At 64.1% G+C, this 56,774-nt stretch carries 54 protein-coding genes (2 of these 54 running past the window's edge); 31 read left to right on the top strand and 23 right to left on the bottom strand.

Translation table 11 applies throughout. The features are described 5' to 3' along the window. The 6 genes from HDG32_RS07905 to HDG32_RS07880 all read right to left on the bottom strand — a co-directional run. Positions 1–297 carry the start of a Gfo/Idh/MocA family protein gene (locus HDG32_RS07905; protein WP_184065255.1) on the bottom strand. 855 nt of this gene lie to the left of the window's left edge, so the window shows 297 of its 1,152 coding nt (coding positions 1–297); the start codon lies at positions 295–297; its stop codon lies beyond the left edge, outside the window. 44 nt (positions 298–341) lie between these two features. Further along, complete coding sequence (locus tag HDG32_RS07900; protein WP_184065252.1) at positions 342–1,391, bottom strand: sugar phosphate isomerase/epimerase; 1,050 nt, start codon at positions 1,389–1,391, stop codon at positions 342–344. Positions 1,392–1,458: 67 nt separating this feature from the next. After that, a complete protein-coding gene (locus tag HDG32_RS07895; RefSeq protein WP_184065249.1) occupies positions 1,459–2,421 on the bottom strand; it encodes a substrate-binding domain-containing protein in 963 nt (320 codons plus the stop codon). 148 nt (positions 2,422–2,569) lie between these two features. Further along, positions 2,570–3,583, bottom strand: coding sequence for an ABC transporter permease (locus HDG32_RS07890; RefSeq protein WP_184045512.1), 1,014 nt, complete (start codon positions 3,581–3,583; stop codon positions 2,570–2,572). Next, positions 3,564–5,051, bottom strand: coding sequence for a sugar ABC transporter ATP-binding protein (locus tag HDG32_RS07885; RefSeq protein WP_184065246.1), 1,488 nt, complete (start codon positions 5,049–5,051; stop codon positions 3,564–3,566). The genes HDG32_RS07890 and HDG32_RS07885 overlap by 20 nt, the downstream gene beginning before the upstream one ends. Positions 5,052–5,054: 3 nt before the next feature. After that, positions 5,055–6,143, bottom strand: a complete 1,089-nt coding sequence (locus HDG32_RS07880) for a LacI family DNA-binding transcriptional regulator (RefSeq protein ID WP_184065243.1) — start codon at positions 6,141–6,143, stop codon at positions 5,055–5,057. A 289-nt stretch (positions 6,144–6,432) separates the two neighbouring features. Here HDG32_RS07880 and HDG32_RS07875 point away from each other — a divergent pair, with 289 nt between their 5' ends. The 19 genes from HDG32_RS07875 (at position 6,433) to ureG (ending at position 23,018) form a co-directional block, all read left to right on the top strand. Next, positions 6,433–7,086: a protein-L-isoaspartate O-methyltransferase gene (locus HDG32_RS07875; protein WP_184065240.1), complete on the top strand. Its 654-nt coding sequence runs from the start codon at positions 6,433–6,435 to the stop codon at positions 7,084–7,086. An 89-nt stretch (positions 7,087–7,175) separates the two neighbouring features. Then, complete coding sequence (locus HDG32_RS07870; protein ID WP_018419659.1) at positions 7,176–7,499, top strand: rhodanese-like domain-containing protein; 324 nt, start codon at positions 7,176–7,178, stop codon at positions 7,497–7,499. 334 nt (positions 7,500–7,833) lie between these two features. Beyond that, positions 7,834–8,715, top strand: coding sequence for a hypothetical protein (locus HDG32_RS07865; protein ID WP_184065237.1), 882 nt, complete (start codon positions 7,834–7,836; stop codon positions 8,713–8,715). A gap of 10 nt (positions 8,716–8,725) precedes the next feature. Further along, positions 8,726–8,953, top strand: a complete 228-nt coding sequence (locus HDG32_RS07860; protein WP_184020941.1) for a hypothetical protein — start codon at positions 8,726–8,728, stop codon at positions 8,951–8,953. A gap of 483 nt (positions 8,954–9,436) precedes the next feature. Further along, positions 9,437–10,735, top strand: coding sequence for an urea ABC transporter substrate-binding protein (gene urtA, locus HDG32_RS07855; protein WP_184065234.1), 1,299 nt, complete (start codon positions 9,437–9,439; stop codon positions 10,733–10,735). Between the two features lie 291 nt (positions 10,736–11,026). Beyond that, positions 11,027–12,661 carry an urea ABC transporter permease subunit UrtB gene (urtB, locus tag HDG32_RS07850; protein WP_184065231.1) on the top strand — a complete coding sequence of 545 codons (1,635 nt, stop codon included), beginning with the start codon at positions 11,027–11,029 and terminating at the stop codon, positions 12,659–12,661. A gap of 1 nt (position 12,662) precedes the next feature. Beyond that, positions 12,663–13,862 carry an urea ABC transporter permease subunit UrtC gene (urtC, locus tag HDG32_RS07845; RefSeq protein WP_184065228.1) on the top strand — a complete coding sequence of 400 codons (1,200 nt, stop codon included), beginning with the start codon at positions 12,663–12,665 and terminating at the stop codon, positions 13,860–13,862. Continuing rightward, on the top strand, positions 13,862–14,725 hold the full coding sequence (gene urtD, locus HDG32_RS07840) for an urea ABC transporter ATP-binding protein UrtD (RefSeq protein ID WP_184065225.1): 864 nt from the start codon (positions 13,862–13,864) through the stop codon (positions 14,723–14,725). Before urtC ends, urtD begins: the two co-directional genes overlap by 1 nt. A 50-nt stretch (positions 14,726–14,775) precedes the next feature. Beyond that, the gene (gene urtE, locus HDG32_RS07835) at positions 14,776–15,468 is read left to right on the top strand and encodes an urea ABC transporter ATP-binding subunit UrtE (RefSeq protein ID WP_184065223.1); all 693 of its coding nucleotides are present in this window, start codon (positions 14,776–14,778) and stop codon (positions 15,466–15,468) included. Positions 15,469–15,855: 387 nt separating this feature from the next. After that, positions 15,856–16,215: a hypothetical protein gene (locus tag HDG32_RS07830; protein ID WP_260336301.1), complete on the top strand. Its 360-nt coding sequence runs from the start codon at positions 15,856–15,858 to the stop codon at positions 16,213–16,215. A 58-nt stretch (positions 16,216–16,273) separates the two neighbouring features. Beyond that, positions 16,274–16,471, top strand: a complete 198-nt coding sequence (locus HDG32_RS07825; protein ID WP_184059700.1) for a hypothetical protein — start codon at positions 16,274–16,276, stop codon at positions 16,469–16,471. Between the two features lie 71 nt (positions 16,472–16,542). Next, a complete protein-coding gene (locus tag HDG32_RS07820) occupies positions 16,543–17,412 on the top strand; it encodes an urease accessory protein UreD (RefSeq protein ID WP_184065221.1) in 870 nt (289 codons plus the stop codon). Positions 17,413–17,627: 215 nt separating this feature from the next. Next, positions 17,628–18,440 (top strand): transporter substrate-binding domain-containing protein, encoded by an 813-nt coding sequence (locus HDG32_RS07815; RefSeq protein ID WP_090803364.1) that lies wholly within the window; start codon positions 17,628–17,630, stop codon positions 18,438–18,440. A gap of 161 nt (positions 18,441–18,601) precedes the next feature. Next, a complete protein-coding gene (gene ureA, locus HDG32_RS07810; RefSeq protein WP_008923043.1) occupies positions 18,602–18,904 on the top strand; it encodes an urease subunit gamma in 303 nt (100 codons plus the stop codon). A gap of 26 nt (positions 18,905–18,930) precedes the next feature. Further along, the gene (locus HDG32_RS07805; RefSeq protein ID WP_018419648.1) at positions 18,931–19,236 is read left to right on the top strand and encodes an urease subunit beta; all 306 of its coding nucleotides are present in this window, start codon (positions 18,931–18,933) and stop codon (positions 19,234–19,236) included. A gap of 87 nt (positions 19,237–19,323) precedes the next feature. Next, entirely contained in the window at positions 19,324–21,030 is a 1,707-nt protein-coding gene (gene ureC / locus HDG32_RS07800; protein WP_184065219.1) for an urease subunit alpha, read from the top strand. 2 nt (positions 21,031–21,032) lie between these two features. After that, positions 21,033–21,668, top strand: a complete 636-nt coding sequence (gene ureE / locus HDG32_RS07795; RefSeq protein WP_184065217.1) for an urease accessory protein UreE — start codon at positions 21,033–21,035, stop codon at positions 21,666–21,668. After that, a complete protein-coding gene (locus HDG32_RS07790) occupies positions 21,655–22,335 on the top strand; it encodes an urease accessory protein UreF (protein ID WP_184065728.1) in 681 nt (226 codons plus the stop codon). The genes ureE and HDG32_RS07790 overlap by 14 nt, the downstream gene beginning before the upstream one ends. Before the next feature lie 20 nt (positions 22,336–22,355). Next, positions 22,356–23,018 (top strand): urease accessory protein UreG, encoded by a 663-nt coding sequence (gene ureG, locus HDG32_RS07785; RefSeq protein WP_184020910.1) that lies wholly within the window; start codon positions 22,356–22,358, stop codon positions 23,016–23,018. A 12-nt stretch (positions 23,019–23,030) separates the two neighbouring features. On the opposite strand, the gene HDG32_RS36285 is transcribed toward ureG, so the two are convergent. Continuing rightward, positions 23,031–23,231 (bottom strand): hypothetical protein, encoded by a 201-nt coding sequence (locus tag HDG32_RS36285; protein WP_260336299.1) that lies wholly within the window; start codon positions 23,229–23,231, stop codon positions 23,031–23,033. Between the two features lie 460 nt (positions 23,232–23,691). Here HDG32_RS36285 and HDG32_RS07775 point away from each other — a divergent pair, with 460 nt between their 5' ends. Both HDG32_RS07775 and HDG32_RS07770 read left to right on the top strand, forming a co-directional pair. After that, positions 23,692–24,180, top strand: a complete 489-nt coding sequence (locus HDG32_RS07775) for a hypothetical protein (RefSeq protein WP_184065215.1) — start codon at positions 23,692–23,694, stop codon at positions 24,178–24,180. After that, entirely contained in the window at positions 24,170–24,748 is a 579-nt protein-coding gene (locus HDG32_RS07770; RefSeq protein ID WP_184065214.1) for a hypothetical protein, read from the top strand. The genes HDG32_RS07775 and HDG32_RS07770 overlap by 11 nt, the downstream gene beginning before the upstream one ends. Positions 24,749–25,030: 282 nt before the next feature. Here HDG32_RS07770 and waaA read toward each other — a convergent pair whose 3' ends face one another. From waaA to HDG32_RS07750, 4 genes are all read right to left on the bottom strand, one after another. Continuing rightward, entirely contained in the window at positions 25,031–26,344 is a 1,314-nt protein-coding gene (gene waaA / locus HDG32_RS07765) for a lipid IV(A) 3-deoxy-D-manno-octulosonic acid transferase (protein WP_184065212.1), read from the bottom strand. An 88-nt stretch (positions 26,345–26,432) separates the two neighbouring features. After that, entirely contained in the window at positions 26,433–27,317 is an 885-nt protein-coding gene (locus tag HDG32_RS07760; protein ID WP_184020906.1) for a Kdo hydroxylase family protein, read from the bottom strand. An 80-nt stretch (positions 27,318–27,397) separates the two neighbouring features. Beyond that, positions 27,398–28,399, bottom strand: coding sequence for a lipopolysaccharide heptosyltransferase I (gene waaC / locus HDG32_RS07755; protein WP_184059725.1), 1,002 nt, complete (start codon positions 28,397–28,399; stop codon positions 27,398–27,400). Between the two features lie 175 nt (positions 28,400–28,574). After that, complete coding sequence (locus HDG32_RS07750) at positions 28,575–29,969, bottom strand: phosphomannomutase/phosphoglucomutase (RefSeq protein WP_184065210.1); 1,395 nt, start codon at positions 29,967–29,969, stop codon at positions 28,575–28,577. Positions 29,970–30,311: 342 nt separating this feature from the next. On the opposite strand from HDG32_RS07750, the gene HDG32_RS07745 reads away from it, so the two are divergent. The 4 genes from HDG32_RS07745 (at position 30,312) to galE (ending at position 34,765) form a co-directional block, all read left to right on the top strand. Continuing rightward, positions 30,312–31,574, top strand: a complete 1,263-nt coding sequence (locus HDG32_RS07745; protein ID WP_184065207.1) for an oligosaccharide flippase family protein — start codon at positions 30,312–30,314, stop codon at positions 31,572–31,574. After that, positions 31,571–32,401 carry a glycosyltransferase gene (locus HDG32_RS07740; RefSeq protein ID WP_184065205.1) on the top strand — a complete coding sequence of 277 codons (831 nt, stop codon included), beginning with the start codon at positions 31,571–31,573 and terminating at the stop codon, positions 32,399–32,401. Before HDG32_RS07745 ends, HDG32_RS07740 begins: the two co-directional genes overlap by 4 nt. A 179-nt stretch (positions 32,402–32,580) precedes the next feature. Continuing rightward, positions 32,581–33,729 carry a glycosyltransferase family 4 protein gene (locus HDG32_RS07735; RefSeq protein ID WP_184065203.1) on the top strand — a complete coding sequence of 383 codons (1,149 nt, stop codon included), beginning with the start codon at positions 32,581–32,583 and terminating at the stop codon, positions 33,727–33,729. 13 nt (positions 33,730–33,742) lie between these two features. Then, positions 33,743–34,765: a UDP-glucose 4-epimerase GalE gene (gene galE, locus HDG32_RS07730; RefSeq protein ID WP_184065201.1), complete on the top strand. Its 1,023-nt coding sequence runs from the start codon at positions 33,743–33,745 to the stop codon at positions 34,763–34,765. 125 nt (positions 34,766–34,890) lie between these two features. On the opposite strand, the gene HDG32_RS07725 is transcribed toward galE, so the two are convergent. Continuing rightward, positions 34,891–36,450 carry a methyl-accepting chemotaxis protein gene (locus tag HDG32_RS07725; RefSeq protein WP_184065199.1) on the bottom strand — a complete coding sequence of 520 codons (1,560 nt, stop codon included), beginning with the start codon at positions 36,448–36,450 and terminating at the stop codon, positions 34,891–34,893. A gap of 249 nt (positions 36,451–36,699) precedes the next feature. Here HDG32_RS07725 and HDG32_RS07720 point away from each other — a divergent pair, with 249 nt between their 5' ends. Continuing rightward, on the top strand, positions 36,700–37,800 hold the full coding sequence (locus tag HDG32_RS07720) for a glycosyltransferase (RefSeq protein ID WP_090803345.1): 1,101 nt from the start codon (positions 36,700–36,702) through the stop codon (positions 37,798–37,800). Positions 37,801–37,929: 129 nt separating this feature from the next. Here HDG32_RS07720 and HDG32_RS07715 read toward each other — a convergent pair whose 3' ends face one another. The 7 genes from HDG32_RS07715 to HDG32_RS07685 form a co-directional block, all read right to left on the bottom strand. Continuing rightward, positions 37,930–38,187 carry a hypothetical protein gene (locus HDG32_RS07715; protein WP_090803343.1) on the bottom strand — a complete coding sequence of 86 codons (258 nt, stop codon included), beginning with the start codon at positions 38,185–38,187 and terminating at the stop codon, positions 37,930–37,932. Continuing rightward, entirely contained in the window at positions 38,168–38,686 is a 519-nt protein-coding gene (locus HDG32_RS07710; RefSeq protein WP_184065197.1) for a DUF2778 domain-containing protein, read from the bottom strand. The genes HDG32_RS07715 and HDG32_RS07710 overlap by 20 nt, the downstream gene beginning before the upstream one ends. 361 nt (positions 38,687–39,047) lie before the next feature. Further along, complete coding sequence (locus HDG32_RS36990) at positions 39,048–39,197, bottom strand: hypothetical protein (RefSeq protein WP_311539619.1); 150 nt, start codon at positions 39,195–39,197, stop codon at positions 39,048–39,050. A 79-nt stretch (positions 39,198–39,276) separates the two neighbouring features. After that, positions 39,277–39,804, bottom strand: a complete 528-nt coding sequence (locus tag HDG32_RS07700) for a DUF2778 domain-containing protein (protein ID WP_184065193.1) — start codon at positions 39,802–39,804, stop codon at positions 39,277–39,279. A 469-nt stretch (positions 39,805–40,273) separates the two neighbouring features. Next, positions 40,274–42,154, bottom strand: coding sequence for a nucleoside-diphosphate sugar epimerase/dehydratase (locus HDG32_RS07695; RefSeq protein ID WP_184065191.1), 1,881 nt, complete (start codon positions 42,152–42,154; stop codon positions 40,274–40,276). 11 nt (positions 42,155–42,165) lie between these two features. Beyond that, positions 42,166–43,188, bottom strand: a complete 1,023-nt coding sequence (locus tag HDG32_RS07690) for a glycosyltransferase family 4 protein (RefSeq protein ID WP_184065189.1) — start codon at positions 43,186–43,188, stop codon at positions 42,166–42,168. A 49-nt stretch (positions 43,189–43,237) separates the two neighbouring features. Further along, positions 43,238–44,197: an NAD-dependent epimerase/dehydratase family protein gene (locus HDG32_RS07685; protein WP_184065185.1), complete on the bottom strand. Its 960-nt coding sequence runs from the start codon at positions 44,195–44,197 to the stop codon at positions 43,238–43,240. Positions 44,198–44,717: 520 nt separating this feature from the next. Between HDG32_RS07685 and HDG32_RS07680 the strand changes: the two genes are divergently transcribed. From HDG32_RS07680 to HDG32_RS07665, 4 genes are read left to right on the top strand one after another with little or no spacing between them, the layout of a single operon-like run. Then, positions 44,718–45,689, top strand: a complete 972-nt coding sequence (locus HDG32_RS07680; protein ID WP_184065182.1) for a glycosyltransferase — start codon at positions 44,718–44,720, stop codon at positions 45,687–45,689. Next, positions 45,686–47,881, top strand: a complete 2,196-nt coding sequence (locus tag HDG32_RS07675) for a glycosyltransferase (RefSeq protein ID WP_184065179.1) — start codon at positions 45,686–45,688, stop codon at positions 47,879–47,881. The genes HDG32_RS07680 and HDG32_RS07675 overlap by 4 nt, the downstream gene beginning before the upstream one ends. Next, positions 47,874–51,110 carry a glycosyltransferase family 4 protein gene (locus HDG32_RS07670; RefSeq protein WP_184065176.1) on the top strand — a complete coding sequence of 1,079 codons (3,237 nt, stop codon included), beginning with the start codon at positions 47,874–47,876 and terminating at the stop codon, positions 51,108–51,110. Before HDG32_RS07675 ends, HDG32_RS07670 begins: the two co-directional genes overlap by 8 nt. Then, positions 51,107–52,225: a glycosyltransferase gene (locus HDG32_RS07665; protein ID WP_184065173.1), complete on the top strand. Its 1,119-nt coding sequence runs from the start codon at positions 51,107–51,109 to the stop codon at positions 52,223–52,225. Before HDG32_RS07670 ends, HDG32_RS07665 begins: the two co-directional genes overlap by 4 nt. A gap of 65 nt (positions 52,226–52,290) precedes the next feature. Here the strand turns inward: HDG32_RS07665 and HDG32_RS07660 are convergent, their stop codons facing one another. From HDG32_RS07660 to HDG32_RS07645, 4 genes are read right to left on the bottom strand one after another with little or no spacing between them, the layout of a single operon-like run. Further along, positions 52,291–53,196, bottom strand: a complete 906-nt coding sequence (locus HDG32_RS07660) for a hypothetical protein (protein ID WP_184065170.1) — start codon at positions 53,194–53,196, stop codon at positions 52,291–52,293. Next, entirely contained in the window at positions 53,193–53,783 is a 591-nt protein-coding gene (locus tag HDG32_RS07655; RefSeq protein ID WP_184065167.1) for a histidine phosphatase family protein, read from the bottom strand. The genes HDG32_RS07660 and HDG32_RS07655 overlap by 4 nt, the downstream gene beginning before the upstream one ends. Positions 53,784–53,797: 14 nt before the next feature. Further along, positions 53,798–54,799 (bottom strand): glycosyltransferase, encoded by a 1,002-nt coding sequence (locus HDG32_RS07650; RefSeq protein ID WP_260336292.1) that lies wholly within the window; start codon positions 54,797–54,799, stop codon positions 53,798–53,800. A gap of 49 nt (positions 54,800–54,848) precedes the next feature. After that, the gene (locus HDG32_RS07645; RefSeq protein ID WP_409340010.1) at positions 54,849–55,910 is read right to left on the bottom strand and encodes a glycosyl transferase family 1; all 1,062 of its coding nucleotides are present in this window, start codon (positions 55,908–55,910) and stop codon (positions 54,849–54,851) included. Positions 55,911–56,352: 442 nt separating this feature from the next. On the opposite strand from HDG32_RS07645, the gene HDG32_RS07640 reads away from it, so the two are divergent. Further along, positions 56,353–56,774, top strand: partial view of a class I SAM-dependent methyltransferase gene (locus HDG32_RS07640; protein ID WP_184065161.1) — the 5' portion only. The gene runs 535 nt beyond the window's last position; the window shows 422 of its 957 coding nt (coding positions 1–422); its start codon is at positions 56,353–56,355; its stop codon lies off the right edge, out of view.

Genomic DNA, 56,774 nt, shown 5'->3' with positions numbered 1-56,774 from the left:
GGCTTCGAGAAACGCCGTCGCGACCGGCGCGTGCAGATGATTCGGCGTGACGATCGCGACCGCGTCGATACCGTCCTCGCGCGCGGCCTCGGCGCGCGCCATCTCGCGCCAATCCGCGTAGCTGCGCGCGATGCCCGCTTCGACGGCGCTCGCCCGCGCGCGCTCGGAATCGGACGACAACGCGCCCGCCACCAGTTCGAAACGATCGTCGAGCCGCGCGGCGATCCGATGCACGGCGCCGATGAACGCGCCCTGCCCGCCGCCGACCATCCCCAGCCTGAACCTTCTTCGCTGCATTGTTTGCGCTCCCATGTGTTGCGTCGGCTGTCACCGCCCGGCCGTCAGATGCCGAGCACGCTTTTTAACTGTGCGGTATCGACACCGCTTCCCGCGAAGTCATCGAACGCACGCTCGGCCACGCGGATGATGTGCCGGCGAATGAACTCCGCGCCTTCGCGCGCCCCGTCGTGCGGATGCTTCAATGCGCATTCCCATTCGAGCACGGCCCAGCCCGGAAAATCGAACTGCGCCATCTTCGAGAAAATCGCGCCGAAGTCGATCTGCCCATCGCCGAGCGAGCGAAACCGCCCCGCGCGTTCGACCCAGCCGCTGTAGCCGCCGTACACGCCCTGCTTGCCGGTCGGACGAAACTCCGCGTCCTTCACATGAAACGCCTTGATGCGCTCGTGGTAGATATCGATGAACGCGAGATAGTCGAGCTGTTGCAGCACGAAGTGGCTCGGGTCGTACAGGATGTTCGCGCGCGGATGCTGATCGACCGCCGCGAGAAAGCGCTCGAACGTCACGCCGTCGTGCAGGTCTTCGCCCGGATGCAGTTCGTAGCAGACATCGACGCCGGCCGCGTCGAACGCATCGAGAATCGGCGTCCAGCGGCGCGCGAGCTCTTCGAACGCGGCTTCGACGAGACCGGCCGGCCGCTGCGGCCACGGGTACAGATACGGCCACGCGAGCGCGCCCGAAAACGACACGTGCGTGCTCAGGCCCAAACGACGCGACGCCTGCGCCGCGAGCTTCATCTGCGCGATCGCCCATTCGGTGCGCGCCGCCGGATTGCCGCGCACCTGCGGCGCGGCGAAGCCGTCGAACAGCGTGTCGTAAGCCGGATGCACGGCGACCAGTTGCCCTTGCAGATGGGTCGATAGTTCGGTGATCGCGACGCCCGCGTTGTCGGCGCTCTCGCGCAGTTCGTCGCAATACGCGTCGCTCGCGGCCGCCTTGTCGAGATCGATCAGGCGCGAGTCGCACGGCACCTGGATGCCCTTGAAGCCGAGACCCGCGGCCCAATCCGCGAGATGCCCGAGGTTGTCGAACGGCACGTCGTCGCCCACGAACTGCGCGAGAAAAATCGCCGGCCCTTTGATGGTTTTCATCGTACGGTTCCTCGAACTTTGCGCGCGGGCCGCGCCCGCGCGTGCTAGACGATGCCCGGCGCGCCGCTCAGAACGGCGAGTCGGGGAAATAGAACTGCTGGGCGTTTTCCTTCGTGATCAGCACGGACGGAATGATCGTGGTGGCCGGCAGCTTGTCGCCCTTCAGCCGCGCTTCGGCCGTCAGCTTGATCGCGTCGTAGATGAATTTCGGCGAGTACGACACGTCGGCCTTGATCATCGGCGCGCCGTCCATCACGTTCTTCACCATGCCCTTCGAGCCCGCGCCGCCGAACACGATCTTGATGTCGCTGCGCTTCGCCTGATCGATCGCCTTCAGCACGCCGACCGCCATGTCGTCGTCGGCGGCCCATACGGCGTCGATGTGCTTGAAGCGCGTCAGGTAGTCCTGCATCACCTTGAACGCGTCGTCGCGATTCCAGTTCGCGTATTTCGCGTCGAGAATCTTGATGTCCGGATAGTTTTTCATCACGCCGGTGAAGGCGGTCCAGCGCTCGTTGTCGAGCGTGGTCGGAATGCCGCGCAGCGCGACGACGTTGCCCTTGCCATCAAGTGCCTTTGCCAGGTACTCGGCCGGAATCTTGCCGAACGCGGTGTTGTCGCCGGCCACGTAGGCGTCCTGCGCGCTCGTGTTCGTCAGGCCGCGATCGACCACCGTCACGTACACGCCTTTCTTCTTCACCTGCTCGACCGGCTGTGTCAGCGTCGCCGATTCGTACGGGAAGATCACGAGCGCGTTGATCTTGTTGACCGTCACGAGATCCTGCAACTGGTTCGCCTGCTCGGGCGCGTTGGCGGCCGTTTTCACGATCACTTTCAGATCGGGATGCGCCTTCTCGAGATCCGCCTTCGCCTTGTTCGCCCACCAGACGATGCCGCCGGTGAAGCCGTGATCGGCCGTCGGAATCGCGACGCCCAGCGTGACCTTGTCGTCGGCGCGCGCCGCGCCGCTCGTGCCCAGTATCCCCAACGCCAGCACGCCGGCGCCGATCGCTCGAATGACTTGCTTCATGGTGTGTGTCTCCAATCATGAGGCGTTCGCTCGCCCCGATTTTTCGGACCTGCCGTTGGTTTACCGCGCCTGCTTTGCTACGCCTGCTTCGCTGCGATTTGTTCAGCGCGCTTTTTTCACTGCGCTCGCGCCGCCTGGAAGTGCGCGGCTAGCGCCGCCCACGCTGCACGAACGCGACGAAAATAATCACGACGCCCTGCACCGCCGCGTTCAGATACACGCTGATGATGCTGGTCAGGTTCAGGATGTTCGCGATCACCGACAGCAGGATCGCGCCGATCACGGTGCCGATCACGCGTCCCTCGCCGCCCTTGAGCGCGGTGCCGCCGACCACCACCGACGCAATCGCTTCGAGCTCCCACAACAGGCCCGTGGTCGGCGTGGCGGAGCCGAGGCGCGGCACGTAGAGCACGGTGGCCACGCCCACGCAAATCCCCAGCAGCACATAAGTGACGATCTTCACCGTATCGACGCGAATCGCCGCATAACGCGCGACCTGTTCGTTCGAACCGATCGCCTGCACGTGCCGGCCGAACGCGGTGCGATTGAGGATCAGCGCGCCGCCGGCCGCGACCACGAGAAACACCCAGATCGGCACCGGCACGCCGAACAGGCTCGCGTAGTAGACGGGACCGTAGAGGTCCGATAGCGAATCATTGAGCGTCAGCGCGCCGCCATCGGCGAGCCATGTCAGCACCGCGCGAAAAATCCCGAGCGTGCCCAGGGTGACGATGAACGGCTCGATGCGCCCTTTGGTGATCAACAGCCCATGCGCGCAGCCGAACAGCGCGCCGAGCACGAACGCCGCGACGATGCCGATCGTCACGATCACGAGCGGCGGCAACGCATGACCGGCGGCGCCCGCCGCGAGCCCGTTCATCAGCCAGATCATGATGCCCGCGATCAGCGCGGCCATCGAGCCGACCGACAGATCGATGCCGCCCGAGATGATCACGAAGGTCATGCCGACCGCGATGATGCCGATGAACGACGTGCGCGTGAGCACGTTCATCAGGTTGTCGAGCGTCGCGAAGTCGCGATTGAGCAGCGTGCCGACGATGCACAGCACGATCAGCCCGGCGAGCGGCCCGAGCGTGTAGAGCCGCTGCGCGACGCGCAGCGCGCGCCGTGATTGCACGGCTTCAGTGGGTGCCGGTCGCATGAGCGATCAACTCCTCTTCAGTCAGATGCTCGAGCGTCAGCGTCGCTTGCAGATGTCCCGCGCGCATGACGGCGACGCGATGGCACAAGCCGATCAGCTCGACCAGTTCGGATGAAATGACGATCACCGCGCGGCCCTGCGCGGCGAGACGATGAATCAGGAAGTAGATGTCGCGCTTCGCGCCGACGTCGACGCCGCGCGTCGGCTCGTCGAGCACGATCACGTTCGGGTCGGGCTGCAGGAACTTCGCGAGCGCGAGCTTCTGCTGGTTGCCGCCCGACAGCATGCGCGCGCGGCTCGACAGGTCGCCGGTACGAATGCCGAATTCGCCGACGGCCTTCTGCAAGGCCGCGCGCCCCGCTTTGATGTCGAGCAGCGGATGCGCGTAGCGTTCGAGCGTCATCAGCGTGACGTTGTCCTGCAGGCTCAGGTCGACGTGCAGACCCTTGCCCTTACGGTCCTCGCTCAGATACGTGAGACCGTGGCGCATCGCGTCGCGCGGGTTCTTCAGATCGACTGCCCGGCCGGCGATTTCAATCGTGCCGCCCGTGCGTTTGCGCAAGCCGATGATCGCCTCGAACGCCTCGGTGCGGCCCGCGCCGACGAGGCCCGCGAAGCCGAGCACTTCGCCCGCGCGCACCTCGAAGCTCAGATCCTCGACCCAGTCGGGCACCGTCAGGCCGTTCACACGCAACGCGATCGGCGTGTCGGCGGGCACCGTCTGCTTGTCGGGGAACATGTCGGACACGTCGCGCCCGACCATCAGGTTCGCCATCTGCTGACGCGCGAGCCCCGCGGTTTCACCGCGCGCGACGAAGCGGCCATCGCGCATCACGATCACTTCGTCGGTGATGCGCTCCACTTCATCGAGCTTGTGCGAGATGTAGACGATCGTCACGCCATCGGCCTTGAGCTTCAGCATCAGCGCGAAGAGCCGTTCGGTCTCGGCGGGCGTCAGCGTCGCGGTCGGCTCGTCCATGATCAGGAGACGCGCGCGGCGCGACAGCGCCTTCGCGATCTCGACCATCTGCTTTTCCGCGACGATCAGCTCGCGCACCTTCGTGTCCGGCGCGCGCTCGAGCCCGACCTGCGCGAGATAGCGCGCGGCGTCGCTGCGCATCGCGGCATCGTCGACTAACCAGCCGCGGCGCTTCTCGTGACCGAGGTACATGTTCTGCGCGATCGTCAGATGCTCGGCGAGGTTGAACTCCTGGTGGATCAGCACGATGCCCTGCGCCTCGGCGTCGCGTGAGCCGGCGAAGCGCTGCGCGTGGCCGTCGACCAGTACGCTGCCTGAGGTTGCCGTTTCATAGCCGGCGAGGATTTTCATCAGCGTCGACTTGCCCGCGCCGTTCTCGCCGAGCAGGCCGTAGATGCGGCCGGGTGCGAGTTCGAAGCTCACGCCGTGCAGCACGCGCACGGGCCCGAAGTCCTTGCGGATGTCGTCGAAACGGATCGCGAGGCTCATGGCTCACGCACTCCCACGGATCACGAGGCGATGCGGCAGCAGCACGCCCGGCACGTTGGCCTGCGGATTCGCGAGGCGTTGCAGCAGCAGACGCGCGGCGGTCTCGCCGAGCTCGCGCATCGGCTGCGCGATCGTCGTGAGCGGCGGATCGATCTGCGCGGCGAGCGAGATGTCGTCGAAGCCGGCCACGGCGACGTCGTCGGGCACGCGCTTGCCGACGCTGCGCAAGCCGTGGATCACGCCGATCGCGAGCGTGTCCGACACCGCGAAAATCGCGCTCGGCGCATCGGGCTGCCGCATCAACGCAGCCGCGGCCGACGCACCCGCCTCGTAATCGAGGCTGTTCAGATTCATGCGCCAGCGCGGGTCGGGCGCGATGCCCGCGTCACTCAAGGCGTCGAGGTAGCCCTGCTGACGCTGGCGCGCATACAGATAGTCGACGTCGGAATTGATCAAGCCGATGCGCCGGTGGCCGCGCGTGAGCAGGTGGCGCACGGCGTCGCCCGCCGCGCGGTAGTTGTCGATGCCGACGTACGGCACGCCCATCTGCGGATCGAACTCGCAGCACGCGACCCACGGCAGCGCCTGCGACGCTTCGCCGAGCGCCTGCTGGATCGTCGCCGGATCGAGGCAGATCGCGCCGTCCGCGCGGCGCCGCCGCAGCATGTCGAAGTAGCTGCGCTCACGCCCCGGGTCCGCGCCGGTGTCGCATAGCAGCATGAAATAGCCGTGCTGACGCGCGACGCTGTCGATACCGCGCACGATCTCCGCGTAAAACGGATTGCCGAAGTCCGGCACCATCGTCAGCAGCAGGCGGCTTTCGGCGGTGCGCAGATTGCGCGCAAGTTCGTTGACGCGGTAGCCGCTCGCGTCGATCGCGGCGAGCACCCTGTCGCGGGTAGCGGTCCGCACGTTCTCGTGGCCGTTCAGCACGCGCGACACCGTCGCGACTGACACGCCCGCCTGCTCGGCCACGCCGGCGATCGACGGCCCGTCGGCCGCGCGCGGCGAGCGCCTCTGCGACTGAGGTTGCGGTCGACTGCTCGCGCCGGACACCACGGCCGGCGACGATCGGGACGGCGTTCGGGACACACGACCTCGCAGCAAAAATGTAATCGATTACATTTTGTGGCGATGGCGATGCGAATCGCAAGGACGGATCGCTAGGGATTAACACGGGGGCCGCCCGGCCTGGCGCTTGCCCGCGAGCGGCCGGCGCGAGTCCGCCATTTGGTACAATCCCGCAGTTCCCCTGACGCGGCTTGCGATGCGAATACCTTGCTCCGAAGCCGCGGCCGCCGGCAATCCGCCGGGGCCGGGTCAGGACAAAAGTCTGCGGCAGCCGCCGCCCGCTCGCCAAACCAAAACCGCCGAATCCACCATGAACATCGAGCAAGCGCGTTTCAACATGATCGAACAGCAGATCCGCCCCTGGGAAGTGCTCGACCAGGACGTGCTGAATCTGCTGTCGATCGTCAAACGTGAGAATTTCGTCCCCGCCGCTTACCGCGACCTGGCTTTTGCGGACTTCGAAGTGCCGCTGCCGGCCGGCCAGCACATGCTGGCGCCGCGCATCGAGGCGCGCGTGCTGCAGGAACTTGCGGTGAAGAAGCACGAAAGCGTGCTGGAAATCGGCGCGGGCTCGGGTTACATGGCGGCGCTGCTCGCGCATCGCGCGCAACACGTGTTGACCGTCGACATCGAACCGGAACTGGCCGAGTTCGCGAAGAGCAACCTGATCGCCAACGGCGTGCTGAACGTCGAAGTCGCGACCGGCGACGCCGCGCGCGGCTGGACCGGCGCGGCACCGTACGACGTGATCTGCGTGTCGGGCGGTCTGCCAGTGCTGCCGCAGGAAATCCTCGAACAGCTGAAGGTCGGCGGCCGTCTCGCGGCGTTCGTCGGCAGCGCGCCGGTGATGAAGGCGCAAATCATCACGCGCATCGACGAGAAGCAATACCGCATCTCCGACGTGTTCGAAACCTATGTCGAGCCGCTCGCCAACGCGGTGCAGCCGGCGCGGTTCAGGTTCTAAGCGGCTCTTTTTCGCTGCGCCTGGCGCTGTATTGTTGATCTGGACGGGCGGCGAGCAAGCCGCCGTCCCACGAACTGGATGTCTCGCTGATGCAAAACCTGACCGCTCCCGCACTCGCCGAATGGCTCGCCGATACCTCGCGCCCCGCACCCGTGCTGCTCGACGTACGCGAGCCGTGGGAACTGCAAACGGCGTCGATCGCCGGCATCGTGTCGATTCCGATGCGCGAGATTCCCGCGCGCAGCGAAGAACTCGATGACGACGCGCAGATCGTCTGCATCTGCCATCACGGTGCGCGCAGCGCGCAGGTCGCGATGTTCCTCGAATCGCGCGGACACACCAACGTGTTCAATCTGCAAGGCGGGATCGACGCGTGGTCGCGTCAGGTCGATCCGTCGGTTCCGACTTACTGAGATTCGGCGCGAAGGTAGCGCGTTGAAGCGGCGCAAGGGCTGACGGTCCTTGCGCCGCTTTTCGTTGGCGCTACGCCAGAAATGGTGGCGAACACCCCGCAAGATCGACGGCTTGTGGGGTGTTTTGTTTTTTGTGAGCGAACGTTCAGCCCATCATTGAGCAGGGACTAACGGTTGTTCGTGGACGCCCCTGCCGACCGACGACTATTGCGCACGCTGGCAAAAGCAAGCGGAAATTTTGGGCCGTCGCCCATATACGGACAAGCGATCGCGCGGTGATTATCTGATCGCTGCCGATCCGGGCAGCGCCTTCAAATAGATCGTCGGCACGCCTATGTCCCTGTCAGTATTTGAGATGCACTCGTTGGAAATGTTCTGCCATAGGCCTCTGGGTGCATGTTATGTGATCTGTGACGAGTGGCACTACAAGGCGTGCCTGCGCAAGGCAGCGGACGCCGAGAAGGCCAAAGTAGATACGCGGGAATTTCTCGGTATTGCCGAACTGAACTGTCGCGACTGGGGGGAGGACCGGAAGCTGGTCGAGCGCATCATGAAGCATCGCTGGCTGTGGTTTCATAATGTGCGGGACCGGAACCCCGAGACAGATGGCTGGTGGGTTATCAGTGCGCTTCTCGACGAGGTGCGCAGGGGCTCCCTGCTTGCCATTAAGGGGCGTCGTACCGACCTGTTTTCGCAGTCACACGTCACGCCAATCAGGACTCTCGCGGCGAGGGCAGTCGATCTCACGAACGGCGGACCCATGTTGGTCGGCCCGTATCATCCGGCCACACGGCAAACGGGGTTGACAACCGCACGCGCAGCAATGCATGTCGGTAGCAGCGACGTGGGCGCCCTGCTCGAAGCGGCTGTCGACATGGTCGGTGCGCCGGCCGCTGAGAGTGACGCGGATAGCGCAAATGGCAGCGGCCTGGCCAATGATGGGCTCACCTTAACGCTGCTCGGCGATGCAGAGCCGTTCGAGTATAGGCAGGACGCGGTGAGTGGTGACGCCGCGTATCTGGCCGGTATTGGCAGTCGCGGCGACATGTATGCATGCGACATCATTTCAGCAGAGTGCAAAGGGTCCGTGTTGCGTGAGTTTCCTGGCCAATACCTAAACTCAACACTGGACGATATTCGGAGCGATGCGCAGGACGGGGTAAAAGATGCCCGCAAGGCGCTCAAGCTACTCAACGACGGAAGATTCAAGAAATAGGACGACAGCCATGCCTCATCCACTGTATGACCTGCTCGACAAGCTTGACGATGCCAAAATTCACTATTCCTTAAGCCGACAACGACTGGGTAGCGTGCTTCTTTCCATCACCGTGGTCGGCCAGCGCGTCGAAATTGATGTATTCGGCGATGGGCATATGGAAGTGTCTCGTTTTATTGGCCACGAAGACATCGAGGGTGGGGCGGAATTGATCGACTCAATCATTGCTCTTGGCTAAGCTCGCGCGGCCATCGTGCGTCGTGTAATACATCCCCTTCGCGCTCGCGAGCACCCGCGGCGCGTTCGCTCATGTCGAGCCTCCTTGTTCCGCATCAGTGGCCATCCAGAGTAGGCAGAGCGCACGACATGCACAAAGACGCGGCGTACCGATGCCGCCGATGCACCGCCCATGCACCGCCGATGCCCAGCGCGCGCCAGCGGCGCTTCGCTGGCGGCGAAGTGCGCGTCGTCGCGGCGCGACACGCACCCGAACGAGGCGCGGCGCGCGCGACTGCACCACTTTCGCGCCGCGGCATCGATGCCCCGACGCGCCGCACTCGCGCCGATAGCCGCGCCGCAACGGGCATCGCACGCGCATCGCACCGAATGTGTCACATGGCATGTGCCTTGCAGTAGACGATTGGCTAGTCGTGCGAGCTCAGCCAGGCTGGCTGAAATCGACGCTCATAAACAGGGACCATCAATGACAAGGGGAAAGCACATGAAACGTCGCAGTCTGTTGAAGTTCGGCTCCATGTCCGGCGCGCTCGCGCTCGCGGGCCGCGTGCCGTTCGCGCACGCGCAGTCCGATAGCGGCCCGATCAAGGTGGGCATCCTGCATTCGCTGTCCGGCACGATGGCGATCTCCGAAACGTCGCTGAAAGACACCGCGTTGATGACGATCGCCGACATCAACAAGAACGGCGGTGTGATGGGCCGTCAGATCCAGCCGGTGGTCGTCGACCCCGCGTCGAACTGGCCGCTGTTCGCCGAGAAGGCGCGCCAGCTTCTGACGCAGGACAAGTGCGCGGTCGTGTTCGGCTGCTGGACCTCGGTGTCGCGCAAGTCGGTGCTGCCGGTGTTCGAGGAGCTGAACGGCCTGCTGTTCTATCCGGTGCAGTACGAAGGCGAGGAAATGTCGCGCAACGTGTTCTATACGGGCGCCGCGCCGAACCAGCAGGCGATTCCCGCGACCGAATACCTGATGAGCGCCGAAGGCGGCGGCGCGAAGCGCTTCTTCCTGCTCGGCACCGACTACGTGTATCCGCGCACGACCAACAAGATCCTGCGCGCGTTCCTCAAATCGAAGGGCGTGAAGGAAGCCGACATTCAGGAGGTCTATACACCGTTCGGTCACAGCGACTATCAGACCATCGTCGCGAACATCAAGACCTTTTCGCAAGGCGGCAAGACCGCGGTGATTTCGACCGTGAACGGCGATTCGAACGTGCCGTTCTACAAGGAGCTCGGCAACCAGGGGCTGAAGGCGTCGGATGTGCCGGTCGTCGCGTTCTCGGTCGGCGAAGAGGAGCTGCGCGGCATCGATACGAAGCCGCTCGTCGGCAATCTCGCGGCCTGGAACTACTTCATGTCGTTGCGCAATCCGACCAACGAGAAGTTCAAGAAGCAATGGGCCACGTGGGTCAAGGACAACAGCCTGCCGGGCGGCACGAAGCGCGTGACCAACGATCCGATGGAAGCGACCTTCGTCGGCATGCATATGTGGAAGCAGGCGGTCGAGAAAGCAAAGAGCACCGAGGTCGACAAGGTCCGCGTCGCGATGGTCGGCCAGACTTTCGCCGCACCGTCGGGCTTCACGCTGGAGATGGACGGCAACCACCATCTGCACAAGCCGGTGATGATCGGCGAGGTACGCGCGGATGGCCAGTTCAACGTCGTGTGGCACACCAAGGGACCGATTCGCGCGCAACCGTGGAGCCCGTTCATCGCCGGCAATGCTGGCAAGCCGGATGTGGTCAGCTCGATTCCGGCGTTCCTGCGGCGCTCGCGCGTCGCATGACGTGTCGGCGTGAGCCTCGTTGCGGCTCGCGGCGGCGGTGTGGCGCGCGGGTCACCGCGCGGGTAGCGCCGCTCCGGTCGCGACGCGCGACCTGCGTGCCGACGCGCGCGCGGCTCGCGCGTGACCCAGACGCCCTGCGCTTCGCGCCGCCGCCGCGCGTTCGCTGTGTCGCGCGGCGTGACCGCGCACGCCAATGCGCGGCAACGTCCCGCTGAAGCGGCGGCGACGTCTGACGCGACGCCCTCGCGCTCTCGGGCGGCTCATCGATTCAACCCAGTGCAAAAGGCCATCATGGCGTTTTCATTTCCGACTTCCGTACGACGACGCGGCGCGACGCTCCTGCTGCCGCTCGCGGTCCTTCTCGCCGCCGCGCCGGGCGCCGCATTCGCGCTGACCCAGGCCGACGTCGCGCCGCTCGCGGGCGACGACTTCGAGGCCAAGTCCGCCGCGATCGACAAGCTGATCTCGGCGCACGATGCCGCGTCGCTCGCGGTGCTCAAGGCGCTCGCCGACGACAACGCGCTCGCCACCGACGCAGGCGCGGTACTGCTGCAGGACGGCGACGCCACCCGCGATGCCGTCACCGGCCAGCCCGTCGCCACGAGCGACGCGCAACCGGTCACGCTGAACAACCTGCTGCGCTCGAAAGTGGCGGGCGCGCTGTCGGGTCTGCAACTCGCCTCGCCCGATCGGGCGACACGCGCAGCCGCCGTCGATGCGCTGCTGCAAAACCCCGATCCGTCGATCAAGCCACTCGTCGACGCGGCGCGCGCCAAAGAAACCGATCCCGCTCTGAAGAAACGTCTCGACACGCTGTGGGCGATGAGCGCATTGCACGACCCGGATCCGGCCAAGCGCCTCGAAGCGGTGCAACTGGTCGCCGCGCGCCACGACCTCGAAATGAACGAACTGCTGCGCCCGCTGGTCGCGAAGAAAGCCGACGGCACGTTTGCCGAAGCCGACGAACGCGTGCGCGCGGCCGCGCAAAGCGGCATCGATGAGCTCGATGCGATCCAGCGCCGCAGCCAGATCGCGGGCACGCTGTTCGCGGGGCTGTCGCTCGGCAGCGTGCTGCTGCTCGCCGCGCTCGGCCTCGCCATCACATATGGCCTGATCGGCGTGATCAACATGGCGCACGGCGAATTCCTGATGATCGGCGCGTACGCGACCTATGTCGTGCAGAACCTCGTTCAGCGTTTCGCGCCTAACGCGTTCGACTGGTATCCGCTGCTTGCGATACCGGCCGCGTTCGTCGCGGCGGCGCTGGTCGGCATCGTGCTCGAACGGCTCGTGCTGAAGCACCTGTACGGCCGCCCGCTCGAAACGCTGCTCACCACCTTCGGCGTGAGCCTGATCCTGATTCAGGCCACCCGCATGCTGTTCGGCGCGCAGAACGTCCAGGTCGTCAATCCGTCGTGGATGAGCGGCGGCGTCACCGTGCTGCCGAATCTGATCCTGCCGTACAACCGGCTCGCGATTCTCGCGTTCTCGCTGATCGTCGTCGCGATCGCGTGGGCCGTGCTCACGCGCACGCGGCTGGGTCTGTTCGTGCGCGCGGTCACGCAGAACCGTCGCATGGCCGCGTGCGTCGGCGTGAAGACCGCGCGCGTCGATTCGTATGCGTTCGCGTTCGGCGCGGGTATCGCGGGGCTCGGCGGCTGCGCGCTGTCGCAGATCGGCAATGTCGGGCCGGACCTCGGCCAGAGCTACATCATCGATTCGTTCATGGCGGTCGTGCTCGGCGGCGTCGGCCAGCTCGCGGGCACCGTGCTCGGCGGCTTCGGGCTGGGGCTCGTCAGCAAGGCGATCGAACCGTTCTGGGGCGCGGTGCTCGCGAAGATCGCGGTGCTCGTGCTGATCGTGCTGTTCATCCAGAAGCGTCCGCAGGGCATGTTCGCCTTGAAGGGCCGTAGCGCGGAGGCATGAGATGACATCGGCTACTTCATCGGCAGACCCCGCTTCCGCTTCGTCGTCGCGCGCCGGTGCCGCTGGCGCCGGCGGCGCGCGCGAGTCCAACACCGGCTTCGCGCTCGGCCTGCCACCGCGGCCCGCGCTGTTGTCGCGTCGCGCGTGGCTCGCGTTGATCGCGCTCATCATCGTGTTCGGCCTCGGCGTGCCGTTCGCCGCGCTGGTGATTCCGGAGACGAGCACCTTGCATCTGTCCGCGTATGCGATGACGCTGACCGGCAAGTTCATGTGCTATGCGATCGCCGCGCTCGCACTCGATCTGGTGTGGGGCTACTGCGGCATCCTGAGTTTGGGTCACGCTTTGTTCTTCGCGCTCGGCGGCTACGCGATCGGCATGTACCTGATGCGCGCGATCGGCCACGATGGCAAGTACGGCAGCGATCTGCCCGACTTCATGGTATTTCTCGACTGGCACCAGTTGCCGTGGTACTGGCAGGGCACGCAACATCTCGGCTACGCGCTCTTGCTCGTCGTGCTGGTACCCGCCGTGGTCGCGTGGGTGTTCGGCTTCTTCACGTTCCGCTCGCGCGTGAAGGGTGTCTATCTGTCGATCATCACGCAGGCCATGACCTTCGCCGCGATGCTGCTGTTCTTTCGCAACGAGACGGGCTTCGGCGGTAATAACGGCTTTACCGACTTCAAGCGCATCGGTGGTTTTCCGATCACGCATCAGGGCACGCGCGCCGCCTTGCTGCTCATTACGTTCGCCGTGCTGATCGCCGCGTTCATCGGCGCGCGCGCGATCGTCACGTCGAAGCTCGGCCGCGTGGTGACCGCGGTGCGCGACGGCGAAACGCGGCTGATGTTCCTCGGCTACAGCCCGCTCGCGTACAAGCTGTTCGTGTGGACCGTGTCGGCGGTGCTGTGCGGCATCGCGGGCGCATTGTACGTGCCGCAGGTCGGCATCATCAATCCGGGCGAGATGTCGCCGGGCAACTCGATCGAAATGGCGATCTGGGTGGCGGTCGGCGGACGCGGCACGCTGATCGGCCCCATCATCGGCGCGTTCGCCGTGAACGGTGCGAAGAGCTTCTTCACGGCGAACTTCCCCGAATACTGGCTGTTCTTTCTCGGCCTGATCTTCGTGCTGGTGCCGCTGCTGCTGCCGAACGGCATCATGGGGCTCGCCGATCAGCTGACGCGTAAAAGGAACCGCTGATGAACGAAAACCCGATGGTTCCCGATCTGGCTTTACCCGAAGCACCACCGGAACGCTCGCTGAGCGGCGTCGCGAGCATGGGACACGCGGTCGTGCCCGGCGAGATCGACGTATCGCACGGCACGATCCTCTACCTCGAAGACGTGACGGTCAGCTTCGACGGCTTTCGCGCGCTGAACGCGCTGTCGCTCGCGATCGACGCGGGCGAACTGCGCTGCATCATCGGCCCGAACGGCGCGGGCAAGACGACGATGATGGACGTGATCACGGGCAAGACCGCGCCCGATCACGGCAAGGTGTTTCTCGGCCAGTCGATCGATCTCACGCGCATGAACGAACCGGCGATCGCGCGCGCCGGCATCGGCCGCAAGTTCCAGAAGCCGACCGTGTTCGAGCAGCATCCGGTGTGGGAAAACCTCGAACTCGCGATGAAGACCGACAAGGGCTGGTGGGCGTCGCTGCGCGCGCGGCTCGATGGCGACGCGCAGGCCCGCATCGAGGAAACGCTCGCGCTGATCGGGCTGGAAAGCGAAGCGCGAAGGCTCGCCGGCGAGCTATCGCACGGCCAGAAGCAGCGCCTCGAAATCGGCATGCTGCTGATGCAGCGACCGGCGCTGCTGCTGCTCGACGAACCGGCGGCCGGCATGACCGACGACGAAACGATGCAACTCGCCGAATTGCTCAACCATCTGCGTGGCACCTGCTCGATGATGGTCGTCGAGCACGACATGGAGTTCGTCGCGGCGCTCGCGGGCGACACAGGCAAGGTGACGGTGATGGCCGAAGGCCGCGTGCTCGCGCACGGCACGCTCGACGAAGTCAAGCGCGACGAGACGGTGATCGAGTCTTATCTAGGCCGCTGATTGCTGCTGGAAGCGGCACCGCATCGTCAACCCGACAGGACGACTGAACAATGCTCGAAGTAGACCGACTGAACCAATACTACGGCGGCAGCCATATTCTGCGCGACGTGAAGCTCACGGTGCCCGACGGCAAGCTGACGGTGCTGCTCGGGCGCAACGGCGTCGGCAAGACCACGCTGCTGCGCTGCCTGATGGGCGTCGTGCCCGCGAAAAGCGGCGCGATCGCATGGCGCGGCGAACAGTTGATGAAACTGCCAACCCATGCCCGCGTCGCTCAGGGGCTCGCCTACGTGCCGCAGGGCCGCGATATCTTTCCGCGCCTCACCGTCGAGGAAAATCTGCTGGTGGGCGCCGCGAGCAGAAAGGCGCCGAAGACAATCCCCGAGCGCATCTACGAGCTTTTCCCGGTACTGAAGGACATGCGCAACCGGCGCGGCGGCGATCTCTCCGGCGGTCAGCAGCAACAGCTCGCGATCGGCCGCGCGCTGATGAGCGAGCCGCAACTGCTGATCCTCGATGAGCCGACCGAGGGCATCCAGCCGTCGATCATTCAGGACATCGGCCGCACGCTGCGGCAGCTCGTCGAGGACATGGGCATGACGGTGCTGCTGGTCGAGCAGTACTACGACTTCGCCAAAGCGATCGCCGATCGTTACTGGGTGATGAGTCGCGGCGAGATCGTCGCGGGCGGCGAGGGGGCGAACATGGATGCGGATGGGGTAAGGGGGTTGATTGCCGTGTAAGCGAGCTCAAGTTATCCGCCGCGCAACCGTTACACAGGCTAGGGTCTGTTTACATATGGAACGCACGTGCGAATGCCCGCTATCGGCCGTCCCCCAAGGGGACTTCCTTCGGGGCGCAGGGCAAGGAGTAAGGAGCGCTGCGTGGCCGCGCCACGTGAGCGACGCACGACGCCGCCATGCGGCCGATAGCGGGCATTCCCCTGGAATGAAATTCAGAACTGGGGTTGCCGCGAGAAGGGCCGCTCGCTGCGTCATGCTCCTTGCGAATACGTCGAGTATTCGCGGCGTCGCAATCCTTGCGAGCGGCCCTTCTCGCGGCAACGCACGTGCGTTCCATATGTAAACAGACCCTAGGCAACGCCGCAACGGTTCGACGAGGTGGACACCATGGACGACAACAAGCAGGTCAGACGCGAGTTTTACAGAAACCCAGCCTCCTATTGCAGGGTGATGAACGTCGTGTCGGCGGTCACTTTTGGTCTATTCGAAGTGGACAGCGGCGGTACGGTCGGCATGCTGTCGGTGCGCTGGGAGAAGCTCGGCAACGAACTCGCGCCGCAGTTGCACGCGTATTACGACAGCTGGCACGTGCTCGCGTCGTTCCCCGACGTTCTCGCGAGAATGGCCGGGACGACCGGTCCGTCGTGTTCGCCGGAAGCTTTCTGTCAGCTATTGCTCGACTGCGGATTCATCAATCGCGCGGAACGGGGCGTGGACGATCACGCCGAGCCGACACTTGTACGCTAGACGCCGCCGCGATACGGCCCGGGTCGGCGACACAACATCGATATAGAGGGAGAAAAGCATGTCCGTGACGGTTCACGTCGAATATCAGTATTGCCAACATGGCAAGAAAGCAATCCAGACAGGCAGCGACTCGTTGACCGTCCAGGAAAACACCCCCCGCGCAATCCTTGCGTTGCTGCGACTGTTGCATCCGCAGTGGGAGGGCATCAAGGTGCTGTCGGTGACCGAAGCCTCGCCCGAGAGTACCGCGTCATAGCCGCTGCCACGGCTTCCGCGCTTCGACACGCGTGCTATCCTCGTCGCACGCCGATTCCCCCATCCATCCGCATGTCGCTTCACGAAAACCACGCCACGCTCGCCGCCGCGCACACGCCGTGGCGCGCGCGACTCGAACTCGGCTTCGTCGGCGGCGACGCTCGCACGACGCTCGCGCACCGGCTGCACGACGGACCGCTGCGCGTGCAACGGCCGCTCTATCCGGAAGGCCCGTCGATCTGTCACGCGGTGATCGTGCATCCGCCCGGCGGCGTCGCGGGTGGCGATCAGCTCGACATCGACATCACGCTCGCCGCGCAAACGCATGCGGTGCTGACGACGCCGGGCGCAACCAAGTGGTACAAGTCGAACGGCCGCGCGGCGCGGCAGCGCATCGCGCTGCGTGTCGGTGAGCACGCGAAGCTCGACTGGCTGCCGCAGAACAACATCGTGTTCGATCACGCGAACGCGCACCTCGATTTTTCGCTGACGCTCGGCGCCGGCGCGAGCGCGATCGGCTGGGACGCGACCCAGCTCGGACGTCAGGCGGCCGGCGAATGCTGGTCGGCGGGTAGCTTGCGCGCGGTGTCGCGCATCGTCGGCGCGAATGGCGAGCTGCTGTGGTTCGAACGCGCGAGCCTCACCGCCGACGATCCGCTGCGCGACGCGCCGCAGGGGCTCGCCGGCTTTCCGGCCTACGGCACGCTGTGGGCCGTAGGCGCCGCTTGCGACGACGCGCTCGCCGAATCGCTGAGCGCGCAACTGCCGTTCGACGACACGTTGCGAGCAGCCGCCTCGTGCGTGACGAACGGCGTGCTGCTCGTGCGCGCGGTGTCGCGCTCGATGGAAACGCTGCAGCACGCGCTCACGCGCTGTTGGCTGCAATTGCGGCCGGTCGTGCATGGTGTCGCGGCGGTGCCGTTGCGGATCTGGTCGACCTGACAGCGCGGCTTCCCGCTTTCGTCTTCATCACGCTCTTTGCGCACCAAGGCGGCGCACGCGCACGCCCCAACCATGTGCGCGAACTGGCGTAGCACGCCGCCGCGCCACGCGGCAGAGGGATGGCACACAGCTTGCGTGGCACTCGCCACTTCGCGGCCGGCCACGATGAAGCCAGCGACGACCCGACACCCACGACACCACCACTGCTCACGCCCATGACCCGCACTCTCTCCCGCTCCGCGCGCCGCGCCTTGCTGGCCGCATTGCTCGCCCTGCCCATCGTCGCCGATCTCGCGTTTCATGCGGGCCCCGCGCACGCCGACACGCTCGACAACATCGCCAAGGCCGGCGTGCTGAAGGTCGCCGTGCCCGAGGACTATCCGCCGTTCGGCTCGGTCGGCCCCGACATGAAGCCGCAGGGCTATGACATCGACACGGCCGCGCTGCTCGCCAAAGCGATGAACGTGAAGCTCGAACTCGTGCCGGTCAACAGCGCGAACCGCATTCCGTATCTGCAAACGGGCAAGGTCGACCTCGTGATCTCGTCGCTCGGCAAAACGCCCGAGCGCGAGAAGGTGATCGACTTTTCGAGCGCGTACGCGCCGTACTACCAGGGCGTGTTCGGTCCCGCCGACATCAAGGTGAGCGGTCCCGCCGATCTCACCGGCAAGACCGTCGGCGCAACGCGCGGTGCGCTCGAGGAAATCGGTCTCACGCAGATGGCGCCGAACGCGACGATCAAGCGCTTCGAGGACAACAACGCGACGATCGCCGCGTTCCTGTCCGGCCAGGTGCAGTTGATCGCGGCCGGCAACATCGTCGCGGCCGCGATCCTCGCGAAAAATCCGCCGCGCCGTCCGGAGCCGAAGTTCGTGATCAAGAACTCGCCATGCTTCGTCGGCATGAACAAGAACGAGCCGCGCCTGCAACAGAAGGTCGATGCTGCGATCGCCCAGGCCAAACACGACGGCACGCTCGGTGCGATGTCGAAGAAGTGGTTCGGCGCACCGCTGCCCGCCGACCTGTAACTTCGCAAACGCGGTGGCATGCGCGGCCGCAAACGTAGTTGTAAGCGCGCCGTTAGCCGAACTTGATACCGTGACCGGCTGATCGCGCGACGCCAGGCCCCCGTCACCGCGACGCGACCACGACGCCGCCACGACACATCAAACGCCGAGACCCACACCCGATGAAGCTGACACCTCGCGAGAAGGACAAGCTGCTGATCTTCACCGCCGCGCTGCTCGCCGAACGGCGCCGCGCGCGCGGCCTCAAGCTGAACTATCCGGAGGCGGTCGCCTTCATCACCGCCGCGCTGATGGAAGCCGCGCGCGACGGCAAGAGCGTCGCCGAGGTGATGCACTATGGCACCACGCTGCTCACGCGCGCCGACGTGATGGAGGGCGTGCCCGAGATGATCCCCGACATCCAGGTCGAAGCGACGTTTCCCGACGGCACCAAGCTCGTCACCGTCCATCACCCGATTCCCTGAACTCCTCTTCGTCAAGGCAGGCCCCCATGATTCCCGGCGAACTCCTCATCGACGACGGCGAGCACGAACTGAACGCGGGCCGCGCGACGGTCACGGTGGTCGTGTCGAATACCGGCGACCGTCCCGTGCAGATCGGCTCGCATTATCATTTCTACGAGGTGAACGACGCGCTGTCGTTCGATCGCGAAGCGGCGCGCGGCTTTCGCCTGAATATCGCGGCGGGCACCGCGGTGCGCTTCGAGCCCGGTCAGGAGCGCACGGTCGAACTCGTCGCGCTGGCCGGCGAGCGCATCGTCTACGGCTTCAACGGCAAGGTGATGGGCAAGCTGTGATGCGCTGCCCGCGCCCTGGCGTTTCGACCGCCCTGCTGCGCCTTGCCTTGCCTGTCGCTCGCTTGTAGCTCATTCCGGACCCACACCATGACACTACGCATTGGCCGCCGCGCGTACGCGGAGATGTTCGGCCCCACCACCGGCGACCGCGTGCGCCTCGCCGACACCGAACTGCTGATCGAGATCGAGCGCGACTTCACGACCTACGGCGAAGAGGTCAAGTTCGGCGGCGGCAAGGTGATTCGCGACGGCATGGGCCAGTCGCAGCGCGTGCATGCCGAGGTCGTCGATACCGTCGTGACGAATGCGGTGATCCTCGATCACTGGGGCGTCGTGAAGGCCGACATCGGCATCAAGGACGGCCGCATCGCGGCGATCGGCAAGGCCGGCAATCCCGACATCCAGCCGAACGTGACGATCGCGATTGGCGCAGCCACCGAAGTGATCGCGGGCGAAGGGCTGATCGTGACTGCGGGCGGCATCGATACGCACATCCACTTCATCAGCCCGCAGCAGATCGAGGAAGCGCTCGCGAGCGGCGTGACGACGATGCTCGGCGGCGGCACCGGCCCCGCGACCGGCACGAATGCGACCACCTGCACGCCGGGGCCATGGCATCTCGAACGCATGCTGCAAGCGGCCGACGGCTATCCGATGAACCTCGGCTTTCTCGGCAAGGGCAACGTGAGCCAGCCGGCACCGCTGACCGAACAGATCGCCGCGGGCGCGATCGGTTTGAAGCTGCACGAGGACTGGGGCACGACGCCCGCGGCGATCGACAACTGCCTTGACGTCGCCGACGATACCGACACGCAGGTCGCGATCCACACGGATACGCTAAACGAAGCCGGCTTCGTCGAAGCGACCGTCGCCGCGTTCAAGGGCCGCACGATCCACACGTATCACACCGAAGGCGCGGGCGGCGGCCACGCCCCGGACATCATCAAGGTGTGCGGCGAAGCGAACGTGCTGCCGTCGTCGACGAATCCGACGCGGCCCTACACGGTCAACACGCTCGACGAGCATCTCGACATGCTGATGGTGTGCCATCACCTCGATCCGTCGATTGCCGAAGACATCGCGTTCGCCGAATCGCGGATTCGCCGCGAGACGATCGCCGCCGAGGACATCCTGCACGATCTCGGCGCGCTGTCGATGCTTTCTTCGGATTCGCAGGCGATGGGCCGCGTCGGCGAAGTGATCATCCGCACGTGGCAGACCGCGCACAAGATGAAGGTGCAACGCGGCGCGCTGCCCGAGGACAACGCGCGTCACGACAATTTCCGCGCGAAACGCTATGTCGCGAAGTACACGATCAATCCGGCGATTACGCACGGCATCGCGCATGAAGTCGGTTCGATCGAACCGGGCAAGTGGGCCGACCTCGTGTTCTGGGAGCCGGCGTTCTTTGGCATCAAGCCGTCGCTGATCCTGAAGGGCGGCATGATCGCGATGGCGCAGATGGGCGATCCGAATGCGTCGATTCCGACGCCGCAGCCCGTGCACTATCGCGAGATGTTCGCGACGCGCGGCGGAGCGCTGGGCCGCACGTCGCTGACCTTCGTGTCGCAACTCGCCGCCGATGCGAATGTGGCCGAACGCTATGGTTTGCACAAGCGCATCGTCGCGGTGAAGAACTGCCGCAACGTGACGAAGGCCGACATGATTCACAACGCGTGGCGCCCGAACATCAGCGTCGATCCGGAAACCTATCAGGTGATCGCCGACGGCCAGTTGCTGACCTGCGATCCGGCCACCGTGCTGCCGATGGCGCAACGCTATTTCCTGTTCTGATCATGCGTACACTGAACAAACTTCTCGCGCCGCATCTGAAGCTCGCGCCGGTACTCGTCAAGCGTGCGCCGACCTTGACGCTCGCGTTCGATGAACGTCGCAAGAGCCGTCTCGCCGCGACGCTCGATGACGGCGAGGAAGTCGCACTGCTGTTGCCGCGCGGCACCGTGCTGCGCGATGGCGACGTGCTCGTCGCCGATGATGGCGAGCTCGTGCGTGTCGTTGCGGCTGATGAAGCCGTGCTTGTCGTACGCGCATCGGACGCGTTGACGTTGACGCGCGCCGCCTATCACCTCGGTAATCGTCATACGCCGATCGAAGTGGGCGCCGATTATCTGAAGCTCGAATACGATCCGGTGCTCGCCGACATGCTCAAGCGCATCGGCGCGACGGTCGAGCAGGTGTCGCTGCCGTTTCAGCCTGAAGCCGGGGCGTATGGCGGTGGACATAAGCATGGGCACGACGAGACGTTCGCCGAGGACTATGCGATCGCGCAGCAGGTGTTTGGTGAGCATCATGGGCATGAGCATGCTCATGCCCATGAGGGCTCTTCGCACTCGCACGATCACGACCATGACCACGTGCACGACGAATCGTGCGGACATGGACACCACCCGCATCGTCATGCGCATCGCTGAATTCACCGCGCTGCTGCATCTCGCGTCGCCAGCACTGCCGATTGGCGCGTTCAGCTATTCGCAGGGTCTCGAAGCGGCGATTGAAGCGCAGCTCATCACCGATGCCGACTCCGCGCGCATATGGATCGAACGCGGCCTGACCGACGTGCTCGCGCGCGGCGAGTTGCCGTTCCTCGCGCAGCAGATCGAACGCTGGCGCACGCACGACGCCGTGGAACTCGCCGACGCCAACGCCGAATTCCTCGCGAGTCGCGAGTCCGCCGAACTGCGCCGCGAAACGGAGCAGATGGGCTGGTCGCTGCGACAGCTGTGCGTGTCGCTCGAATGGGGCGACGTGGCGAGGCGCGAAACGCTCGCGTCGCTCACGCCACTCGCGCAGCCGAGCGCGTTCGCATTCGCCGCTCACGCGCACGATGCTCCGGTCGATGCCGCGCTCGCCGCCTATGCGTTCAGCTGGGTCGAGAACCAGGCCGCCGCCGCGTTGAAGGCGGTGCCGCTCGGCCAGCTCGCGGGGCAACGCATCATCGTCGCGCTGCGTGAGCCGATCGACGCGGCCGTCGCGCGCGCGCTGGCGACCTCGCGTGACGACCTCAATACGTTCGCGCCGCAGCTCGGCATTCTGTCGGCGCGCCACGAGTCGCAGTATTCGCGGCTCTTCCGCTCGTAGCACGATTCCCACGATCCATCATGAACGCATCTCATCATTCCGCTTCCCATACCGCGAGCCAGATCCGCACGAAGAAGCTGCCGCCGCTGCGCGTGGGCGTCGGCGGCCCGGTTGGCTCGGGCAAGACCACGCTGCTCGAAATGCTGTGCAAGGCGATGCGCGACCAGTACGACCTCGTCGCGATCACGAACGACATCTATACGAAAGAGGATCAGCGTCTGCTGACCGTCGCGGGCGCGCTGCCGGCCGAGCGCATCATGGGCGTCGAGACGGGCGGCTGCCCGCACACCGCGATCCGCGAGGACGCATCGATCAACCTCGAAGCGGTCGACCGCATGCTCACGCGTTTTCCGGATGCGGACATCGTGTTCATCGAATCGGGCGGCGACAACCTCGCGGCGACCTTCAGCCCGGAGCTGTCGGACCTGACGATCTACGTGATCGACGTCGCGGGCGGCGAGAAGATTCCGCGCAAGGGCGGACCTGGGATCACGAAGTCGGACCTGCTCGTGATCAACAAGACGGATCTCGCGCCGCTGGTGGGCGCGAACCTCGACGTGATGGCATCGGACGCGAAGAAGATGCGCGGCGAGCGACCGTTTGTGATGTGTAATCTGAAGGCGCTCGAGGGTCTTGATGATGTGGTGAAGTTTATTGAAAAGAAGGGGTTGTTGAAGGTGTAAGCAAGTGACGCTTCACTCGCCAAGATGGCATTCGCGCAGGAATGCCATCATTTCGGTGCCATCCTTCGATAGATAGAAGCGCACCATCTTTTCGTTGAAGTCGGCCGCGCGATGAGCGGGCACGCTGATCACATCGATACCGTTTGCCATCAGCGCGCCGTTCATCATGAAGCGCGACGTGCGCTTGTTGCCGTCGAAGAAAAACTGCTGCAACGCGCCGAACAGGAAGAACGCGCAGCCGCGTTCGAATGGATTGGAAACTTCTTCGCTGAGCGCGCGGGTCCCTGCGCCGAAAACTCAGTTGAGCTCTGGAGCACCCGGCACGGTAGGCAAAGGCGTATACCGCTCCGCCTCACGCAGCGCGACGTCAGGCGTATAGCGCGTTTGTTCACCTTCACCTCGGAAAACGCCCCCACTCGAGCGCTTCGTTACGCGCCGCCACGTGGCTCTGCAAATCGCCGAACGTAAGCTTGGCGAGCGTGAATCGATCATTCCGCAACAGCGCCAGCAAACGCTTTGAAGGTTTTGCGACGGATTCAGTGGTACGCTGAGGCTTCAGATGTGAGCGCGAGAACATTTGCTCATATCTCACTGATACGCGCAAATATGTGGACTGTGCTGGCAGACGTTGGCGTGCCGCAGTGCGCGCATGCTGACGATACAAGGACAGACAATGGCTGAACCAAAAACCGAAGATGCAGGCTCTTCTTCCGCCGAATATGTGCAGCGCGTCACAACCTTCCTGGGGGAAGTGAGTGCCTGGTGCAGAGACCATGGTCTAACCGTGGAACGCGACGTCACAACACTCAGTGAAGAGATGATGGCCCAATATGATGCCCCGATCCTTCACATATCAAAGGACGGAGTGTCAGTGGCCAAGATCCAGCCTGTCGGATCGAAAATCATCGGCGCGCACGGGAGAGTGGATCTAATCGGCCGTGTGACGAGACATGCGTTCCTTTTCTACGTTGGAAAAGGTCCGACGTTTTCGACGCAGACTACCGTTGGTGGGAAAAACACAACCTCGTCGTCGGCACCCATGCTTTCTGGAGTCGACGGAGATGGCTGGTACTGGATCGAGGCGAGAGTACGTCGAGCAAAGCGCGTTGAAGAGAGTCTGTTTCTTGACCTGCTCACGGATGTTTCCGACTATGAATTTTAATAATCCTCTGGATCCAGTCTATAAGGCATTTGCTGTGGCGAACGATTGCTTCAAGGTCGCCACGCGCACGATTCAAATCCAGCACGAAGAACTCATCCGACGCACACAGTTCATTGGGGCAACTCCGGAGGAAGCAAATACCGCCCTTCAAGACGCAGCCAGGCAAGCGGCTGACCTTGCCATTTTGGCGCTATTCGCCACATTTGAGCGGTTCGTCATCGAGCATCTGCAAACGGCCAATCGGCTGCTGGCCGCCGGATATCCGCAGCAGTATTCCGACAAGCTGGCTGAAAAGTTCGAGAATGAAGTCGAATACTGGAAGTTCGGTGAGATTCTCAATCTTTTCAAAGGCGAAGTTGACCCCGATCTCATCGGGCAGGTCAAGCAAATCAAGCAATATCGCGATTGGATTGCACATCAAAACCCAGGCAAACCAACCCCGACGCAAGCCACGCCGGAAACGGCTTTTGATGTCTTAACCAAGATGATTGAGCAAATCCGGCAGACCCACACACCTCCGCAGGAAGAGGAAGCGCTCGACGCCGTAGCGCCGACACAAGCCCAATAAGCGACGAGTCTGTCGCGAAGCAGCAATAACACTCGGATGGTTCATATCACATAAGCAAGCGTTAGCCACAAAGTGCGTGGCGCTCGCGGCTTGAATAATTCGCTCGGCGCGGTCGTCACCGGCGTTCCGGGACCTCAGCTCAGAATTTTGCACTTCGATTGGCGCGGACTGCGCCTTGTCGCTTCCTGAGGCCCCCGACATCTCGGGCACGACGCCACTGCAGGAAAAAGTACAACAGAGTCGGGCGTCCCTTTTTTGCTAACCGCGGCACCACAGTCACCTCTACTCCGGCAACAACGCCGCCAATACATCCACCGTCCTCGCCGTCGCCCCGCGATGCCTCGCCGCAAACGCGGCAGCCGCACCGCCCATCGCGAGCCGCCGCGACTTGTCGCCGAACAGCTCGCGCAGCGCGCGCGCCAGATCGGCCGGGTCCTGCACCTGCACGGCGGCACCGGCCGCGACCGCATCGGCGGTGGCTTGCGTGAAGTTGAACACGTGCGGCCCGATCAGCACCGGCACGCCGACCGCGCACGCTTCGATCAGGTTCTGTCCGCCAAGCGGCAACAGACTGCCGCCGATAAACGCAAGATCCGACGCCGCGTAGTAAGCGCCCAACTCGCCCATCGAATCGCCGAGCAGCACGTTCACGTCGCGAGGCAGCGGCGCCACGCCATCGTCAGCGGTGCGCGCCGCCGACGCGACCTTCGCATCGGGCGCCCAACTCGATCGGCGTTCGAGCCGCAACCCCGCTTTCTCGACGAGCGCCGCGACTTCATTGAAGCGCTGCGGATGACGCGGCACCAGAAGCAGCAGCGCATCGTCGATGCCGAGCGCCGCGAACGCCTCGAGCACGAGCGCTTCTTCGCCCTCGCGCGTGCTCGCCGCGACCCACACGGGCCGCGTGCCGATCGCCGCGCGCCACGCGTGGCCGCGTGCCGCGAGTTCGGGCGGCGTGCTCATGTCGAACTTCAGATTGCCGAGCACCGCGACATTGCGCGCGCCGAGCGAGGTCAACCGCTCGGCATCGGACGGACTCTGCGCGAGCACGCGCGCGAAGCCGCCGAACACGTCTTTCGTCGCACCGCCGAATTTCGCCGCGCGCTTGAACGAACGCGCCGACATCCGCGCGTTGGTCAGCACGAGCGGCACGTCGGCGCGACGGCACTCGTCGATGAGGGTCGGCCACACCTCGGTTTCCATCACGAGACCGAGCGAAGGCCGCCACCCGCGCAAGAAGCGCCGTACCGCATGCGGCATGTCGTACGGTAGATAACTGCGCAACACGCGGTCGCCGAAAATCTCGATGCCGGTCGCGCGGCCGCTCGGCGTCATGTGCGTAAGCAGAATGTGCGCGTCGGGGCGCGCCTTCATCAGCGCATCGATCAGCGGTTGCGCGGCGCGCGTCTCTCCGACCGACACCGCATGCACCCAGATCAACGGCGCGTTGTCCTCCAACAAGCGCCCGCGCGAGTAACCGAAGCGCTCGCCGATATGCTCGCGATAACCGCGCTCCTTACGCGAACGGATCAACAGACGCAGCACCGCCAGCGGCGCGATGAGCCACCAGAGCGCGCGATAGATCGCCCTTAGCATCGGCGCCCCGCGTGATTCGGAAAGCGCAGCGCGCTCATGCGCGCGATGCGGGCCGGCATCTGCCCGGCCCTCGAATCGACCGCCGCGCTCAAACCAGCGCCCTGCCCTTCAGGCGCTCGAGAATGCCGAGCGGCGCGCATTCCGGCTGCGCCATCGCCTTCACTGGCAGGAAGAAAGTCTGCTCCAGCATGAACTGGCCGGACATCACCGCATGCGAGGTCTGGTCGGAGAAGCACACCCACACGCTGCCCGGTGGAAACGGCATGGTCTGTTGCGGGCTCGTCTTCTGATAGTCGAGGTCGGCCTTCATGCCGTCGTGCAGACTGAGCATCAGATGATCGTATTCGCTGCGCAGCGATTTGGTCACGTGCAGCAGATTCAGCAGCCACGCGGAGCCGGGCATCTGCGGCTTGATACGCGGCAGGAAGCGCTGCGCCATATCCTCGAACGGCTCGCCGACGCGCCATACGCGCGGCACGCCATGCGGATTGACGTTGGTGAACACGCGCAGGATGCGCTCGCCGTAATTCGGCCGCGACGGAAACGCGTCGACGTGCAGACGGCTATCGTCCTTGCGCCACGAGGTTTCGCGAGTCTCGACCTGATGCAGCCGCAGGCTCGTCGGCGCGACCCGCAGCTTGCCGCTGTACTCGGGAAAGAGCCCGTCGACGAGCGTGCGCGCATTCGCCTGATAACGCGCGATCAACGCGCGCACCGCCGATTGCGTGACCGCATCGCCGGCCACGCCATGCAGCGCGCCGCCGTTCGGTTCGAGGCTGATGTTCTTGCGGTTCGGATCGGCGAGCGCCGGGTCGAGCAGCGCCTGCTCGCCACCGTCGATCGCGAAGCGCAGGTTCGGGAAGTACAGCACCTTGCCGCGCTCGACGCCGGCGAGCAGCGTCTCTCGAGGCACGGACAGGTTGCAGCCGTGCCAGTCGGCGTTCGCTACTTCGATGATCTGGGTTTCGTTCATGGTCGCCCTTTGGAACGGAGGGTGCGCAAGGCGAAACGCACCGACAGGATGCAGCAGGTGCTGATGCCGGCCGGCCCGGGTTACAACAGCCCGAAGCCGGCAAGCACCGACTTCACCTGCTGCAGCGTAGGCGGCTGCCCCGCCGCGCCGAGATTGACGACGTTCGGCGACCAGTAGCCGCCGGTGCGCCACGCGGTCGAGAAATTGTACAACTCGACCGTGGGCCGCTTCAGCGCCGCCGCGATATGGACCAGACCTGTGTCAACCCCGACCGTCGCGGCCGCGCCATCGATCAGCCCCACCACCGCCGGCAGCGACAGCTTCGGCGGCACGATCGCGGCCGCGCCGAACTCCTTCGCGAGCCGCTCGCTGGTCGCGCGCTCGGCGTCGCTGCCCCACGGCAGCACGATCGACGCGCCGCGCCGCACCAGCGCCTGCCCGAGTTCGATCCACGCGGCATCGGGCCACTGCTTGTCGGCGCGCGAAGTCGCGTGCACGAACACCACGTACGGCACCGGCAGATTCAGATTCGCCTGCGACAGCGCGAGCGCGGCACGGCCCGTGTCGAGACCGAAGTCGATGTCGTCGGTGGGTTGCGGCGGCGGATCGTTCAGCGCCGCGGCCACCAGTTGACGCGTGCGTTCGACCACGTGCGTGCGCGGCGCGATCGGCACGCGCCGCCCGTAGAAAAAGCGCACCGGCCATTCGTAGCCGGCGCCTTCGGTACGGTTGCCGAGGCCGACGAGCGGTCCGCGCGCCATGTTCGCGAGCCACGCGGTCTTGATGAGGCCCTGGCAGTCGATCACCAGATCGTAGTGCTCGGCGGCGAGCGCGCGGCGAAACGCGCCGATCTCGCGCCAGTTGTCGACGGACAGGATGCGCTTGCGCCAGCGCCGCAGCGACACCGGAATCGCGCGCCGCACGCCGCTCACGAGTTCCACGAGCCCGACGAAGCTTTCCTCGACGAGCCAGTCGATCTGCGCGTCGGGATGGCGGCGCCGGATGTCGGCGATCACGGGCATGTTGTGAACGACGTCGCCCAGCGACGACACCCTCACGATCAGTATCTTTTGCGCGCTCAAGAGTGGGAAAACCGGCTATCCGGCTCGAAGATGCGTTGAAAGGACCGCAATTCTAGCGCGCCGTCCATGAAAGACATGAAAAACGCGGCGCGGTAAGGCAACCCGCGCCGCGTTCGGTAGGGGCGACGCTTCGAGCCGTCTTAACGAACTTCGAAGCGCAGCGCCGCATCAGCCGTCAGAACGGCAGTTTCGCATCGGCCTTCTCCGCGAGAATCACGCGGCGGAAGTCGTTCTGGATGCGTTTGAGCGCCGCGTCGTTGTCGGCCTCGAAACGCATCACCACGACCGGCGTCGTGTTCGACGAACGCGCGAGGCCGAAGCCGTCCGGATACTCGACGCGCAGACCGTCGATCTTCACGACGTTGTCCGCGCCGGTGAACTTCGCGTTCTGCTGCATACGCGCGATCAGCTCGAAGTTCTCGCCTTCCTCGAGTTTCAGCTGCAGCTCGGGCGTGGAGTGCGAGTTCGGCAGCGAGTTCAGCAGCTTGCTCGGGTCGGCGACACGCGTGAGGATCTCGAGCAGACGCGCTCCCGTGTACAGGCCGTCGTCGAAACCATACCAGCGGTCCTTGAAGAACACGTGGCCGCTCATTTCGCCAGCCAGCGGCGCGCCGGTTTCGCGCAGCTTCGCCTTCACGAGCGAGTGGCCGGTCTTCCACATCAGCGGCTCGCCGCCCTTGTCCTTGACCCACTTCGCGAGATTGCGCGTGCACTTCACGTCGTAAATGATCTGCGCGCCCTTGTTGCGCGACAGCACTTCTTCGGCGAACAGCATCAGCTGACGGTCCGGGTAGATGATCTGGCCGTCTTTGGTGACGACGCCGAGGCGGTCGCCGTCGCCGTCGAACGCGAAGCCGATTTCCGCATCCGTTTCCTTCAGCGCGCGAATCACGTCTTCGAGGTTCTCCGGGTGCGCCGGGTCCGGGTGGTGATTCGGGAAGTTGCCGTCGACTTCGGTGAACAGTTCGACGAGTTCGCAGCCGAGCTTCCTGAACAGCTTCGGCGCGAGCCCACCGGCCACGCCGTTGCCGGTATCGACGACGATCTTGATCGGACGCGCGAGCTTCACGTCGCTCGCGATGCGCTCCAGATACGCGTCGGCGATGTCGTACTCGGCGTAGCTGCCGCTGCCGTCGGCGAAGTTCTCGTCGACGATGCGCTGATGCAGCGCGAGAATCTGCTCGCCGTAAATGGCCGCGCCGCGCAGCACCATCTTGAAGCCGTTGTAGTCCGGCGGATTATGGCTACCCGTCACGACGATGCACGAGTCGACGCGGCGCTCGCCGCCCGCCAGTTGCAACGGTACGCTCGCCGCGAAATAGCCGACCGGCGTGGGCACCATGCCCACGTTCACGACATCGACGCCGGCCGCACGCAGGCCGTCGGACAGCGCCCCGATCAGCTCGGGGCCCGACAGGCGTCCGTCGCGCGCGACCACGACCGCGTCGCCGCCCTGCGCGCGCACTTCGCTGCCGAATGCGCGACCGATGGAACGCGCGGCGTCGGCGTCGAGCGTCTTGCCAATGACGCCACGAATGTCATACGCCTTGAAAATGGATTTGGAGATCATGTTGGCTCACTTGCGTGCAATGGAAAATTTTGACCTGCGCACCGATCTCGACCGGTAACAATCGCCGGTTAAAACGCGGTAAAAATTCGCGTTAAAAACCACGGTAATACTCACGTTAAAAACACCTGCTACCGCGCCTCGATGCGCCCTTGCCGGAAGCGGTCCGGTTCCAACTTATAATTGCGTTTTTCTGACCAGCCTGAATACCGCCATTCTAATGCTTAGACGCCCTCCATTTGTAAAGTTGCCGTGGCTGCCGGCCGGGCGGGCGAATGCGCATAGCGCCGCATGCATGGCCGTGCGAGGCGGCTTGACCGACGCGCAGCGGCGAGCGGCCAACGGATGCTGACGGTCAAGCGCTTCGCCAATCCCGACGTCACCCGAGCGTTTGCGAACATCGTCTGGCTGGGTCTCGAGCGGCTCACGCAGATCGGCGTCGCAATCGTGATCAGCGGCATGCTCGCGCGTTACTTCGGGCCCGAAACGTTCGGCAAATGGCAGTACGCGAATACGCTGCTGCTGGTGCTGTCGCCGATCACCTGGGTCTGCGGCGCGGAAATCCTCGTACCGACCATCGTCAACCGGCCGCCCGAACAACTCGGCACTGTCCTCGGCAGCGCGTTCGCGTTGCGCTTCTCCGTCTCGGCCGTTGCGCTGCTGCTCACGTGGCTCGGCATTGCGCTGCACTTCTTCGAACCGCTCGTCGGTGCGATGCTCGCCGGCCTTGCGGTGACGATGCTGTTTCGCGAGCCGTTCGTCGGCGTGATCAACGCGTGGCTGCAAAGCATGACCTACAGCAAGCCGCAATTGCTGACCAGCATGAGCACCGCGGTGATCAAGGCGGCTCTCGTCTATCTGCTGGTGCGCGCGACGGCCGCGCCCGCGCGTTTCGGCTGGCTGTGGGCGCTCGAATCGGCGGCGATCGGCGCGGTGCTGTTGCTCTACTTCATGCGCCGGCATGGCGGCAAGCTGGGCTGGCATGTCGAACGTTCGCTCTTCAGGCACTTCGCGAGCGCGGGCACCGTGTTCTGGCTCGGGCTCATCTGTATGTATCTATTTCTGAAACTGGACCGGCTGATGCTCGAGCGCGCGATTTCGTTCGCCGACCTCGGTCGCTACTCGGCCGCCCAGCAGTTGAATGAAAACTGGATCACGCTCGCGCTGATGCTCGCGCAAACCATTGCGCCCGCATTCGTCTACCGCGTGCAAGGCATCGCGCAACTGCGCCGCAACATGTGGCGGCTCACCGCGCTGAGCGCCGTGCTGATGGTGTGCGGCGCGTTCGTGCTCGATCTGCTCGCGGGCTTCATCATCCGCCGTGTGTTCGGGCCGGACTTCGAAGGCGCGATCGAAATCTTCCGCTGGGCCGTGTGGCTGTCGGTGCCGGCCGGCGTCGAGGCGATCGGCAATCTGGTCGTGCTCAAATATCAGGCCAGGTTCGTGTTGCTCGCCAAGTGGCTGCTCGCGCTCGCCGTCGCGTTCGCGGTCAACCTGCTGGCGATCCCGCGGCTCGGCGCGTATGGCGCGCTCGTCGGCCTCGCGGCCGGCTATCTGGCGGCCGCCTCGGTCAATCTTTATTACATCCGTTTCAAATTGCGCCCATGACGAATTCATCCGCCTCCGCGCAAACCACGCTCGACGACGTCGCGGTGCTGATACCCGCCTATAACGGCCAGGCGGACGTCGATTCTACGCTCGCGTCGTTCGAAGAAAGTGCGCTGGTGCACGTACTGATCGTCGATGACGGCAGCACGCCGCCGATCGTCGCGCCCACGCTGCCGAACCTGAAGATCGAAGTGCTGCGCATGGCGCGGAACGGCGGCATCGAGCGTGCGCTGCGAACCGGCATCGACGCGCTCGCGCAGCGCGGCTTTCGCTATGCGGCGCGCATCGACGCGGGCGATCGCGCGGTGCCGCGGCGGCTCGCGAAGCAGCGCGCGTTCATGCAAGCGCATCCGAACGTGGCGGGCCTCGGCATGTGGACCCAGGTCGTCACGCGCGCGGGCGAGCCGCTTTTCATGCTGACGCCGCCGGCCGAGCCGAACGTGATCCGGCGCCAGCGCTTTTTCCGCTCGTGCCTCGCGCATCCGTCGATGATGCTGCGTATCGATGCCGTCCGCACAGTCGGCAACTACCGCGCCGCGTATCGTTCGGCGGAGGACCTCGATCTGTTCGTACGTCTGATGGAACGCTATGACTGCGCAAATCTGCCGGAACCCGGCCTTTTCTATGAGCTGAACGAAGGCGGCATCAGCGCGACGAAACGGCGCCGGCAGATCGGTTCGACGCTGCGTTTGCAGTTGCGCTACTTCAACGTGGCCAACCCGTACGACTGGTTGGGCCTCGCGAAGAATCTGTTGCATCTGATGCTGCCTTATCGCACGTTGCAGCGGGTCAAGCGCGCGCTGCTCACGCCGCGCGCGAGCCGTTGAGTCGCGCCGCGTGTGAGCGCTGTCGTTGTCGCTGTCGTTGTCGCTGTCGTTGTCGCTGTCGTTGTCGCTGTCGTTGCCGCTGTCGCTGTCGCTTCATTCGCTGAGGTTCGCGCCGCATCGTAGGGTGCTGTCTTCGTATCAATGGTCCACACTTCATTCAACGCCCGGCATTTCTTCGCATGAAGCCCTCTTTCAAGTCGACGCCCGCGCTACGCATTACACTCGTTTGCAACACGGCCTGGGCAATCTATACGTATCGGCAAGGGCTGATCCGCACGCTGATCGGGCGCGGCGTCGACGTGACGGTGCTCGCGCCGCGCGACCGCACGTTCGAGTTGCTCGCCGCGATGGGCTGCCGTTGCATCGAGCTGCCGATGGCGTCGAAAGGCACGAGTCCGGGCGAAGATCTGCGCACGCTCGTCGCGCTGTATCGGCAGTACAGGACCATCCGTCCGCATGTCGTGTTTCACTACACGATCAAGCCGAACATCTACGGCTCGATCGCGGCGAAGCTGGCTGGCGTGCAGTCGGTGGCGGTCACCACCGGGCTCGGCTACGTGTTCATCCAGCACAGCCGCGCCGCGCAGATCGCCAAAAGGCTGTATCGTTTTGCGTTCCGCTTTCCGCGTGAAGTGTGGTTCCTGAATCGCGACGATCAGGCCGCGTTCATCGACGGCAAGCTGCTCGTGCATCCGGAGCGCGCGCGGCTGTTGCACGGCGAGGGCGTCGATCTCGAGCAGTTCACGTTCACGCCGCTGCGCGAGCGCGCGGAGTTTCGCTTCGTGCTGATCGGGCGGCTGCTGTGGGACAAAGGTGTCGGCGAATACGTCGAGGCCGCGCGGCAATTGCGCGCGCGCTACCGCCACGCGCGCTTTCAGCTGCTCGGGCCGGTCGGCGTCGACAATCCGAGCGCGATCACGCGCGACGAAGTCGCCGCGTGGGAACAGGAAGGCGTGATCGAATATCTGGGCGAGGCGCACGACGTGCGGCCGTTCATCGCCGATGCCGATTGCGTGGTGCTGCCGTCGTATCGCGAAGGCGTGCCGCGCACGCTGATGGAAGCGTCGGCGATGGGCCGGCCGATCGTCGCGACCGACGTGCCCGGCTGCCGCGAGGTGGTGGCCGACGGCGTCAACGGCTTGTTGTGCGAAGCGCGCAATGCGCAGAGCCTCGCCGCGAGTCTCGCGCGCATGCTCGACATGAGCGGCGCGGAGCGGCGCACGATGGCGGAACGCGGCCGGCAGAAAGTCGCAACCGAATTCGACGAACGCATGGTCGTCGAAACGTACAAAGACCTGGTGCAAAAAATCACGGGTGTTTTACTTTAATGGGAGCAACAGCATGACCACGAAGGGCACGATTCTGGTAACGGGCGGCGCGGGCTTCATCGGCTCGCACACCTGCGTCGAACTGCTGAACGGCGGCTACGACGTCGTGGTGATCGACAACCTCGTGAACAGCAAGCGCGAATCGTTGCGGCGCATCGAGAAAATAACCGGCCGTGCGGTGAGCTTCTATGACGACGACGCGCGCGACGCGGCCGCGCTGCAGCGGATTTTCGATGCGCATCCGATCACCGGCGCGATCCATTTCGCGGCGCTGAAAGCGGTCGGCGAGTCGGTCGCGAAGCCGATCGAGTACTACGCGAACAACGTCGGCAGCCTGCTGACGCTGCTCGGCGTGATGCGCGATCGCAACGTCAAGCAGTTCGTGTTCAGTTCGTCGGCAACGGTGTACGGCGTGCCGAAGAGCTCGCCTATCGACGAATCGTTCCCGCTCTCGGCGACCAATCCGTATGGTCAATCGAAGCTGATCGCCGAGCAGATCCTGCGCGATCTCGAAGTGTCGGACCCATCGTGGCGCATCGCGACGCTGCGCTACTTCAATCCGGTCGGCGCGCATGAAAGTGGCCTGATCGGCGAAGATCCGGCCGGCATTCCGAACAACCTGATGCCGTACGTCGCACAGGTCGCGGTCGGCAAGCTCGACCGCCTGCGCGTGTTCGGCGGCGACTACGAGACGCCCGACGGCACCGGCGTGCGCGACTACATCCACGTGGTCGATCTCGCGCGCGGGCATCTCGCCGCGCTCGATGCGCTCGTCGAGCGCGATGCGAGCTTCGTCGTCAATCTCGGCACGGGCCAGGGCTATAGCGTGCTCGACGTGGTGCGCTCGTTCGAGAAGGCGTCGGGGCGGCCGGTGCCGTACGAGATCGTCGCGCGCCGCCCGGGCGACGTCGCGCAGTGTTTCGCGGACCCGAGCGCGGCCGAGAAAATCATCGGCTGGCGCGCGCAGTTCGGCATCGAGCGCATGTGCGCGGACCACTGGCGCTGGCAGTCGACGAATCCGCAGGGGTTTGCATAAAGCGCTTCGGCACCAGCGCATCCCGTTAAAAAAATGGCGGCGGCATTCGCGTAGCGCGGATGCCGCCGCCGTTTGCTTTGGCGCTCACCTCGTCAGAACGGTGAGCGCCACGGCTGCCGAACGCGTTACGCCGTTGCCCCTTCCAGCTGGAACACCGCGACCGCATCACGCAACGCCATCGCATGCTCTTCCAGCGACTTCGCCGCGGCCGCCGCCTGCTCGACGAGCGCCGCGTTGTGCTGCGTGACCTCGTCGATCTGCGACACCGCCTTGTTGACCTGCTCGATGCCGTCGCTCTGTTCGAGCGCCGACGCCTCGATCTCGCTCATCACGCCGGTCACGCGCTCGACGGCCTTCAGCGCTTCCTGAATCGTCTTCTGCGCATCCGACACCAGCGAGGCACCCTCCTCGACCTTCGCCGCCGACTCGCCGATCAGCTCCTTGATCTCCTTGGCCGCCGCGCCCGAGCGCTGCGCGAGACTGCGCACTTCCGAGGCGACCACCGCGAAGCCGCGTCCCTGCTCGCCCGCGCGCGCCGCTTCGACGGCCGCGTTCAACGCGAGAATGTTGGTCTGAAACGCGATCCCCTCGATCATGCCGATGATCTCCGTGACCTTGCGCGACGACTCGCTGATGCCGTCCATCGTCTCGGTCACGCGCGACACCACCTTGCCGCCGCGCGTGACCGTATCGAGCGCGCCGTGCGCGAGGCGGTTCGCCTGCCTGGCATTGTCGGCGTTCTGTTTCACGGTCGCCGACAGCTGCTCCATGCTCGCCGCGGTCTGCTGCAGCGCGGCCGCCTGCTGCTCGGTGCGCGCCGACAGATCGGCATTGCCCGACGCGATTTCGTTCGCGCCCTGCGTGATCGCGCTCGTGCTGCCGCGCACCTTGCCGACCGTTTCGACGAGGCCGTCGCGCATCCGCGTCAGCGCGCCGAGCAGCTGGCCCATCTCGTTGCGCGATTTCACCTTGATCGCGACGCTCAGGTCGCCGGCCGCGATGCGCTCGAAGTGCTTGACCGTCGCGTTGACCGGCTTGATCAGCGCCGACGACAACGCGACCCGAGCGCCCACCGCGATCACGAGCGCGATCACCGCGATCGCGCCGAACAGCACTGTCGCGAGCTGGAAGCGTCGCGCGCCGGTCGCGGCCTGCTGATGCTGATTGTCCATCTGCGCTTTTTCGAGCGCGTCGATCGCTTTCGAGTAGGACGCGTACAGGCTGTTCGCCGTGTCGCCCTGGATGTTGCGAAAGGTGTTGAAGTCGAAGTCGGTCAATGCCTTGAATTCCGGTTCGATCGCCTTGTCGACGAGCGCCGCGCGCGCGTCGCCGACGCTCTGCGCGAGCTTGCGCCCTGCGTCGCTCGCGAACGGGCCGGCCATGTAGTTGCGGAAGTCGTTGTTCGATTCAAGCAGCACCTTGTGCGCGGCCGGCAGCAGATCGTCGGTCTGCTTGCCGACGCTGAACAACGTCTGATAGGTGCCCAATTCGAGCTGCACCTGCAGAAGCTTCTCGGAACTCGCCTTCAGATGCGACAGCGCGACCGCACTGCGCTGGGTGTCGTCGAGGCTGTCGTTGGCGAGCTTCAGCGCGCCGTAGCCGACAGCGATCACCGTCAGAAGGAAGGCGACGAATACGCTGATCACGAGCGTCAGTCCGCCACGAATTGTGATGTTATTAAGCATTGGGTCTCCGGAACGCCTTTGTTGCGCGCGACTTACACTTCGTCGCATCCAGGTTTACGGTTGCGGCGCGCGCGCGCCGCATAGGGGGAATCCATGAGGAGCGAGCGCTCACGGGCCTGTGCGGGCCGCTTCGGTCTCGCTATCTGGGATTTTTTTGCCGGCCTGGATGAAAGCTTCGCGCCCGTGCCGCGCGCCGGCCGCCGCACGTTTCGTTTGTATAATTCCGCGTCTTCGCTCAGGCCCACTTTCATGCTTAGTTTTGCGCTCGGCTTTCTCGTCTCTCTGCTGATCACGCTGTTGATCGTGCGCTATGCGCATCTGCATGAAAAGTTCTCGACCGACACCGATCTGGCCGGCGTCCAGAAATTCCACGTGCGTCCGGTGCCGCGCATCGGCGGGACTGGGATTCTGGTCGGGCTGATCGTCTCCGCGGTGCAATTGCATCGCGCGTATCCGGCCGTATCGGGCAGCATTCTCGGGTTGATCGCGTGCGGCATGCCGGCGTTCGGCTCGGGGCTCGTCGAGGATCTGACCAAGCGCGTGTCGCCGCTCGCGCGCCTCATCTGCACGATGGCGGCCGCCGCGCTCGCCTGGTTCTTTCTCGACATCGCGGTCACGCGCATCAGCGTGCCGCCGCTCGACTTTCTGCTGTCATATGCGGCGATCTCGTTCGTGGTCACGGTGCTCGCGGTCGCGGCGCTCGCCAACGCGATCAATATCATCGACGGCTTCAACGGCCTCGCGTCGATGGTCGCGTTCATGATGTTCGCGTCGCTCGCGTATGTGGCGTTCCAGGTGCACGACCCGGTCGTGCTGTCCGCGTCGTTCATGATGATGGGCGCGGTGCTCGGCTTCTTCATCTGGAACTTCCCGGCCGGGCTGATTTTTCTCGGCGACGGCGGTGCTTACTTCATCGGCTTCATGCTCGCCGAGCTGTCGATCCTGCTCGTGATGCGCAATCGCGACGTATCCGCGTGGTATCCGGTGCTGCTTTTCATGTACCCGATCTTCGAGACCTGCTTCTCGATCTACCGCAAGAAGTTCATTCGCGGCATGTCGCCGGGCATCCCGGATGGCGTGCATCTGCATATGCTGGTCTACAAGCGGCTGATGCGCTGGGCGGTCGGCGCGCGCACCGCGCGCGAGCTGACGCGCCGCAACTCGCTGACGTCGCCGTATCTGTGGCTGCTGTGCCTGATTGCAGTCGTGCCGGCGACGCTGTTCTGGCGGCACACGCTGCATCTGTTCTGCTTCGTCGTGGTGTTCGCGGCGACTTATGTGTGGCTTTACGTGAGCATCGTGAGGTTCAAGTCGCCGCGGTGGATGGTGGTGAGGAAGGGGAAGCGGTAAGCAGAAACGACAAAGGCTGAAAATCGGCTCACTCGGCTCGAAATGTAGCAATAAATCCTCTCTTCACGAGATTCCTCCAAATTCATCAATGCACGGGATAAACAAAAGCCCCGTCGCCGGGGCTTTCGTCTACCTCGTGCGATACCACCGCCATAGCTTCAGGATCGCCACATACGCCAGCGCCGCCACGATCAGTTCGATAGTCACCCACACCATGTAATACAGGTCATCAGGGTCACGCACACCGAGCCAATCGGAAGCCGCCCAATATGCATTCGACTCGCTTTCTGTCCACTCGTACGGATACGGCCGGACATAAAGAACAGAGAGAACAAACAGCGCCAGAAACAACGTGACCTTGAACAGTCTACGGGCAAGTGTTGCCATATGTGATGACCTCAATTGTTCCGTAGGCCCGAAGCCCCGAAATGCCGGCAGGGATCGTCATGGTGCGCAGCAGCGCATTGCGGATTCTCATGAAATCGCTATGGCTCGGCAAGGTAATGCAACCAAGTGATGCGCCGTGCCCGCCTGCTGGATGCAACCGGAACTGCCCACGCTTGACACCATTGACCCAAGTGAAATCATCGACTAGTCCATCATCCCGATACAGGGCGAACCAGTCACCGTGATTCGATGGATGGCCGAAAACGGCATTCAACGCGTCTTTTCCCAATGCGTAAGCCTGTGAACGGATGCCACCAGTCGGACGGTCGACGATCCAGTATTTGCCGGCGGGAATCGGCCCCTTGCTAGGCACAGCCGTGCAGCCGCCCCGATTGCGGTATTGCCGGTCGCCAGAATAAGCGTCAAAGGTGCCGATGCCAGAAATGGTGAGCGGTGATAGTGGCTCGTTATTCACGAGGAATTTGCCGGTGTAGGCCATATGTCACACCTCCTGATTACGCTGGCTGTGGGTCATTGCGTCCTACACAGGTTCCTCCCGTCGGGGAACCTTGACCGTAAGCGCGCGTGCCCCTGGCGCGCTACAGGTCGATTCCCGATTTGCCGCCTCCTTCGCCTGGGCAAAAAAAGCGCGCCACAAGGGCGCGCAAAAATTTGCATCACAGATAAAAGAGCTAACCGAACCGCCACCTCAGCGAGAAAGCGATACCGGGTTGCGACGATTCAATGCTAGGTGTATGTGCCGGGCGCAGGCTTCAGACAACTCCGAAACGCCGGGGCGTGCACGATGGTCGTCAACTCTCCAGGGCAAAAATAGAAAAGCCCCTCCCCGGGGCTTTCGTCTACTTCGTGCGGTACCACCGCCATAGCTTCATGATCGCCACATACGCCAGCACCGCCACGAGCAGTTCGATAGTCATCCACAGGCCGATATACAGGTTTTCGGGATCGCCGATACCTAGCACCTCCGAAGCGTGTATCCATGCACGCATCTCGGACTCGGTCCACCCATCGTCGTACGGTCGGACAAATCGGAATGACAGAAGGTACAGACCTATAAACAGTAGGACTTTAAGCACCCTTCGGACAGGTGTTGCCATATGTGCTGACCTCAATTGTTCCGTAGGCGCGAAGCCCCGAATTGCCGGCAGGGATCGTCATGGTGTGAAGGAGTGAGTTGCGGATTCTCAGGAAATCCGTACGGCTCGGCAGGGTAATGCAGCCAAGCGAAACACCCCGACCACCTGCCGGATGCAACCTGAAGTTTCCACGCCGCACGCCGTTGATCCATGTGTAATCGTCGATTAGCCCATCATCACGATACAGTGCAAACCATTCACTGTGATCGGTCGGGTGCGACGAGTAGTAATTGAACTCATCTTTTAACCACGTTTCTACCGCAGAGCGCACGCCGCCAGTAGGGCGCGGGACGATCCAGTACTTGCCAGCGGGGATCGGCCCGTTATTGGGAACCATTGTGCAGCCGCCCCGATTGCGGTATTGGCCGTTGCCGGAATAGGCGTCGAATGTGCCGATGCCATTAATGGTGAGCGGTGACAGCGGCGCGTTGTCCACGAGGAATTTGCCGAAGTAAGCCATGTTTCACGCCTCGTGATTGCGCTGGCTGTAGGTCATTGCGTCTTGCATAGGCTCCTCCCATTGGTGAGCCTTGACCGTAACCGCGCGGGCCGCTGGCGCGCTACAGGTCGATTCCGGATTTGCCGCCTCTTGCGCCTGGACAAAAAAAAGCGCCACAGGGGCGCGCAATACTTTTGCATCACAGAAAAAGAGCCAACAGAGCCGCCACCTCAGCGGGAATGACATACCGGGCGGTGACGATTCAATGCTAGGTGTATGTGCCGGGCGCAGGCTTCAGACAACTCCGAAAAGCCGGGGTGTGCGCGATGGTCGTCAACTCTCCTGGGCAAAAATAAAAAAGCCCCAGCATGTCTTTAGGGGCTCTTATCGATAAACATCCGACAGCCAATTTCAACGGGTCAAATGACCTGCCTTCGCGGGTACTGATTCAATGCTTCGACTACTCCGATGACTCGCGGCGGCGGAACGCCTACGACACCCGCGTCGCCGGCGCCACACTACGCAGCGTCGTCGCCGTCGCCGGCAGATACTCCGGCACCCAGCGCCGCAGATCGCGCCGCACTTCATCGTCGGCCGGCACGCGATGCTGCATCAGCCACGGCAGCAGATTGTCGATCAGGCTGTCCGGCACCTCGCGCGCCTGCGCGATGCGCAGCTTCGGGTGCGGTGTGCGCGTGGTGGTTTCGTCGTCCGCGAGCAGTTCTTCGTAAAGCTTCTCGCCCGGACGCAAACCCGTGAACACGACGCGAATCTGCTCTTCGGTGAAACCGTACAGGCGGATCAGATCGTGCGCGAGATCGGCGATTCGCACCGGCTTGCCCATGTCGAGAATGAAAATCTCGCCGCCGCGCCCCATGCTCGACGCCTGCAACACGAGTTGCGACGCCTCCGGAATCGTCATGAAGAAACGCGTGATTTCCGGATGCGTGACGGTCACCGGCCCGCCGCGCGCGATCTGCTCCTGGAACTTCGGAATCACGCTGCCCGCGCTGCCGAGCACGTTGCCGAAGCGCACCGTCTCGAACTGCGTGCGCCGCGCGCCCTGCTGCTGCAGCGCCGAGCACGCCATCTCCGCGAGCCGCTTGCTCGCGCCCATCACGTTGGTCGGATTGACCGCCTTGTCGGTCGAGATCAGCACGAAATGCGCGACGTCGTGGCGGATCGCCGCGCGCGCGACGCGGTACGTGCCAAGCACGTTGTTGCGCACCGCCTGCCACGTGTTGACCTCTTCCATCAACGGCACATGCTTGTAGGCCGCCGCATGAAACACGATGTGCGGACAGTAGCGCGCCATCACCTGATCGAGCAGCAGCGAGTCCTTCACGTCGCCGACGATCGGCACCACCGACACTTCCGGATATTTGTCGCGCAGCTCTTCGTTCAGGCGATAGATCGAGAACTCGGAGATGTCGAACGCGACCAGTTGCACCGGACCGAAGCGCAGGATCTGCCGGCATAGCTCCGAGCCGATCGAGCCGCCCGCGCCCGTCACCATCACGACACGGTTTTTCAGCAGCGCGGCGACGTGCTCGGTGTCGATCGTCACCGGGTCACGGCCGAGCAGGTCTTCGAGATCGATCTGCCGCACGCGCGCCAGGAACGCCTGACCTTGCGTGAGCGGCGTGAGCGCGGGCAGCGTCATCGCGCGTACGCCGGCGCGCACGCACAGCGTGGCGATGCGCCGATGCGCCTCCACCGACGCCGACGGCACCGCGATGATCACATGCTCGACCTTCAGCTCCGTGCAGATTTTCTGCAGATCGCTGATCGCACCAACCACGCGATAGCCGTAGATTTCACGGCCCTGCTTGATCGGATCGTCGTCGAGCAGGCCGACGAGGCGCCATTGGCCCGAGCGCTTCAGCTCGCGCACGAGGTTCGCGCCGGCATTGCCCGCGCCGAGCACGAGCACCGGCTTGCCCTGGCCGACCAGTCCGCCGTAGCGATAGAACTCCTTGGCCGCGCGATACAGCGCGCGTGAGCCGCCCATCGTCAGGAACAGCAGCATCGGCGACACGATCAGCACCGAGCGCGGCACGACCGGCGCCGGCTGCAACAGCGCCGAGCCGATCACGACGACGAGCGCGCCGACGCCGATCGCTTTCGCGATCCGCACGAGATCGGGCAGGCTCGCGAACACCCACATGCCGCGATAGAGGCCGTAGCCGCGGAACATCACCGCGTAGATCAGCAGCACCCACACGAGCGCATGCAGCCCGCTCGACCAGAACGGCGCGGGCACCGGTCCGTTGAACCGGATCACATAGGCCAGCAGCCAGGCCATTGCCACCGCGCACAGGTCGAACGCAAACGCACTGAACGAAAGCCATCTGGCTTTGAAGCTTTTCATTGCGCAGAACCTCAGATTGGCCCGGAACGGGACACATGGCGCCGCCAGCGGCGATCAATACACAGGCCCGCGACGACCAGCACGGCAGCCCATGCGACGACAACCAGCCATTGATACAGAAGAGCCAATTGTAGCGCCCAAACAGCAAGTATTATGCCCGCCGCCATGAACAAATACCAAATCCACGCGGTCGATGCGTGCCCGAAACCCGACTGCACCAGTCTTTGATAGTAGTGTTCACGATGCGCCTGCCAAAATTTTTCACCGCGCAGCAGGCGCTTGAGCAGCGTGACCGACGCATCGCCGATGAACGGCGCGAAGCACAGTGCCGGAAACCACACCGGCCATACACCCTCGCGCCACCCCCAATAGCCGAGCGCGCCGGCCAGAAAGCCGAGCGGGATCGAGCCGGCGTCACCGAGAAAAATGCGCGCCGGGTGAAAGTTGAACAGCAGAAAGCCCGCGGCCGCGCCTGTGACGATCAGGCTCGCCGTCGCGAGCGCCGGGTCCGCGTGCGACGACAGCGAGGCGGCCACCGCATAGCCGCCGAAGCCGAACAGCGCCATGCCGCCCGCGAGGCCGTCCGAGCCGTCCATGAAGTTGTAGAGATTGACGAGCCACACGAGTAGAACCGCCATGCACGCGAGCGCCCACCACGGCACGTCGGCCGGATAGACGGCGATCAGTGCCGCCACCGCCGCCGCATGACCGCCGAAGCGCACGCGTGCGGGCAGGCCACGTCGATCGTCGAGCTGCGATAGCGCCGCGAGCAGCGCCGCGGCAAGCGCGGGCAGCCACAGCGACGGCGCCGCCAGCGCGATCAGCAACACCGCGACCGGCACGATGCCCCAGCCGCCGACGCGCGGCGTCGGGCGCGTGTGCAGCGAGCGGTCGTTGGGGATGTCGGTGGCGAGCCGCCACGCGAGGCCGGTGCGCAGCAGCGTCCACAGGATCGCCGCGCAGGCGGCGAGCGCGGCGACGCCCCACGGCAGTAGAGAGACGACGGAAGAGGCGGAGTGTGCAGCGAGCGGCATCGATAGCGTTAGCGGTTCAGGTCGGAGTCAAGGCGGGTTCAACCCGTGGTCAATGCGTTGAGCGATACCACGCCGCGGTTTCGAGCAGCCCATGCTCGACCGTATGCGGCGCAGACCAGTTCAGACATTCGCGGATATGCGAACTGTCGACGCGCAGCTCGCCGATCAATCGATCGATCTGCGCCGAGCGGCCGGTCAGGCGACCCGCGAGACTGAGCAGGCTGGCCGGCACCGGCACGAGCCGCGCGGGCACGTGAAGCTGCGTGGCCAGCAGACGCGCGAGTTCCGGCACGCTGAGGTCGCGGCCGTCGGTCACATGGAAGGTTTCGCCGGCCGCGCGCGGATCGGTCGCGCAATGCACGAGCGCGTCCGCGAGGTTATCGACGAACACGAGGCTGCGCAGCGCGCTGAGCGCGCCGAGCGGCAACGGAATGCCTCTCGCGACCGCGTTCATCAGCTGCAGGAAGTTCGCGCGCACGCGCGGCCCGTAGACCAGCGGCGGCCGCACCACGACGACTTCGAGACCCGTCGAGCGGCCGAAGTCGAACAGCGCGCGCTCGGCTTCCAGTTTCGAGATGCCATACGCCTCGGACGGCGCGGGCTGATCCGTTTCGGCGATCGGCCGGCCGCTGCTCGCCTCGCCCATCGCCTTGATGCTGCTGACGAACACGAAGCGCCTCGCGCCCGCGCGCCGCGCCGCGGCCGCGACGCGCAAGCTGCCCTCGACATTGGTCGCGCGATAGGCGGCGAGCGGCTCGGTCAGGGCCTCCCGCATCACGTGCACGCGCGACGCCAGATGGATCACCGCATCGCAAGTGAGCGTGACCGGCCAGCGCTGGTCGATGCCCGCAAAGTCTTCGGTATCGAGCAGCCATTCGCGCACGCCCTCGGCGGCCGTCTGCGGCCGGCGCACCACGCCGGTCACGCGATCGCCCCGCCGCAGCAACGCGCGCGACACCGCCTGGCCGACGAAACCGTTGGCGCCGGTGACGAGGATCTGCAGACTCATCGCAATGCTCCGTCATGCACTTCGCGGCGCACGATTACGCCCACGCCATGCCGCGCGACCCACGCAAACAGACGATCGCCGTCAGGACTCGACGCGGCCGCACACGGCGGGAAAGGCGGATCAGACACGATACAATCTGGCATCGGCGGTGCTTTCTCAGGAAGTCTGGCTGGGAACGTATTGTATTCGGGCCGTGATAATAAAACGGACCTGCGCCTGCTGGCGCGTCGTTCGTACACTTCGTAACAACTCAAACATATTCGCGCATGTGGAATTCGTGGTATCGATCCGACTTGCTCGACAACCGCACACGCCGGCCTGCTCGCTGGCCGTGCGATCAGGCCCCGGCCCGCGCACCGGCAAGTCCGCGCCTGAAGGCCGCGCAAGCGCGCGGCGAGCATCCACATGAATGCCCCGAAACCTGCCGGTCTTGCCGCCATGTTCGCGCGTTACGCGCAGCGGCGTGCCGCGACGTGCTGGTCTGAAGAAAAGAACTGTTTGAGCGACTAGAGTCCCACCTATGAAAGTGCTGTTCGCCACCTACCCGATGGCTTTCCATACCCCCGGCGGCGGAGAAATCCAATTGCTTGCGTATCACAAGCATCTGCCCGCGCATGGCGTCGACGTTACGCTGTTCGATCCGTGGAAGCCGCGTTTTCTAGAACACGACGTGGTGCATTTCTTCTCGTGCGTCGGTGGCTCGGTGCACTTCTGCAACTTCGTCAAGCAACTTGGCTTGCCGCTCGTCGTGTCGTCGAGTTTGTGGGTGACGGAGGAAACCAGGCATCTCTATCCGATCGGCGAGATCCGCCATCAGTTTTCTCTCGCGGACCGCGTGGTCGCAAACTCCGAGATCGAATGCGACACGCTCGCTCGCATCTTCGATCTGCCGCGCGAGAAGTTCGCGAGCGTGTTGAACGGCGTCGAACAGAGCTTTTACGAGCCGGTCGCGGCGGAGCCGTTCCGCCGTGAATCCGGCATCGAGGGCCGCTTCATCCTGAACGTCGGCAACATCGAGCCGCGCAAGAACCAGCTCGCGCTGATCCGGGCGATGAAGTCGTTCCCCGACCTGAAGCTTGTCCTGATCGGCCATCAGCGCGATCCTGAGTATGCGAAGGCATGCTTCGACGAGGGTGGCGGCCAGGTCGTCTACGCCGGCACGCTGCCCCACGATTCGCCGCTGCTGCGCTCCGCCTACGCGGCCTGCGAAGCGTTCGTGCTGCCGAGCACGCTCGAAACGCCGGGGCTCGCCGCGCTCGAAGCGCATGCCGCCGGCGCGCGCATCGCGGTGACAAAAGTTGGCTCTACCCAAGAATATTTCGCGCAGCACGTTGCCTACCTGGATCCGTTCGACGTCGACAGCATCACCGGATCGATTCGCGCGGCGCTCGCGCAACCGCGCGGCGCTGCCGCTGCTCCGACGCGCGATCTGACCTGGCAGGCCGTCCTGTCGCCCTTGAAAGACCTCTACAATTCCCTGCTGACGAAATGACAAAACCCGTGACGAACCTCATGAAGAACTTCGAACTTCGTCCCTTGAATAACGTCGAGGCGTCCTCGAATTCCGGGTTCGCCTGGAACGCGACGAACGGCGATCCGCAGTTCGAGCTGACGGGATGGGCAGAGCTGTCGGGTCGCGCCGCGCGTATTTCGTTCGAGCTCGCGAAAGAAGACATGCCGGCCTCGCCATGCATGATCTATTTCGACGCGGGCGCGGGCATGTCGGAGCACGCGACGATCGGCCTCGTGGTCGACGCTGACGGCAAGGTGGATCAGGTCGTCGCGTTTCCGCCGCTCGTCGGTCCGTTGCGCCTCGATCCGATCGCGCGCGCGGGACTGTTTTCGATCACCGGCTTCAACGTCGAACTGGTGGCCGACGCCGACTGCCCGACGGAACTGCTCGAACGCGCGCGCCGGATGGCGTCGTGGGGCGGCGGCGCTCAGCCTGCGCCGGCGCCAACCGTGGGTCACACGTATCAGGAATGGATCGAGCGGCACGAGCCGCCCGCGTCGCATTACCCGGAACTGCGCGCGCGCTCGAAGGCGTGGGCGCTGCAACCGCTGATCAGCATCGTGATGCCGACCTACAACACGCCGGCCAGGTGGCTGCGCATGGCGATCGATTCGGTCGTCGACCAGGTCTACGAGAATTGGGAATTCTGCATCGCCGACGACTGCTCGACGAACCCCGAGGTCAAGCAGGTGCTCGACAGCTACGCCGCCAAAGATCCGCGCATCAAGGTCGCGTACCGCACGACGAACGGCCACATCAGCAACTCCAGCAACACGGCGCTCGAGCTTGCCGTCGGCGAATTCGTCGGCCTGCTCGACCACGACGACGAATTGCATCCGCTCGCGCTCTATTGCGTCGCCGAGCTGATCAACGCGCATCCGGACGCGACGGTGATCTACAGCGACGAAGACAAGATCTCGATCGACGGGGTCCGCTCGGACCCGTACTTCAAATGCGACTTCAACTACGATCTGTTCCTGAGCCAGAACATGATCTCGCATTTCGGCGTCTACAAGACTTCGGTCATGAAGGAGGTCGGCGGCTTCAGAACCGGCTTCGAAGGCTCGCAGGACTACGACCTCGCGCTGCGCGTGATCGACCGCGCGGGTCATCACACGGTGTATCACGTGCCGCGCGCGCTGTACCACTGGCGCATGATCCCCGAGAGCACGGCGGCCGGCCATGAAGCCAAGCCGTATGCGCATATCGCGGCGATGCGCGCGCTCGACGAACACCTCGCGCGCAACGGCATCAACGCCCACACCGAGCACGCGCCGGGCACGGACGCCTTCAACAAGGTCGTGTACGACTTGCCCGAGGTGCTGCCGTCGGTGGAGATCATCATTCCGACGCGCGATTCCGCCGGACTCGTCGAGCAATGCGTGGAATCGGTGCGGCAGAAATCGAGCTACCCGAACTTCCGCATCACGATCATCGACAACGGCTCGCTCAAGCAGGAAACGCACGACCTGTTCGCGCGCCTGCAAGAGGACGAGCGCATCAAGGTCGTGCGCGACGATTCGCCGTTCAACTACTCGGCGCTGAACAACCGCGTCGCGCTCGCGAGCACGGCGGACTTCGTCTGTCTGATGAACAACGACATCGAAGTGATCAACGCCGACTGGCTCGAGGAAATGGTGTCGGTCGCGCTGCAGGCGAAGGTCGGCGCGGTCGGCGCAAAACTGCTGTATCCGGACGACACCATCCAGCATGGCGGCGTGGTGCTCGGCGTCGGCGGGATTGGGAGCCATGCGCACAAGCACTTCCCCAATTCGCACCCCGGCTACTTCGCGCGCGCACGCCTGCGCAACGTGATGTGTGCGGTGACCGCCGCGTGCCTGCTGATCCGCCAGTCGATCTACAAGGAAGTCGGCGGCCTCGACGAACAGTTACACGTCGCTTACAACGACATCGATTTTTGCCTGCGTGTGCGGCAAGCGGGCTACCGCAATGTGTGGACGCCCTACGCGGAGCTTTATCATCACGAATCGGCAACCCGCGGCGCCGAAGACACACCGGAAAAAATCAGCCGCTTCAACCAGGAATCTGAGTTGGTCAGACAGCGCTGGGAGCATCTGTTGATGAACGATCCCTGCTATTCACCCAATCTGACACTGACTGCCGACGATTTTTCCTTTGCTTGGCCTTCAAGGATTGCAAATCTTGATTAATCTGGGACCCCAAAAAAACAAGACCGGATGGCTGGCGGAGTACCGCCATCCATCGCCGGGGGAACTGTTCTGCCTGCCGAGCGCGATCTACTTTCTGATGAAGTTCAGAGCCGATCTCGCGCGCTTCAATTCCAAAGTGCTGGATGACCGCGTCACGCTGTATTTCTGGTGGGAAATGTCGGCGCGCGAAACGTATCCGGACTTCAACTGGGTGCTGCGGCAGGAAGACCTCGAATATTTGCGTCAGCTCGACAACGACACGCTGATCGAGCGGCATCCGGACGCCGTCACGTACTGGCTCGGCTCGACCAAACCGAGCGTGCTCGATGCGAAGCATCTGAGCGAGACGCTGCACGAGCCCGTCACCGTGCTCGAAGAAGCCGGCCTGCAATTGCCGAAGCTGATGACGACGGTCGTGCGCAATCGCGGCGATCTGTCCCAGGCATTCAACCTGAACACGCTGACCGGCTATCTGAACTGCCTCGACTGGTGGGAGCAGTACGGTCAGGTCACCTGCCCGCGCGTGACGTGGCGTCCGCCGATCGCGTGGCCCGGGCTGCTGGAACCGATCGACGCGCCTGACTCCAGCGCGATGCCGTTTCCGCGCTTCCTCGCGCTGATCACGACCGAGCGGCCCGATCTGCGCAGCGCGTTCAATCTGAACAGCTTCACCTCGCGGCTCAACGCGCTCAGCTGGTGGGAAGACCACGGCCAGCGCGAGTATCCGCGCATCAAGTGGTCGCAGCCGCCGATCGGCGGCTTCATGCTCGAGCCCGAAGCGCTTCCCGCGGACGGTGGCCCTTACGTGCCGCGCTTCCTGTGCGAGATCTACAAGGACCGGCCGGACCTGCAGGCGACCTTCACGCTGCAGTCCTTCCGCGGGCGGCTCAACTGTCTGTCGTGGTGGATCGAACACGGCCAGCATCAGTACCACGCGATCAAATGGGTGCCGCCCACGCCCTCCGCCGTGATGTTCGAGCCCGAATTTGGCTCGCACGCCGACTGGCTACCGGTGCCGCGCTTCCTGCGGCTGCTGCACGGTGAGCGCCGGGACCTGCAGGAGCTCTGCTCGCTCGACAGCTTCACCGGGCGCCTGAAGTGCCTGTCGTGGTGGATCGAGCACGGGCAGCACCAGTATCCGGCGATTCACTGGGGCATCCCGCCGTTGCCCGACACCCTGTTCAGGATGGAAGCCGGCGAGCAAGGCGCGCTGCCGCTGCTGCCGCGCTTTCTGCCGCTGATCTGGAACGAGCGGCCCGACCTGCAGGCGTCGTTCAACCTGAGCAGCTTCCGCGAGCGGCTCGCGTTCATTTCGTGGTGGGAAAAGCACGGGCACAGCGAGTACTACGCGATCGAATGGTCGCCGACGCATCTCGCCGAAGAACGCGAGGGCGAATGGGTGCCGCCCACCACACCCGCATTGATGTTCGAGCCCGAATGGGGCACGCACGCCGACTGGCTACCGGTGCCGCGCTTCCTGCGGCTGTTGCATGACGAGCGCCAGGATCTGCAGGAGCTCTGCTCGCTCGACACCTTCACCGGGCGTCTGAAGTGCCTGTCGTGGTGGATCGAACACGGGCAGCACCAGTATCCGGCGCTTCACTGGGCCATCCCGCCGTTGCCCGACAGCCTGTTCGGCGCGCAAGCCGGCGAGCAAGGCGCGCTGCCGCTGCTGCCGCGCTTTCTGCTGCTGATCTGGAACGAGCGGCCCGACCTGCAGGCATCGTTCAACCTGAACAGCTTCAGCGAACGGCTCGGCTTCATCTCCTGGTGGGACAAGCACGGGCACGACGAGTACTACGCGGTCAAATGGACGCCGACTCATCTGGCCGAAGAGCTCGCGAGAATCGACGACGAGCAGCCGGCGGACGACACCTTGCTGCCGCGCTTCCTGACGATGATCGCGAATGACCGCCCGGATCTGCGCGAAGTGTACGACCTGAACACCGCGGATGGCCGCGACCAGCTCGTGCGCTGGTGGAACGAATGGGCGTCGACCGAATATCCGCTGGTCGGCTCGCTGAAGGTGCGCTGGACCGACAGCGCCGACGACGAAGCCGATGACGACGCGCACGAGCCCGCGCGCTATCACGCGCGCGTCGAAGGCATCGGCTACGACTTCGGCGTCAACATCATCGGCTTCCCGCAAGGCGTGCTCGGCCTCGGCGAAGACGCGCGCATGGCCGCCCGCGTACTGCAACTGTCGTCGACGCCGGTCACGCTGCTCAATGCGCCGATGGCGGGACCCGCGCGCCTCGAACACTCGGTCGATCATCTGATCAGCGACGAGCTCAAGTACAACATCAGCCTGATCTGCCTGCCGGCGCCCGAAATGGTGCGGCTCGCGCTGGAAGGCGGCCGCAGCCTGATCGACGCGCCCACGCACAAGATCGGCGCATGGCCATGGGAACTGCCCCACTGGCCGAACGCGTTCGGCAACGTGCATCAGATGGTCGACGAAATCTGGGCGCAGAGCCGCTTCGTGCAGAGCGTCTACAGCCGGCTCGGCAACACGCCGGTCTACCAGATGCCGATGGCGGTCGAGGTCCCCGCGCCGCTCGAGCCGAAGCGCGAGCGCTTTGGCCTGCCGGCCAACGAGTTCCTGTTCTACCTGATGTTCGACGGCAACTCGTGGCTGAGCCGCAAGAATCCGGTCGCCGGCGTGCAGGCGTTCAAGCAGGCGTTCGGCGACAGCTCCCCGGGCGTCGGGCTCGTCATCAAGGCGATGAACGTGCGCGACGACGACCCGGTGTGGCGCGCCGTGCTCGACCTTGTCGCGGGCGATAGCCGCATTCACATCGTGTCCGAGCGCCTGAGCCGCCAGGACTCGACCGACTTCATGGCCTGCTGCGACGCCTACATTTCGCTGCACCGTAGCGAAGGCTTCGGCCGCGTGATCGCGGAGGCGATGGCGTTGGGGCAGCCGGTCGTGGTCACGAACTTCTCGGGCAACGTCGACTTTTGCGAACCCGACACCGCGTTCCTCGTGGATGGCGAACTCGTGCCGCTGCGCCCCGGCGACTACCTGTTCGCCGAAGGTCAGTACTGGTGCGATCCGGAGGTATCGATCGCGGCGGAACAGCTCAAACGCATGATCGACGATGCGCCACTCCGTGAGCGCATCGCACTGGCGGGGAAGGCGCGCATGGAGCGCGACTACTCAGTTGAGGCAGTCGCACGCGCGTATGCGCGACGGTTGAACGACATTGCGGAGGCGAAGACGATATGACGCTGCGGGTATGTGCTCCGGACATTTTCTCGGGCGATGCGGTGGGTAACCACTGCATCGGTTTCGTACGCATGGCTGAACGTCTCGGCATGAGGGCCGAGCTGTATGCAAGCGGTTTCGAGGAGGGAACGAATGGAGTGCGCCCGCTTGACGCATTATTCGAAGAGGTCACTCGCGACGATGTGGTTCTGCTGAGTTACTCGATCTACGATCCGTACCTCGAGCGGATACTCGCGCTCGATTGCAGGAAGATCTGCTACATCCACGGCGTGACGGACCCGCAGTTGCTGCGCGCGCTCGAACCGCGCACCGCACAGTTGTGCGAGAAGGCACTCGCGCAACTGCCGCTGCTCGCGCACTTCGACACCGTCGTCGCGAATTCGCGCAGCACGGCGGCGAGCCTCGCCGGCATCGTCGCGGCGGACGCCATCAAGGTCGTGCCGCCGATCTTTCCCGACATGTACGTGTTCCGGCGCGAAGGACCGCGCAAGGGCCGCAAGCGCCCTGAGCCGAACCTGCTGATGGTGGGCCGGGTGGTGCCGCATAAACGCATCGAGGACGGCATCGAGATTCTGTCGCTGCTGAAGCAGCGTGATTTCGGCGCGACGCTGAGCATCGTCGGCAGCACGCCGAACTACGATTACCTGAAATTTCTGATCAATCACGCGCGGCGTCTCGGCGTGCTCGAGCAGGTCGACTTCAAGGGCATGCTCGACGACGCCGATCTGTTCGAGTGCTACGAATCCACCCACGCGTTGCTCGCGATGAGCCGCCACGAGGGCTTCTGCGTGCCGGTGCTCGAAGCGATGCATTACGGCAAGCCCGTATTCGTGCGTGGCGGCACGGCCGCTCAGGAGATTTGTCCGCCCGACTGCGTGTTCGACGCCCATGCCGAACTCGCCGCCTGGATACCCGTGATCACGCAGCGCCTCGGCCATACCCACGGCCGCTGTCCGATCGACACGGCCTTCGTCAAACACGCCGACGGTGTGCTGCAACGTGCCAGCGACGAGGTATGGCGCAAGATCTTCGTCGGCGCCGGGGTCGGCATGGCGGCCGCGTCGACGCATGCGCGCGCGGGTACGGCGGCCGTTTCGCTGAAAAGAGATAGATAGTCAGCGCCGCCGCTCACCAACCCATCCCGGCGCACATCGGCGCGATCCAACCCGAGCGCGCCGCCTCACTCGTTCGCTGGCGGCTTGCCGGTCCTGTCGAAGTCGATCGGTTGCCCCGTATGCGGATGCGGCGTGAACGAGAAATGCGCGCGCACGTACTTCTGCGATAGCGTGCACAGCAAGTCCATCAATGCAATCTGCTCGGCCGGAAAGACCGGCGCGCGATCCGCCGCGTCGATCGGTTTTTGCATGTAGCGCACGATATCTTTTTCGAAATCGCTGACGCAATAGTCCAGCACCCGATCGCCTTCGATCGGATAGGCCGCCACCTTCAGTTCGGGATGCAGCGACAGATACGTGCTGAACAGACGCTCGGCAACGAATGGCAGGAACGGTGCGTCGTCCGAGTGGATCGTGGGCTCCAGCACCCCGCGCGCGGCCTCGGTGCCGCTCTGCGTTTCGAGGAACGTGGCAATCGGCTCAAGCACCTTGCCGACGTAGCTTTCCCAGAACGACTGCGAACCGACCCAGAAATTGCAATAGCACAGCGTGTGCGGCGACTGACGGGGCGCCTCACGCAGATTCCACGCGATGCCGCAGGCGTCGAGCAGTTGCTGGCTGCGCTCGACGAGTCCCGGATGCGCATGCTCGCCCTGCATCCACGCGGTGTACGAGAAATACGCGAGTTGCGGAAACGGATTGATCATCCAGACGTCGGCGTCGGCATTGGCCTGCACGAACTCCAGAAACCGGCTGCCGTCCATGCGCGCCTTCAGCGCGAACTTCGGCGAAAAAAGACCGGTGATCTGCTGCTGCCGATGCATGCCCTTGCGGTACATGTCGACGAGAATATAAAACTCGCGCCACGCGGCGTGCGCGTTATCGCGCAGTTCGAGCGGATGAAAAGCCTGTTCGGACAGGACCTGTCCCGGCGCGTAAAGCGGCTCGAAGATCTTGATCGATGCACTCATGACAGCCCTGCGATCTGCAGATAATAGTTTCCGGTGTGCACGTTGCGCCGGAACAGCGTGAGCGATGCATTCGGCACCAGCACGTTGGGAAAGCGGGACAACGGCACGTTCAGCAGGTATTGCGAGATCACCGAGATCGGTCCCGCGTGACACACGGCGGCGATCAGGCCAGGCTGCTCAGCGTGCCGCAGCACCTCCTCCTCGAGCCAGTTCACCGAACGCGCGGCCAGTTCGAGATGCGACTCGCCGCCCTCGTAACGGTCCGACAGATGTTTGCCCCAGTCGGGAAACGCCACACGAAAATCTTCGGCCTTCCAGGTCGCGAACCGCCCCGCATTGGTTTCGCCGAGACGGGCGTCGACGGTCCAGTCGCAGTTGTCCTTGAACAGCACTTCAGTGGTCTGCAACGCGCGCCGCCACGGGCTCGAAAAAACGCGGTCGGGCGCGAAACCGTGACTTTCCATCAGCGTGCGTAGCTTCGCGGCCTGCTGCAGGCCATGCTCGGTCAACTCGTCCTGCTCGGTCGAGTTCAACAGGCCAGCCACGTTGGCGTGCGATTGGCCGTGGCGAATCAGAAGAAGATCCATAGGTGTTAGCTGCTTTAAGGCTTGGGGTCGGGCAAGGCTTTCACGAACATCGACGAAATGCGTCGCACGCTGAAACGGTCGAACACGTCGGCGTAGGCATTGCGGCGGATCGACTGGCGAAGCTGCGGGTCGCCCAGCATGTCCTCCAGCGCTCGTGCCCAGCTCTCGGCCGTGTTCGACGCAATGTATCCCGTCTCACGATGTTTGACGTTCTCGCGGTAGGTCGGGCAATCCGAATAGATGCTCGGGATGCCGAGGCTGCCGTAGTCCGCGTATTTGATCGGCGACTTGCACGAGTTGAAAAACAGCGTCTCCGGATCCTCTTCGGCGCCGAGCGGCACGATCGCGAACGTGTAGCCTTCGTCGCGGATGGCCTTCTTGTATTCGAGGTTGCCGCGGCTGCCGCGATGCGTCATGCGGGCAATCGTGTTGAGCTCCGGAAACGGATCGCCCCAGAAGTCGATCGACACGTTTTCGTGGCGCGCGAGAAAACTGCGCAAGGTGCCGAAAAACTCCTTGCGAAAGCTCACGAGCTTGATGCCGTCGAGATTGGAGAAGACGATCTTCGGCGGCTGGGTTTCGGTCCACAGTTCCGGCGACAGGTCGAACGCCTGATCGTCGAACCCGTTCGGGATGATCAGCACGTCGTCCGAGCGCCGCACTTTGCGCATGCGCTCCTGCAACAGCGAGTTCGACGCCGTGGCCGCGCTCGCTTCGCGAATCATCGCGAGCACGTTGTAGAGCACGTCCTCGTTCATTTCGAGCACGCTCCACGACGGCAGATCGAGCAGCCAGTCGTCGAGATCGTAAATCGTATGAAGACCGAGTTCGTTGGCCATCCGCATGATCTTCAGCGACAGATTCGACACGTGCTTGTTGAACAGCACGACGTCGAAGCGATGCAGATGGCTGACGCCAACGTCCGCCTCCGAGATCTGCTCCCACTCGATCAACCGATGGCGCTGCATGTACGAAAGCAAAGGCGCGAAGCGCGCGCCGATGGTGCGCGAATTCATTCGCCCATCGGTCATGGAGCGCCGCTGAACGACGAGCAGTCGGGGAATCTTAGTAATTTGTGAGGCCGGCATCGATCAGGTGTCTGATTAGGTCTGCTGCTACCGTGCTCGACGAGTGCCGTGCATAGACGCGTTCGTAGTTACTTTCAATCTTTTCGTCCCTGTCCGGGTCGGTCAGGGCAGCCTGAATGGCGGGAACGATGTCCGGCGCGCGGGTGGAAGCCGCGTACCAGACATTGTCGTCGAAGTGCTCGCGCTGCCAATCCCCATCAACCATGACGAGCGGCTGCTTCACGAACGCGCCTTCGAGGCACGAGCGCCCGGGCGGATCGAGGCTCGGCTCCGCCACTACCATCGCGCTGGCGAGCGCGGAGCGCAACAGCGCGCTGCAGGGCTGGATGAACGGCAGGAAATGAATGCCCCGACGCGCTTCGCGAACGCACTGCCGGTAATACTCCTCGTCCCTGAAACCGCCGACCATCAGGCCGTTCATGCCGAGCTGGTTCAGTGCGCGGATCAGTTCGAGCTGATTCTTGATCGGCTCGATCAAGCCGAGGCACAGCACGTAGTCCGAGACGTCGCAGACCGTGGGGAGCAAATCCTTGTCGGCCGGCAGCAGGAACCGGTCGGATATGCCGGAGCCCACCACCACGCCTTTACCTGGATCGACCGTGATGTACCTGTTGAAGTGCGCGAGTTCGGCGGAGGACTTGAACAGTAGCCGCTCGGCGCGCTGCACGAAAGCCTCGATGCGGCTGATTTCCGCCGGGTCGGGCGCGCTCAACCACCAGACGTTCGGCCACAGGAACAGCTTCTTGCCCTGATTCACCGTTTCGCGAACGATCGCTTCGCCGTCCGCATGGACGGAGAAGTGCATCACCGCGTCGTAAAAGCGTAGCGGCCGGCTGCGAATGCCGTAAATGTCGGCCTGTACGTCCGAATCGTTGAGAAGTTCGGCGACCTGCACGAGTTCCGACTCACCACCACCGCTCGTCATGAACGCGGTACTGTGAGTGGTCAGGAGAATTTTAAAATGCATATTGCGGGCTCCGTCCCGAATCGTCCCGTATCGTGGGCGCTGCTGCCGTCCGCCGGACGGTGCGGAATTCACGCGTTCGCGCGACCTGTGAAACAGGCGCGGACTATTATCGGCAGGGGCTCGATTTTACGCCAAATCGTAACGCAGACGATCGCCCACGAGCGACGCGCCGAGCACCCTGCTGCATGCTTTCGTCGGCTTACGTGGCTTACGAAACGATGACCGCGCCGCCCTCTTCTGCCGCGCACTCGCGACTCACGCGCGGTATCCACGGAAAACGGACGGCACATGACCCGTGGCGTCGCGGCTGTGCCGATTACTATGACGAATAATTTGTAAGTAACGGTAAATGCGGACTCATGTCGGAACATCAGGAAATGTTGGACGTGCAGAATACTGGGGGTACGATAGACTGGCCGGCCGGGAGGGCCGGCTCGCCAGCCGGTCGGCATATCGGTATGAATTCGCTGTTCTGTCATGGCTTTTCGCAAATTCTTTCAAGCGGAGAAACAAGATGTCGGCATCGCCCGAGCTTCTCGATTCACTTGCCGCGCAGCATCCCGAGATTGCAGAACTGATCGCTGAACGGGACAAGTATCGCGACGCGCTTCAGGTCAATATTCCGCACTTTTCGAATCTCGGCGACGTGCCTCCAGGCCACTACTATTCGCCGATCCCGTCGATCCCCGACATCAAACAGGACGAAGCACGGCTGTTCGGTCACGTCTCGCGCACGCTGCCCGGCATCGAGTTCAACGAAGAGGCGCAGGTGCGGCTCGTCGGCGAGTTCGCCGACAAGTACTACGGCGAAATGCCGTTCGAGCCGCACAAGAAAGACGGCCTGCGCTTCTACTTCGAGAACGTGATGTTCTCGTATGGCGACGCGACGTCGCTGTACTGCATGATTCGCCACCTGCGGCCGCGCCGCATCGTCGA

Origin of the sequence: Paraburkholderia sp. CI2 (genome assembly GCF_014201055.1) — a bacterium.
In the GTDB taxonomy this organism is placed as follows: Bacteria; Pseudomonadota; Gammaproteobacteria; order Burkholderiales; family Burkholderiaceae; genus Paraburkholderia; species Paraburkholderia tuberum.
The sequence above is the reverse complement of the archived record's forward strand: the minus strand, read 5'-3'. Positions and strand labels throughout refer to the sequence as shown.

Bases quoted from the DNA above. Each gene is read 5' to 3' on its own strand.
- HDG32_RS07900 (WP_184065252.1), bottom strand. From the start codon at position 1,391: ATGAAAACCATCAAAGGGCCGGCGATTTTTCTCGCGCAGTTCGTGGGC.
- HDG32_RS07895 (WP_184065249.1), bottom strand. From the start codon at position 2,421: ATGAAGCAAGTCATTCGAGCGATCGGCGCCGGCGTGCTGGCGTTGGGG.
- HDG32_RS07890 (WP_184045512.1), bottom strand. From the start codon at position 3,583: ATGCGACCGGCACCCACTGAAGCCGTGCAATCACGGCGCGCGCTGCGC.
- HDG32_RS07885 (WP_184065246.1), bottom strand. From the start codon at position 5,051: ATGAGCCTCGCGATCCGTTTCGACGACATCCGCAAGGACTTCGGGCCC.
- HDG32_RS07875 (WP_184065240.1), top strand. From the start codon at position 6,433: ATGAACATCGAGCAAGCGCGTTTCAACATGATCGAACAGCAGATCCGC.
- HDG32_RS07870 (WP_018419659.1), top strand. From the start codon at position 7,176: ATGCAAAACCTGACCGCTCCCGCACTCGCCGAATGGCTCGCCGATACC.
- HDG32_RS07865 (WP_184065237.1), top strand. From the start codon at position 7,834: ATGTCCCTGTCAGTATTTGAGATGCACTCGTTGGAAATGTTCTGCCAT.
- HDG32_RS07860 (WP_184020941.1), top strand. From the start codon at position 8,726: ATGCCTCATCCACTGTATGACCTGCTCGACAAGCTTGACGATGCCAAA.
- urtA (WP_184065234.1), top strand. From the start codon at position 9,437: ATGAAACGTCGCAGTCTGTTGAAGTTCGGCTCCATGTCCGGCGCGCTC.
- urtB (WP_184065231.1), top strand. From the start codon at position 11,027: ATGGCGTTTTCATTTCCGACTTCCGTACGACGACGCGGCGCGACGCTC.
- urtC (WP_184065228.1), top strand. From the start codon at position 12,663: ATGACATCGGCTACTTCATCGGCAGACCCCGCTTCCGCTTCGTCGTCG.
- urtD (WP_184065225.1), top strand. From the start codon at position 13,862: ATGAACGAAAACCCGATGGTTCCCGATCTGGCTTTACCCGAAGCACCA.
- urtE (WP_184065223.1), top strand. From the start codon at position 14,776: ATGCTCGAAGTAGACCGACTGAACCAATACTACGGCGGCAGCCATATT.
- HDG32_RS07830 (WP_260336301.1), top strand. From the start codon at position 15,856: ATGGACGACAACAAGCAGGTCAGACGCGAGTTTTACAGAAACCCAGCC.
- HDG32_RS07825 (WP_184059700.1), top strand. From the start codon at position 16,274: ATGTCCGTGACGGTTCACGTCGAATATCAGTATTGCCAACATGGCAAG.
- HDG32_RS07820 (WP_184065221.1), top strand. From the start codon at position 16,543: ATGTCGCTTCACGAAAACCACGCCACGCTCGCCGCCGCGCACACGCCG.
- HDG32_RS07815 (WP_090803364.1), top strand. From the start codon at position 17,628: ATGACCCGCACTCTCTCCCGCTCCGCGCGCCGCGCCTTGCTGGCCGCA.
- ureA (WP_008923043.1), top strand. From the start codon at position 18,602: ATGAAGCTGACACCTCGCGAGAAGGACAAGCTGCTGATCTTCACCGCC.
- HDG32_RS07805 (WP_018419648.1), top strand. From the start codon at position 18,931: ATGATTCCCGGCGAACTCCTCATCGACGACGGCGAGCACGAACTGAAC.
- ureC (WP_184065219.1), top strand. From the start codon at position 19,324: ATGACACTACGCATTGGCCGCCGCGCGTACGCGGAGATGTTCGGCCCC.
- ureE (WP_184065217.1), top strand. From the start codon at position 21,033: ATGCGTACACTGAACAAACTTCTCGCGCCGCATCTGAAGCTCGCGCCG.
- HDG32_RS07790 (WP_184065728.1), top strand. From the start codon at position 21,655: ATGCGCATCGCTGAATTCACCGCGCTGCTGCATCTCGCGTCGCCAGCA.
- ureG (WP_184020910.1), top strand. From the start codon at position 22,356: ATGAACGCATCTCATCATTCCGCTTCCCATACCGCGAGCCAGATCCGC.
- HDG32_RS07775 (WP_184065215.1), top strand. From the start codon at position 23,692: ATGGCTGAACCAAAAACCGAAGATGCAGGCTCTTCTTCCGCCGAATAT.
- HDG32_RS07770 (WP_184065214.1), top strand. From the start codon at position 24,170: ATGAATTTTAATAATCCTCTGGATCCAGTCTATAAGGCATTTGCTGTG.
- waaA (WP_184065212.1), bottom strand. From the start codon at position 26,344: ATGCTAAGGGCGATCTATCGCGCGCTCTGGTGGCTCATCGCGCCGCTG.
- HDG32_RS07760 (WP_184020906.1), bottom strand. From the start codon at position 27,317: ATGAACGAAACCCAGATCATCGAAGTAGCGAACGCCGACTGGCACGGC.
- HDG32_RS07750 (WP_184065210.1), bottom strand. From the start codon at position 29,969: ATGATCTCCAAATCCATTTTCAAGGCGTATGACATTCGTGGCGTCATT.
- HDG32_RS07745 (WP_184065207.1), top strand. From the start codon at position 30,312: ATGCTGACGGTCAAGCGCTTCGCCAATCCCGACGTCACCCGAGCGTTT.
- HDG32_RS07740 (WP_184065205.1), top strand. From the start codon at position 31,571: ATGACGAATTCATCCGCCTCCGCGCAAACCACGCTCGACGACGTCGCG.
- HDG32_RS07735 (WP_184065203.1), top strand. From the start codon at position 32,581: ATGAAGCCCTCTTTCAAGTCGACGCCCGCGCTACGCATTACACTCGTT.
- galE (WP_184065201.1), top strand. From the start codon at position 33,743: ATGACCACGAAGGGCACGATTCTGGTAACGGGCGGCGCGGGCTTCATC.
- HDG32_RS07725 (WP_184065199.1), bottom strand. From the start codon at position 36,450: ATGCTTAATAACATCACAATTCGTGGCGGACTGACGCTCGTGATCAGC.
- HDG32_RS07720 (WP_090803345.1), top strand. From the start codon at position 36,700: ATGCTTAGTTTTGCGCTCGGCTTTCTCGTCTCTCTGCTGATCACGCTG.
- HDG32_RS07715 (WP_090803343.1), bottom strand. From the start codon at position 38,187: ATGGCAACACTTGCCCGTAGACTGTTCAAGGTCACGTTGTTTCTGGCG.
- HDG32_RS07710 (WP_184065197.1), bottom strand. From the start codon at position 38,686: ATGGCCTACACCGGCAAATTCCTCGTGAATAACGAGCCACTATCACCG.
- HDG32_RS36990 (WP_311539619.1), bottom strand. From the start codon at position 39,197: ATGCGTGCATGGATACACGCTTCGGAGGTGCTAGGTATCGGCGATCCC.
- HDG32_RS07700 (WP_184065193.1), bottom strand. From the start codon at position 39,804: ATGGCTTACTTCGGCAAATTCCTCGTGGACAACGCGCCGCTGTCACCG.
- HDG32_RS07695 (WP_184065191.1), bottom strand. From the start codon at position 42,154: ATGAAAAGCTTCAAAGCCAGATGGCTTTCGTTCAGTGCGTTTGCGTTC.
- HDG32_RS07690 (WP_184065189.1), bottom strand. From the start codon at position 43,188: ATGCCGCTCGCTGCACACTCCGCCTCTTCCGTCGTCTCTCTACTGCCG.
- HDG32_RS07685 (WP_184065185.1), bottom strand. From the start codon at position 44,197: ATGAGTCTGCAGATCCTCGTCACCGGCGCCAACGGTTTCGTCGGCCAG.
- HDG32_RS07680 (WP_184065182.1), top strand. From the start codon at position 44,718: ATGAAAGTGCTGTTCGCCACCTACCCGATGGCTTTCCATACCCCCGGC.
- HDG32_RS07675 (WP_184065179.1), top strand. From the start codon at position 45,686: ATGACAAAACCCGTGACGAACCTCATGAAGAACTTCGAACTTCGTCCC.
- HDG32_RS07665 (WP_184065173.1), top strand. From the start codon at position 51,107: ATGACGCTGCGGGTATGTGCTCCGGACATTTTCTCGGGCGATGCGGTG.
- HDG32_RS07660 (WP_184065170.1), bottom strand. From the start codon at position 53,196: ATGAGTGCATCGATCAAGATCTTCGAGCCGCTTTACGCGCCGGGACAG.
- HDG32_RS07655 (WP_184065167.1), bottom strand. From the start codon at position 53,783: ATGGATCTTCTTCTGATTCGCCACGGCCAATCGCACGCCAACGTGGCT.
- HDG32_RS07650 (WP_260336292.1), bottom strand. From the start codon at position 54,799: ATGAATTCGCGCACCATCGGCGCGCGCTTCGCGCCTTTGCTTTCGTAC.